We start from the raw sequence: 57,671 nt of genomic DNA on the forward strand, positions 1-57,671 counted from the left end.
TAAAGAACGACCAAAAAACACCGAACTCAACCATGGTCAAAAGTAGGTTGATCGTCACCAACGACGAAAAAAGAAAATGTCCGCCTAAGAAAAAGTACAGGTAAAAAGTGAGGGTGTAACCGAGGATTAGGGCAATGACGACAGATTGATGTTTTTGCTCGAGCGTGAAAGTTCGACTTGCCCAAAGGTAAGTAAAACAAGTGCTCGCGGATAACACGTAAGGAAGGTATACAACAAGATTAACCCCTCTGATTGCACAAGCGAATAGGGTAAAAATAATCCCCAAACTTGTAGAGCGCATGTAGTAGCGCGTAAAAATTTTGGTGAACTGCGTTCTGTCCATCGTTATGTCTCTTAGGAACAGCAAATAATGGGCAGTCAGGGAGAGAAGTCTGTATGGACTGAGTGTGAATGGAGGACGGGAGAAACACAGAAAGTGCGCCGTTTAGGTTGGGAAATGCTGGGCGCATATGCTTTCTCGGGCGTTGTTCTCGTCTGCATGCGACACTGCATTTCATAAAGTTGCTCGATACCTACTGCCGTTTTTATAAACTATTCTATGAGGCAGCATGGCATAAAACTATACGGTTTTCGGGAAAATGCTCCGATCTCAATATGTCCGCATAAAAAGTAGGTTAAAAGCCAATTTATTGAATAAAAGCTAAAACTTAAGTGTTAGGTGGGTTGAGATAAGTGGTCTTAAAGTTAAGGTTTCTACCTAAGCTTTTGATGAACGCGGTAGCCAACAACGTAGCCAATGTAGAATAACGCAGCGAGCGTAATGAATGCTGTGACGTAGGCAAAAATGCTATTCAGCCCTAGCCCGAAAGCCAGTGTAAATGCGATGCCGTTCACTGCTTCTGCAGGCATCATGTACCAATCAGCATGAACGGAAGATCCGAAGAGGAGAAATGTGCAAAGTAAAACGATCGTGCCGCCGAGCAAGCCGACCCATCTGCTGTTGTTCATGTTGTAATCCAGGGGTTACCGAAGTAACGTAACAAAATATTTCAGAGCCGGCATTATACAACCGAGAGAGGGTATAGGTGGTAGAAATATTTGCCTCACAAACTAAGAGGCCATCTAAGTGGCCTCTTTTTAACCGATTTAACGGCATCCGTTGTGATGCAAAGGTGTGAGGCTTGTAAGAAACCTAACCTTTGGCATTCGTTTCGGGTTGTGCTTCTGGTTGTAGCGTCCAATCACCACCAAGTGATTTGTAGAGCGCAATCGTAGCTTGTGCGGTTTGTAACTTTGCCGCGACTTGCTGATCTTGCATCATGCGTTGCTGACGTTGCGCATCTAAAACCGATAAGTGATCAATCAAGCCAGCTCGGTACAGTGACTTGGCTTTGTTGACAGCGTTATTGGTGGCTTTCAATGCATCATCGATTCGGCGCTGATTTTCTTGGCTGCGACCATAAGTAAACAGCGTGGATTCGGTTTCTGCCAAAGCCGCCTCTACCGTATGTTGATAAGACAATGTCGCCGAATCAAAACGCGCTTGGTTGATGGCTTCAATCGCCTCGCCACGCCCCCCATCGAACAAGTTCCAGCTTACGCCTGCCGCGCCCATCCAACCGAAAGAATCGCTACTGAAAAGATCGTCAAAGCTTGACGCCGACAACCCCGGAGCGCCCGTCAAAAAGAACTTCGGATATTGATCAGCAACGCTTGCTGCTAACTCTTCATTGAGCGCGGCCATTTCGCGCTCGGCTAAGCGAATATCGGTACGACGTTTCAACAGATCGGAAGGTAAACCGACCGGCACCATGTCCTGCATGACAGGTACACTATGTTGCTTAGACAGACGGATTTCGACTTGCGTTAGCGGCTCACCAAGCAATACTGCTAAACGATGTTTGTGCGCTTGTTGTGCAATCTCTAACTGCGGAACGAGCGATTCCATCGCCGCAAGCGTGGCCTTTGCTTGGGCTAAATCGAGATCAGAGCCGTAGCCGCTGCGCACGACTTTCTCGACGAGGTCGAGCGTACGTCGTTGATCTTCTAAGTTCGACTTTGCTAACTCAAGGCGCTCGCTTGCACCTTGGTATTGCAAGTAGTTGTGAATCAAATCCGCCGTGATCACCGTGTTCAAGCCGCTTTGATAAATCTGAGCTTGTTCGAGACGAATTTGTGCCGCGTTCGCTTGGCGGTCAATGCGCCCAAACAGATCAGCCTCCCAAGCGATACTCGCGCCTGTAAATACGCCATCGTGCTGATTATCCATTAGGGTGATGTTACCAATTTGAGGTGGCAGACCCGACACGGAATCACTGAGCGGATTCAATATCGGACCGAGTGAAGAGTCATTTTTACTGAACTGATAGTTCATGTAACCCGCACCGAGATTAATTGTCGGTACCTTGAATGACTCCACCATGGTTTTATAGTTGTTGGCCATTTTCACCCGCTCGGCCGCCACTTTCAGCGGAATGTTTTGGCTCTGCATGTCTTGAACCATTTGATTCAACACCGGATCGTGAAACTTAGTCCACCAAAACTCAACGTGTTGTGAATCGGTACTCAACCCTGCATTTTCGGCGTTCAAGTAGGTTTCTGCCATGCTGGTGGTCGGTGCTTGGTAGTCTGGCCCCACTGCACAGCCCGCTAAACTTAGGGCTAGAACGACAGGCGTTAGAATGAATTTTTTCACGATGACGCCTCCTCTAGCTCAGCGTTGGTTTGTGTGGATGGTGCTTTTTCTTTGTAAGCAAGGCGATACAGCGCAGGCATGACAAACAGTGACAATATGGTTGCGGCTGCCAAGCCTCCGATGATGGTTGCCGCCATTTGGTCAAACAGCAGATCTGACAGCAGCGGGATCATGCCGAGCGCGGTCGTTAACGCACCCATAGAAATGGCCATAGTACGGTTGACCGTGGCTTCTTTGATCGCGTCAGACAAGCTCTTGCCATTTGTGCGTTCGAGCTCAATTTGATCCATTAGTACGATGCCATTTTTGATGATCATCCCGGTTAGTGTGATAGCTCCGATCAGTGCCATAAAGCCAAATGGTTTATCGAATCCAAGCAGAGCAAACACAGCCCCTGATGCTGCCAGTGGTAGCGTTGCGAGGATGATGATTGGTTGCTTAAAGCCGTTGAACATCGCGACTAAAATGATCACCATGATCAGCATTGCTTTTGGTTGCTGCTTCATGATGTCGGTGACCGCTTTGTCTTCATCGTAATATTCGCCTCCCCATTCCATGCTGTAACCCGCCGGAAGTTGGATAGCTTCAACCTGATCTTTAATGGCATTTCTTACATTCGCTGGTGTGGAGTCTCGGCTCACACCCGCTTGAACCGTGATGGTTTTCACGCGGTCTCGTCGCCAAATCATGCTCTCTTCGGTGACCAGTTCGAATCCATCCACCACTTGACCAAGTGGAACGCTGTTAAAGCCAAGTAGCGAGCGCACAGGTAGCGTTTCTAGTGACGCCATGTTTTGCGATGTGCCACGTAACTGAATTGGAATCAGCTCATCATTCAGGTTCATTTGTCCGAGCGGCATGCCGTCTGATGCGCGTTTTAGCGCGAAAGCGACATCGGCGCGGTTAATTCCTGCTTGACGCATTTTGTCTTGGTTTAGAATCGGCTTGAGCACTTTGCTTTCTTGGCGCCAATCATCGCGAATGTATTTTGCATCAGGGTTTGAAGCAAAAATCGTTTTCGCTTCCGCCGCTAGTTGATGTAATACGGTTTCATCCGGACCAGAAAAACGCACCTCAACCGCGAACTTATCTTTGGTTGCTAGCTTCAGCGCTCGGAAGCGAGGTTCGGCATCCGGAAACGCCTCTTTCAGCCAATCATCACCACGCGTCACCAAGTGACTGATGCTCTCGTAGTCTTTGGTGTTGATCAGAATCTGGCCGTAGGCAGGGTCGAGCGGTTCAGGCTCTACCGTTACCGAGAAGCGAGGTGCACTGGTGCCGACATAGCTAGAGATACTTTCCACTTCTGGTTGTGCGACCAACCATTCTTCAACTTTGCGCATGTCTGCCGAGGTTTGTTCAATCTTGGCACCATTGGGTAGCCAGTAATCGAGAAACACAATTGAGCGATCCGACTGAGGAATAAAGTTCACGGCCACATACGGGATTGCCACGGCGGTGACTAAAATCAACGGAACCAAAGCGGCTAATGCTTTACGCGGGTTGTCCACCGTCCAGAATACCAACTGTTTATAACGGCTCGGTTTGGTCTCTTCGCTGTTAGCTTTTGGCTTGATGAACATCCACGCCATTAATACCGTAAACGTCATCGCGACGATCCATGAAAGCAACAGTGACGATGCCACAATGTAGAACACAGAGCTCGCAAACTCGGCGGAGTCGGTTTTGGAGAACAACACTGGGCTTGCGCCCATAATCGCGATGACAGTTGCACCTAAAAGTGGCACGGCGGTTTCTTTGACGGAATCAATCGCGGCGCGAGTTCGCTCGATACCTTTGTTGAGCTTAGCGATCATCATATCGGTGATCACAATGGCGTTATCCACCAACATGCCCAGTGCGAGAATAAACGTACCTAGCGAGACACGGTGCAAATCGATGCTGGCGATGTTCATGTATACAAGCGTGAGCAAAATCGTCAGGAGCAAGCTTGCGCCAACGATGGTCGCACTCTTAAAACCCATGAAGACCAACAACACCACAAAAACAATCGCGACACTTTCAAGCAGGTTGCCAACAAAGTCGTCGATAGACTTTTGTACTTCTTCAGGTTGATAAGCAACGGTCGAGATGTCGACACCCAACGGCAGCGTTGCTTGGTAGTTAGCGATGATGTCTTGAATCGTATCGCCAAGTGACACCACGTTAATGCCTTGAACTGGGCTCACCGCTAAGGTGACAGCGGGCTCTCCGTTGTAGCGGTTTTCTGCCAATGCTGGTGTTTGATAACCCATGGTGATGTCGGCGATGTCACCAAGACGAATCAACCCCGAGCCAAACTCGCCGGTGCCACCATTGATGATTAAATTGCGAATGTCTTCTAGAGACTGAAACTCACTGGTTTGCGCAATACGAATACGCTCTGTACCTGCATCGAATTTTCCCGCTTCGAACGTGCTGTTTTGTGTGCTCAGTTGGTTCCAAACTTGTGCGATCGACAAACCATATTGAGCCAAGCGCTCGTCTGGCATATCGATATGTACAACGCGAGGTTGAATGCCGTGTAGCTCGATCTTTTTGATGCCGTCGACGGCTTTGATTTGGCGTTGCAGCTCTTCGGCGTAGCGACGTAACTCTTCTGGCGCAGCATCTGTGCTGTGGATAGAGAAAAGCATGCCGTAGACTTCAGAGAACTCGTCTTGTACTACGCTGATCTGCGCGCTGGAAGGCAGCTGCAGTTTTACATCGTCCACTTTGCGTCTCAATAAGTCCCATTCCTGCGGAAGTGCTTTGGAATTAAGGCTCTCTTTGAGGTCAACAAAGACCATAGACAAACCGGGGCGAGACAATGATCGCAAGCGATCCAACTCTGCCATTTCCTGCAACTTGGTTTCCACGGTATCGGTGACTTGGTGTTCGACTTCTTCGGCAGACGCACCCGGGTAAAGGGTCACGACTACCGCAGTTTTTACTGTAAAGCTCGGGTCTTCCAACTTGCCTAAGTCGAAGTAAGAATAGATGCCAGCGATCACGCTCAATACGGTAAAGAACAGAACGAACTTACGTTGGCGAATCGCGAATTCAGCTAAATTGATCATGGATTCGCACCTACAAAGTCTTGATGGTCAGGTTTGGGGCGGCATCGCCCTCGCTCAGATAATGGCTACCGCTGATCACCACATAATCGCCTTGCTCAAAACTTCCGGTCACACACGCTTGGTATGCGTCGATAGAGTCAAGGTTGACCGGCTCTGAATGAATAACCGCATCACGAACCACATTCACGTGTAGAGTTTGTTTCTCACCCAAAATTGCAGAGTAAGGAAAGCAATGGCTTGAGTGACTGGTGTTGAGCGCGGTATTAACCGTGACTGCTTTACCGTTGAATAGCGCACTGGAAATCGAATCGATGTCTAGCGTGACGGTATAGGTTTGTTTGAGCAGGTGCTTCTTCGGCGCGATTTCTGCCACGGTTGCTCGGTAGGATTGCTCTGAATCATACCAAGTCAACGATGCTGGCTGACCTAGTGCGAATTGCGCAATCATATTTTCCGGCACGTCGATGTCCACTTCCCAGCTGCCTTCTTGCTGAATTGACACAACACTTCCGCCCGGCAAGGTTTGTTCATGTGGATCAACAGAAACGTCGGCAACAATGCCAGTGAATGGTGCACGTAGAGTGGTGTAACGTAGGGCATCTTTTGCACGTTGGATGTTTTTCTCAACCACTTTGACGGCAGAGAGGCTACGTTCGTAGCTGCTGATGGCTCGGTCTAAGTTTACGCTGGCAATGGCATCATCAGAAGTCGCTTGTTTTACGCGCTTTAACTCGGCTTTCGCGAGTTTGTGGGCTGATTGCGCTTCTAACATGCGCGCTTGTAATTCTTCTAGTGAGACTTGGTAGTCGTGCTTGTCCAGCGTGGCAATGACTTGGCCTTTTTCTACCACGCTGCCTTTATTTACGAACACGCTTTCCACGGTGCCGGGTACACGAAAAGAGAGTGAGGCGGTTTCTTTTGCTTTTACGATCCCGCTGAATGATTTGTTGAGTTCTTCATTCCTTTCGTTGACTTCAATCACTTGAACGGGTCTGGATGCGCTTGGCTCCTCAACCTGAGGTTGAGCTTGATTACAGCCGAGTAGAGAGAGCGCGATAGTGCTCAGCGCAGCGGTTTTGATTTGATGATTCATAAGATGGCTCCATAATTTCGGCGTCATCTTATAATTCACAGATGTTCAGATAATCATGCGTGCGCATGATTCAATGTCACAAATTTTATGACAATAAATGCAAACTACAAAAGTTTTGGGATTTTATTGCACAAATGTTCAATAAGTAACCGGCTAGCTTGGTTCAGCGTTTTCGGTTGAGGATAGAGTAACCACCCCGTTTCTTCCGTGACAGCATATTGAGACAATACTTGCACCAATGCACCGGATTCGAGCTCATTTTTTACCAACAGTTTTGGGATATAACTGATGCCGCGGTCAAGCACTGTGGAGCTTTTAATAAAGCCGATGTTGTTGGAAATGAGTTTTGGTTTGAGTGCTACGTTTTGTTCCTGAAAATGCCAAAGGTTGTCGACATTGCCATTTGGCCAACGAAAACAAATGCACTGATGATCGCTCAACTCTTCTAATGTGGCGGGCGCGCCGTGAGTTTGAAGATAGCTCGGTGAGGCAACGACACATCGGTCTAGCGTTAAGATCTTTCTCGCGACAATGTCTGAATCAAACAGCATGCCGCCGTGCAGCGCGATGTCCAACCCCTGCTGAAACATATCAATAAAGCCATTGTTGATATTGCGAATGTCGAGTTCAACCTGCGGGTATTGATCCTGAAATTCAAACAAAATGGGTTGAAGATGTTCATAGGTTTCTGGCAGAAGGCCAAGTTTGATTTTGCCTCTGACCTCGATGCTTTCGTTACTGGCTTGCTGGTTTGCCGAATCAAGCAAGGTGAGTACTTTTTGTAGATCTTGGTAATAGGCATCGCCTTTGTTTGTCAGCGAAAGGCTGCGAGTGGTGCGGTGAAAAAGTTGCGTTCCGAGGTAACGTTCCAGTTCTCCAATGCGTCGACTAACATTCGCTCGTGGTAAGTCCAAAGCATTGGCTGCCGCTGTAAAGCTGCCAAGTTGGACGACTTTGGTGAACAGTTTTAGATCGTCAATTTTCACTCTTGAACTCCATACTCTTTGAGTGCCGTGCTAAACCCTGACACTCTAGAGTATTGATGTGTGGTATACAAAACTTATTATTAATTATCGAAATATAAATAAGGACTTCAACATGTTGAGATTTATACAACGTCGCCGCATTAAGAAAGTGATTAAGCTTATGAGTACCAGATTGATGGTGGGATACGGCAGTCGTGAGTACTTTTCCGTCGGTCAGGTAAAGACGAGCACCAGCGAGTTAAGCGCGTGCCAACAAAAAATTGCGTTGGCGTTGTATGCGAATCCGCAAGATCTTGATTTGGAAAACCAACCGGAGTTGCAAGCCATCCGCTCTGATGTGGCGCATGACTTCTTCGCTGGTGTCGATTATACCGCTCAAGATGTGCTTCATTTATTCGGTGCTGGTGGCTGGAAAGGTGGTCGAATGGAAGATGGAATGTCTCATCATTTTGGTATGCACAGTCGCTATTGAAAATGCGCATTAATTTTATAAATTCGATAAATATTTTTGCTGTTAAAGATTAATTAAATTTTCTTTCAATTGGGTAACAATTACCTAATTATGCACCCGAATCCCAGCGCGTCGCTGGACTGGTTGGATCGCATACCATGAAATTAATCATCAAAGGATTGGGGCTGAGTGCTCTTGTGCTCAGCATGTTTGCTCATGCAGATAGCAAAACGTTGAACGTTTATGCATGGGGTGGCTATTTGCCGGAAGCATCGTTAAAAGCGTTCGAAAAACAAGAAGGCGTTACGATTAATTATTCGACCTTTGAGAATAATGAATCAATGTACACCAAGCTAAAATTGCTAAAAGGTTCTGGTTACGATGTGGTTTTTGCTTCTGCGTACTTCATTGAAAAAATGGGTCGAGAAGGGCTGCTTTCGAAAATAGATCACGCTCAAGTGCCAAACATGCAAGACACAATGGACGGCTTACTCGGCCAAGCGCACGATCCGAAAAATGATTACTCTCTGCCTTATATTTGGGGCATTACCGGGATCAGCTACAACGAATCCATGGTTGAGCAACCAGTGACAAAATGGGCTGACTTATGGGAGTCACAATACGAACAACAAGTCATGCTGATTGATGACGTTCGCGATGTGTTCGGTATGGCGCTGAAGAAAAATGGCCATAGTGTGAACACCAAAGACGAAGCAGAAATCAAACAGGCTTTCGATTCTTTAGTGGCACTGAAAAATAACGTATTGCTGTACAACTCAGACGCACCTCAAGTCCCTTACGTGTCCGGTGAAACATCGGTCGGCATGCAATGGAACGGCAACGCATTCCAAGGACAGGTTGAAATGCCAGAGCTGAAGTTCGTGATGCCGGAAGAGGGCGCGGTATTGTGGATGGACAACTTCACTATTCCTTCTGGCAGTAAAAACAAAGCATTGGCGCATAAATTTATTAACTTTATGTACCAATCAGAGAACCAAGCGGAAATCGTGACCAGTTTGGGTTATGCGTCGGCAACAAACGCTGGGCGTGACAAATTGCCAGAAGAGTTGAAAAACAACCGTACTATTTTCCCTTCATCAGAAGACATGAAAAAAGGCGAGTTTATTAATGATGTTGGCGCAGAAACGTTAGCGATTTACGAAAAGTACTGGCAACGTTTAAGAACGCAATAAGCAACGTCTTTGCCTATTGTCAGGCTTAAAATCGTTCAAATTTGGATTCCCCTCATCACGAAAGTGGTGAGGGGAATTTTTTATAGGCTTTGTACTGCGAGTGTTGCTACGCGGCACGCTTTACGAGGCAAAAGTGCTTTTTACCGCGTTGCAATAACCAGTATTGATCGAACAGTGGGAAGCTCAAACTCGGGTTATCAGCCGACACTTTTTCTCCGTTTACACTGATGGCGTTGTTGCTGATGTGTTCGCGTGCAACACGCTTCGAACTTGCTAACCCCGACTCAATCAACAGCTCAACCAAATCTTGTTGTGCGCTCTCAATGCTTGGTAAACCATCCAACTCCAATTGTTTTAATTCACCCAAACTCAGTTGTTGCACATTACCGCTGAATAAAGCTTGAGTGATGCGTTCGGCGCTAGCTAGGCCTTCTTCGCCATGAACAAACCGCGTCATTTCCTCAGCGAGAATACGTTGTGCTTGTGGCTTACCTTGGCTTGCTTGGTCTTGCGCTTCAATGCTGGCAATTTCTTCGCAGCTCAAGAATGTGTAGTAACGCAAGAAGTGGTAAACGTCGGCGTCTTCTGCGCCAAGCCAGAACTGGTAGAACGCGTAAGGAGAGGTCTTGCTAGGATCTAGCCATATTGCACCACCTTCAGTTTTGCCAAATTTGGTGCCATCGGATTTGGTGATCAGCGGCAGAGTTAAGCCAAATACTTGCTCACCATTTTGACGACGAGTTAAATCGATCCCGCTAACAATGTTCCCCCATTGGTCATTGCCACCGATTTGCAAACGGCAACCATATTGACGGTTTAGCTCGGCAAAATCGTACGATTGCAGCAGAGCGTAGCTAAATTCGGTGAAGGAGATACCTTGGTCAGGGCGTTGCAGGCGTTGTTTTACCGATTCTCGGTTGATCATAGTATTGATCGAGAAGTGCTTACCCACATCGCGGAAGAAGTCGATCACATTGATTGCTTTCATCCAGTCAGCGTTGTTCACCATGATCATTGGCTTGCTCAGTTGGTGATTCATCAACTGTTGAATTTGGTTTGAGAGATCGTTAACCCAGCCTGAGACGATTTCCGCTGAGTTAAGACTGCGCTCAGTCGCTTTAAAGCTTGGGTCGCCAATCATGCCCGTTGCACCACCGATCAGAGCAACGGCTTGGTGTCCGGCATCTTGAAAGCGCTTAAGCATAATCAAAGGCACGAGGTGGCCGATGTGCAAGCTGCCTGCAGTAGGATCGAAGCCGCAGTAAACGGTTTGAGGCTGTGAGAGAAGTGTCTGAATTTCTTCCAAATCGCTGGCTTGTGCAATCAAACCACGATCTTGTAAATCTTGCAGTAATGGTGTCGTCATTCTTTTTGTCTGTTTTAGTGGTTGTTGTATTCAGACTAAAACGCGACACCTTTTGTCGATATATCCCTAAAGGGATGGTTTTCTATTTTGAGTGCATGATCAGGTGGTTGAGGAACAATTGAAACAGCTCACTCAACGATGAAACATTAAGCTGAGAATAGATGCGCTTTCGATGGTTTTTTACTGTGCCTTGAACAAGATGAAGATGCGCAGAAATTTCTTTAGTATCAAACCCTTGAGCAAGGAGGGAGGCGACTTCCTGCTCCCGTCGAGTTAGTGACTCTATGCCAAATGAGCTTAACGCCTGCTCAATGGCAACCTTCATATTGCCTGTGTAGGCGTCTGGGCGAACTACGGGCTCTGATAAGTTAAACTCGGCTTGTTTCCAATGCTGTTGGCACAGCGATTGAAGAACAGAAAAATGCGATCGCAAGCTGTTGATTTGCGCGGCAGAGAAGCGTTTACCTTCACGCAAGCAGCCAAAATAGAGAATTACCCAACGACCGGATTCGATTTCTACCAGCATGCTGAGTTCATCTTTCCAACCTGTTTGATCGTAAAACTGCTTTCGATACGTTTGATATTCGATGCCTTTTTTCGCCACATCTTTTAGGGTGAAGATGCCTTGTTGCTTGTGCTGGTTGAGGTTTTGGAAAAACGGATCGTTTTGAAATGAGTTGGTCAGGTAACGTTGAAATAGCAACTCACGTTCATTTTCAATCGAGTCATATAGATAGATCGGGTGTTTGCCTTCTCGGTAACCAAGAATGATCGCGCAATCAAAATCGAAAATTGAGTGAATCACGCTCATCAATTTTGGGGTGAAGTTAGGCGTGTTTAAAGCAGAAATTGCTTCTGCGAGTTGCGCGTTAAAGTTTTGGTTAGGCATGCGATCATCGAGTTGACATGATTTAATTTTGCGCAAGCATAACCAAAAGCAATCCAACGAGAAAGGGAAGTCACCATCTTCTCGTGACTTCCCCCTAAAAAGTTGCTCAGGTACTCAGTTTTGCGTTCTCGATTGTTAATTCTATGATTTTTAATGCTCAGATTTTTATCAATTCCTGTGAAATCATTCGTTGTTGTGAAGTGTTTTCAATCAGAGCAGGTAAATTACTGGGCGTTGGTGAGCTCTTCATTTACCCAGTATTTTGAACCAGATACGTTTGCATCGATAAGTAAGCCTTTTGAGTTGAGCTGATAAACGGCAACGCCGCTGTTGAACTGTGCAGAGAACTCTTCGGCATCTTCGCCTGCAACTGCTGAAGCTTCGCTGGTTGCTTCCCAGCCTTCGTTGACGAACGTATCGAAGTCCTGCTTGCTTTCAAACAAAACCACTTGCTGATAAAACTTGCCGCCGAGCCCTAGCGCAACCCCCATACCAAACATGTTCATGTAGGTGCGTTTTTCGGTGGTCTTATCTACTGCCACACCAGAGCCTGAATTAGTGTGGAAAAGCAAAGAGAGTTTACGAGAATCAAAAACGGCGTAGCCGTAAGCTTTATCGTAAATCGCTTTCGCTTCTGGTTTTTCATTAAAGAGTTTGAGTAAGGTGCTATCGGCCATCAAATCAATCGCTTGACGCGCTTCTTCTGGCGTGTCGCCTTCCATCAACTCATCAATTTTTTTGTCTGCGGCATCGATCCATTCTTTGCTTTTTTCGATACTGGCATCTGTCCATTCGCCAGCCGTATTGATTGCTTCTTCGGACCAATTCGTGAAATCTTGCCACGCTTGTTTTGAAAAGGCTTTAGTGTCGTCCCAAACATCTTGCGCAGTATCCGAAACCGCTTCGCCTAGCTCAGACATTTTGTTGGATATCTCGTCCCAATCTGCATGAGCAGGAGAGGTGAGTAACATAAGTGTGGTTAAGATAACGATCGGCTTTTTCATTAGAGCTCGTCCTAAACGTGGTCGGTTTTACTTCATTTTAGGTGAAATTTGGGATAGGGAAAATTGACGATGATTCTAGGTTGGGATTGACGTCACGAACTCACGTACCCTTGACAAGGGCGTGATAGAAGCCCAACAAAAAAGCCCTCAAACCGCAGCTTGAGGGCTTTGTCTCGTTGGTTTAGGAGCACTTGTGTTAAGTGGCTTCCTTTCGGCAAATTACTTGCTAACTTTACCTAGCTGTAACCAAGTGTCGATAACGGTGTCTGGGTTGAGTGAAACAGAGCTAATGCCTTGCTCCATCAACCATTCCGCCAAATCTTCATGATCTGATGGGCCTTGACCACAAATACCTACGTACTTGCCAGCTTTGGTTGCAGCATCAATCGCCATTTTCAGCATGATTTTCACCGCTGCGTTACGCTCATCAAATAGGTGAGCCACATCGCCAGAGTCACGGTCTAGACCAAGCGTTAGCTGAGTCATGTCGTTTGAACCGATAGAGAAGCCGTCGAAGTACTTCAAGAACTCATCGGCAAGCACTGCGTTTGATGGCAGTTCACACATCATGATGACTTTCAGACCTTGGTCGCCACGGCGCAGATCAAACTTCGCTAGCAAATCGATAACCGATGCGGCTTCGCTTGGTGTACGCACAAATGGGATCATGATTTCAACGTTCTTCAGACCCATTTCGTTACGAACGCGTTTGATGGCTTGCGTTTCTAGCTCGAAACAGTCTTCAAACATTGGAGAAATGTAACGAGACGCGCCACGGAAGCCTAGCATTGGGTTTTCTTCATGCGGTTCGTACGCTTTACCACCAACCAAGTTGCTGTATTCGTTCGACTTAAAGTCAGACATACGAACGATGACGCGTTTTGGCCAGAAAGCAGATGCGATGGTCGCGATACCTTCCGTCAGTTTGCTTACGTAGAAATCGATAGGATCTTTGTAACCACGAATGCGTTGTTTGATTTCCGCTTTCAGCTCATCGCTTTGAGCGTCAAAGTTCAACAGTGCTTTCGGGTGAATGCCGATCATCTTGTTGATGATGAATTCAAGACGAGCAAGACCAACGCCTTCGTTTGGAATTTGTGCGAAGTCGAACGCGCGATCAGGGTTACCCACGTTCATCATCACTTTTGTTGGCAACAATGGCAGTTCATCAACAGAAGAGCGTTTTACTTCAAAATCCAAGTCGCCTTGGTAAACGTAACCTGTTTCACCTTCTGAACAAGAGACGGTTACGGTTGCACCATCGGTCAGTTTGCTTGTCGCGTCGCCACAACCAACGATAGCAGGAATACCTAATTCACGAGCGATGATTGCTGCGTGACACGTACGTCCACCACGGTTAGTTACGATTGCCGATGCTTTCTTCATCACTGGTTCCCAGTCTGGGTCAGTCATGTCTGTGACAAGCACATCGCCTTCTTGAACCAGTGACATTTGGTCTAGAGAATCAACCAAACGTACTGGGCCTTTACCGATGCGTTGACCGATAGCACGGCCTTCGACAAGCACATCGGCTTTGTTGTTCAGTTCGTAACGTTCAATCACGTTTTGTTCTGTTTGAGAACATACGGTTTCTGGACGTGCTTGAACGATGTACAACTTGCCGTCGATACCATCTTTTGCCCACTCAATGTCCATTGGACGTTGGTAGTGCTTCTCGATGATCATCGCTTGTTTAGCCAGCTCTTTGATCTCTTCTTCGTTTAGAGAGAAGGTGTTGCGCTCTTCTTCTGACGTATCGATGATATCAACTTGCTTGCCGATCTCTTGGTTGTTTGAGTAGATCATTTTGATCAACTTTGAACCAAAGGTTTTCTTAACGATCGGGTGCTCACCCGCTTCAAGCATTGGCTTGTGAACGTAGAACTCGTCTGGGTTTACCGCGCCTTGAACAACCATTTCACCTAGGCCCCAAGACGATGTAATGAACACGACTTGGTCAAAGCCAGATTCAGTGTCTAGCGTAAACATAACCCCAGAAGAGGCTTTGTCTGAACGAACCATGCGTTGGATACCCGCAGATAGCGAGATGCCACGGTGGTCGAAACCTTGGTGAACACGGTAAGAGATCGCACGGTCGTTAAATAGAGAAGCGTAAACGTGCTTTGTGGCTTCTAGTACTGCGTCGATGCCTTTCACGTTCAAGAACGTTTCTTGCTGACCAGCAAAAGAGGCGTCTGGTAGGTCTTCCGCTGTTGCAGAAGAGCGAACCGCTACCGAAAGCTCAGTGTTGCCTTCGATAAGTTCTTCATAATTATTGCGAATTTCTTGTTCAAGATCCGCAGGGAAAGGGGCTTGTAATACCCATTGACGGATGGTAGCGCCTGTCTTACGCAGAGCTTCAACATCGTCAACGTCCAGTTCATCAAGTAATTGGTGAATACGCTCATCCAAACCTTCGTGGTCAAGGAATTGGTTAAACGCGTATGAGGTTGTCGCAAAGCCATTTGGTACTGATACGCCAACATTAGCAAGGTTAGAAACCATTTCGCCAAGTGAAGCATTTTTACCGCCGACTTTGTCGACATCATCCATGGATAGGCCATTGAACCAGAGGGTGTTCTTTTGCATGTCTTTCTCCAGAAACATTGCAGCTTAGTAGGGGGACTTAAATCAATCCAAACAAAGTATTTGTCTCAATTGATGTCAAAGGCAAACGATTACGTTCTGGCTCAAAAAAATTCTGACGAATTTTAAAAGCTGTGGGGAACCTAACTGAAAGCCAAACTGGTTTATTAATATTATGTTTACCATCCTACTCAAAAGATTTTGAAAAATTAAACAGAAATGCAAATAAATAACCAAAGTCGTGATGTGTTCTATGTTTCTGACGGTACGGCGATAACATGTGAGACATTGGGCCATGTTGTTCTTGGTCAATTTCCTTTCATTCCTAATGAAAAAACCTTTCCTTTTGTAGAAAGCCAAGACAAAGTTGCGGATGTTGTTAAAGAAATTGAAACATCCTACCAACGCAATGGCGTTAAACCGTTGGTGTTTTTCTCGATTGTGGTGCCTGGTGTACGCGAAATGCTGCTAGAAGCTCCGGCATACAGCTACGATGTGCTTGAAAGCATTGTACAAAAGGTGCAAGACGACATTCAGATGGCACCTGCCCCGAAGTTGCAGCGCTCTCGCAGTGTAGGGAAAGATTCCGATACCTATTTTGACCGTATTGCGGCGATCGAATACACCTTGGCTCACGACGATGGCATTACACTGAAAGGCTTGGAACAGGCGGACATCATTCTGCTTGGTGTATCGCGCAGCGGCAAAACACCAACCAGTTTGTATATGGCGATGCAGTTTGGCTTGCGCGTGGTGAACTACCCGTTTATTGCCGAAGACGTCAAGATGATGCGTTTGTTGCCAGAGTTCGAGGTGCATCGCCACAAACTGTTTGGCTTAACCATCACGCCTGAACGTTTGAATGAGATTCGTGAGAATCGCCTGTCGGGCAGCGACTATGCCAGTGAAGAACAATGTAAGTTGGAGTTGGACACGGTTGAAGCTTTATTCAGAAGAGAAGCGATTCCTTACATCAACACGTCGTCATTGTCGGTAGAAGAAATTTCAACGCGCATTCTTGAGAGAGCCGGAATGAAACGCCGTTTGTTCGGCTAGTCACTTGGATGAGAGGAGGTTGCTATCAACCTCCTCTTTGCGTATTACTGGTTATCAATTATCAGCTTATATGGTTGTTCCTTAGTAGTACTGGAACATCTTCTGAACGTCTTGATAGTTCTTCGTTTGGGTGAGTGACAACATCAGCAAAATACGTGCTTTTTGTGGGTTTAGCGTGCCTGATGCAACAAAGCCGTATTTATCATCATCAATTTCCGCGTCCAAAGTCGTTGAGCCAGTTGGCGTGCGAGAGCTTCTGACGACAACAATGCCATCTTTGCTCGCTTTTTCGAGCTCATCAAAGACCGTGTGGTACAAGTTACCATTACCCACACCAGCACTCACAATACCGTCAAACTTGGCATCAACCAAGGCTTTGACTGGCAAGCTCGACGCATTCGCATAGTTATAAACAATGCCTACTTTAGGTAGTGTGTTGAGTTTTGATACGTCGAATGGGGTTTCTGAGGTGAGTTTACGTTCAGGGCTTCTTTGGTACTTTGCATCGCTGTTGTGAATGTAGCCAAGAGGGCCGAAGTTTGGCGATTGGAACGTACTTACCGAGGTGGTGTTGGTCTTCGTTACATCTCGCGCATCGAAAATAGTGTCATTCATTGCCACTAGCACGCCGCGGCCTTTTGAGTCCTCATCGGTTGCAGTAACAACAGCATTGTATAAATTGACCGGGCCATCGGCACTCATGGCGGTAGATGGTCGCATCGCGCCCACGATCACAACGGGCTTGTCGCTCTTCACCGTTAAATCAAGGAAGTATGCAGTTTCTTCTAACGTATCCGTACCGTGGGTGATGACGATACCGTCAACATCATCTTGAGCGAGCAGCTCGTTAACTCTTTTCGCTAACTTCAGCCATACCTCATCGTTCATGTCTTGAGAGCCGATGCTGACGACTTGCTCACCAGAAATATCCGCAATGTTGGTCATGCTCGGCACAGCAGAAATTAATGATTCGACGCCAACTTTACCTGCGGTGTAGTTCGACTCAGTGGCAGATTGACCTGCGCCAGCTATGGTGCCGCCAGTCGCGAGGATTTTGATATTAGGAAGATCGGATTGGGCGAACGACAAAGAACTGAGGCACAAACCAAGGGTAATCGTACTGAGGCGGAAAAGATTTTTTGTCATGGGAATCACCTGCTTTTAGGTTAGATGTTGGTTGGGGAACAACCTCTATCCTAAAAACAGAACGGGAGAATTTTTGAGCACAAGCTCAACAAATTGCAGATGAAAATCGTGATCAACTAATCACTTAAAGAATATCAAATCAACCAGTTAACCTAATTAACGTGCTTCTTTAACAAGTGAGATGTACCAGCAACCTGTTCAACATTGAACGAAATACCAGTGATGGATCTGTAAGTAAGAAGTGAGGGCGTGTTTTGCTAAGAGATGTAAAGGGAAGGAGGATAGGAGTTAAGCTTTTAGAAGATTAAATGGTCTGCAAACATAGCGCAAAAAAAAAGCGGCTTTACCCCGGAACAGATAAGCCGCTTGCCAATGATGTGCGATACCAGTCAGAGTTGGTATCGTTTCACATCTTATCGCATAATCATTTGTTCACGACCTGGACCAACAGAGACCATTTTTACTGGTACGCCCATTAGTTCCTCAATGCGTAGAACGTATTTCTGTGCTGCTACTGGTAGCTCTTCAAACTTACGACAACCTGTGATGTCTTCGTTCCAGCTTTCCATTTTCTCGTAGATTGGTGCTAGTGCTGCAGTTTGAGGCCAGATTGGGTTTTCGCTGTGGTCGCCTTCGTAGCCAACACAGATTTTTAGATCGTTAAGGCCTGTCAAACAGTCTACTTTCGTTAGTGCAATTTCAGTTGCTGCTTGCAGTTCAACGCCGTTCTTCGTAGCGACTGCGTCGAAGTAGCCCATATCGCGTGGACGACCTGTAGTTGCACCGAACTCGCCTGCAAGTTCGCGGAAAGCATCTTGCTCTTCCATTGCAGTGATCAACGTACCAGTACCTACTGATGAGCTGAATGCTTTTGCAACCGCAATAACGCGTTCAGGACGAAGTGCCGGAAGACCACTGCCGATACCCGCGTACATTGATACAACGTTAGAAGATGTTGTCCAAGGGTACTCACCGTAAACAAGGTCACGACCCGCGCCAAGCTGTGCTTCGAACAATAGTGTTTTGTCTTTTGCTTGTAGCTCTTTTAGAGGAAGCGTTACGTTGCAAATTGAATCGCGCCAAGGTGCAGACACTTCTAGCAACCAGTTCGCCATTTCTTCAGCGGTTTGTTCGAACTCGAACGTCGGGTAAAGCGCACGCAGTTGTGGCAGTTTCCAATCCATCATGAACTGAAGGCGTTCAACCAATACTTCTGGTTGCTTCAACCAACCAACAAGAATGCCTTTCTTCATTACGCGGTCACCGTACGCAGGTGCAATACCTTGACGAGTTGAACCGTATGCTTTGTCGCCTAAACGCTGTTCTTCTAGCGTATCTTCTAGTGCGTGTAGAGGTAGACACAGTGTTGCGCGATCAGAGATGCACATATTCACTTTTACGCCTGCTTCTTCAACTTCCGCAATCTCCTGAGACAGCAACGCAGGGCTGATAACCATACCCGGACCTAACACTGCCAAACAGTCAGGGTTGAATACGCCACTTGGTAGCTGGTGCAGCTTGAACGTACCTAGGTCGTTAACCACGGTGTGACCCGCGTTGTTACCACCTTGGAAACGAATGCTCGCAGAAGCTTGCTCTGCCAAAAAGTCAACGATGCGGCCTTTGCCTTCATCACCCCAGTTTGCACCCACAACAACGATAGACGACATAATTTAATCTCCAAAAACAGATGCAAAAATCTTAAGGTGTTCGCCATAATAAGAGAAATTAATTATACTCATTAACTTGATAAGAATCTCATATCGGAATTGGCAATGTTAGATTTGAACTGGCTGCGAACCTTCGTAACTCTTGCAGAGGTAAAACACTTTGGTAAAACAGCGACGGAACTGCACATGACGCAGCCTAACGTAAGTTTGCATATCAAGCAGTTGGAGCAAGCCACGCGTACTAAATTGATTGAGCGAAACCCTGTACAGCTGACGCAGGCGGGGAAGCGTTTGTTAGCTACGGCGCAGCGGATGCTTAATGAGCTGCAAATTTGTCAGTCGGATCTCAATGCCATCAACGATCTTACGCAGGGGACGCTTTCTATTGCGGCGAGCGATATTGTTTCACGTTTACTGCTTATCAAACCATTTCAGCAATTCAAAAGTGAATACCCGGGTATCGATTTGGCATTGTTCAATACCACGTCTTCTCAAGCGGTGGATTTGGTGAAAAGTGCGCGTGCCGATATCGGCTTTGTTATCGCACAAAAAGAGAGTCAACCGCTGCATTTTACGCCTCTCACGCAGATTCACTGGTGTGCGTTTGGCTATAACATTTTTGAGTGGCAGGACAATCGAAAAGAGAGCCAGACGCTGATTCTGCTAGGGCACGATACTCGAACCCGAGAGCTGATTGATGCGTCTTTGCCTGAGTTAAATCTGCCTAAGCATCGCGTGATGGAAGTGGGCAGTGTGGAAGCACAAATCGACTGGGCTGAAGCGGGGTTTGGGACTGCTATTGTGCCGGATTTCTCGCTCGATCCGAGATTAAAGCTTTCCCGAGAAGTTACGCCTTTGCCAAGTTTTCCAAACACTGATTTCGGCTACATCGTGCGTCAAAATCAAGTGTTATCCAAAGCGGCAAAACAATTGTTGGCTTGGGTTGGCGAGAATGTGTCGGTGGTTGAGGGCTAAGACGATGAAAGAGACGAAGATTACGATTTCGCTCCCATCCTTGATTCACCGTATTGGTGGCGACCATGCCAAGCAAGCGAAAACACTCGCAGCAGAAAAACAGTGCGATCTTAAGCGAATTAGGCGATCTCGTAACTGGCAGATTTCAGGCGAGGCTTTGGATGTAAAAGCGTTTTTAGATCATCTTAAAAGCGAAGAGGCAGAGGTGATGCGCTTTGCGATCAACAAGATCGAGCAAGCTCTACTCGCTCACCAAGACAAGTTGGAACCTTTGGACGTGAAGTTGATACGTTTGGTGAGACAAAACCCAAACATCACCTTAGCTGAGTTGATGGCAGAAACGAACTGCACGTTGGTTCAAGCTCGCACGGCACGATTTGACGCCGAGTTGCTTTAAGATTGGTTTGTGGTTTACTCACTTTAATGGCGGATGTTAGGGTACTAACCAAAATAACTCACTAAGACCATTTTATTATGGATATTTGGAAGCTTCTCCTTTTTATTCCTGCTTGCTTCGCTCTCAATATGGCTCCAGGCCCAAACAATTTATTGGCAATGAACAACGCCCGCTGCTACGGATTTAGGGCCGCATTTGTAGCTAGTTTAGGCAGAATTGCCGCTTTTTCAGCAATGATTGCGTTGTCGGCATCTGGCTTGGCCGTGATTTTGTATACGTCAGAAATGTTATTTTTGGCAATAAAGCTGGTAGGGGCGCTGTATCTACTTTGGATTGCATTTAACCTTTGGCGTTCAGAGTCTAGTCCGATCTCTGATTTGGACAACTCGCGCAACTACGCAGGGCTTGCGAAGCAAGAATTTACGCTTGCTGCTGGCAACCCGAAAGCGATTCTTATCTTTACTGCTTTCTTGCCGCAATTTGTTGATGCTAATGCCAACGTTCAAGAGCAGTTCTTTGCACTTGGCTCAACGTTTTTGATTTTAGAAATGGTCGCCATTTCAATCTACGCCATCTTTGGTTTGTATTTAAGACACTGGTTTTCAAACCCGAAAATGGCGAAACGTTTCAATCGCGGGTGTTCACTCTTTTTGACTGTCTCTGGCGTGAACTTGCTGATAAGTAAGCAATAACGACGTACATTGTTTCTGTCACACATTCTTTCTATAAAAAAGAGCCGCTTGATGTTAAATCAGCGGCTCTTTTCTTTAGTTTATGTGCTGCTGGTTGTTTACCACATCAAATCATCTGGAACGACGAAATCTGCATATGGATCGTCTTCTGCCGGAATATCAGATTCTGCTTCTTTCTGTTCGATGATGACGGATTCATCACGTTGAGCAATTTTATTCGCTACTCCGCGCGGAATGACAACGTAGCTTTCACCGACAATAGCAATAGCCAAAATGCCTTTGATTAACTGTTCGCGGATAAGTGAATCTACATAAAGTGATTTCACTAGTGTACCGTGTGTGAAGTTGTATTTGATGTCACCATCTTTTAGCTCGATCTTGTTCATCTCAATCAGTTGATTGATTTGCGCTTTGATCTCTTTGCTTAGACGCTCTGCGTTTTGTTGTTGGCTTAGCTGTTTGTCTCGCTCTACCTGCTGGCGTTTACTCTCTTCAACCGCCGCTTTAACTTCGCGTGCTTGAACGCGTGATTTCTTTGAGCCTTTTTTCGCTTTCTTTAGTTTTTTCTCGTTAACTAAGCCCGCTTTTAGCATTTGTTCTTGAAGGGTAAGTTTTGCCATGTTTAATCCAGTTAGTGCGCAATTTTCTGCATTTTAACCAGTCATTCTCTGCAAAGAAAGGGGAGTGGCATTTTAAGCGAGAAAAGCCTCAAGAATCGCCAACAAAACATGGTCTGCTAACCCGTTTAACTCTGCTTATCTAGCCGCCATTTTATCTAACCGCCATTGTCTCGGCGATTTTCCCGTCCAGCGACGAAAGTGGCGGCTGAATACCGCAGTTTCTGCATAGCCCAGTTGCAACGCGATATCGGTAATACTCTGAATATTCTCACTTAAACGCTGCTCGGCGAAATCCTGACGCACTTGCTGCAGTAGCTGTCGATAACTCGTGCCCTGCTGCTTTAGCTTGCTTTGCAGCATTCTCGGGTGTAAATCCAATGCTCTGGCGACACGCTCCACGCTACATTCTCCAGTCGATAGCAAACGACCAATCATATTGGCCGCTTGGTCACTAAGATTGTTGGGGTAACGGGTTTGCAGCTCTTTGAGGTGCTGTTGAAAATGGCGCTCTAGTGCGTCTTCATCTTGGTGGTTCTTAGCGTTGAGCAGAGTCGCTTTAAGTAGGATACCGTCAAACTTATCACCGAAACGCAGTTTGTTCTGCTGGGCAAATTCGCTCTGTTCTGCCTCGAAGCTTGCGTGTTGGGTGAGGTGTAAAGAGAAGTGGCTCGCTTCAATGTCAAGCAGACTGGCAATAAACATCGCCAGATGCGATACACTCAACTGCATCAACTGCGCGATACCGCGTTCGCTGTGCACATCAATACTGAGCGACAACCGTACCCAATCATCTTGTGGCGTCATGTTGAGAGTGACCCCTGACGAATGCAGATAGAGAAAATCATTCACCCGCGCCAAGGCATCACCGACCGTTTCTGCGCGAGAAACCAACATCGGCAAATCGCCCAAACTTTGCAGGTTTTGGCGCTCGGCGAGTAACGCACCAAACAGCGGTTGTTGACAACGAGCAGCCGCTTCCTCCAGCAATTCAGCCAACCTTGGATAAGCGAGATAGGTATCGGGGTCGCGAAATTGCGCTGCAGACAGCCCGACGGCTGCCATAATCTCAACCGGATTTTGCCCTAGTTCGGAAACCAAACTATCAAATTTATCGGCAGCGCCACTTCGTACGATATACATGTCTCGATTCTTAAATGTTAATAAGTTGTAAATCGCAATATATCAAATTTACTTCGCAAAAGGTCAAGTGAGTATCAGTTAGTTGATTTAAGTTACATTTTGATAACAACAACGCATGGATGAGAAGCAGTATGGAACTTATCAATAAAACGGCCATTGTGACTGGGGCGGCTGGTGGAATTGGCCAAGCCATCATTGCGAAGCTGAGAGAGCAAGGAGCCAAAGTGCTTGCTGTCGATATTTCAGAACAATCACTGCAAATGTACACAAGTTTTGACTCAAAGCTGTTGGGAACCTTTGTCGCGGACGTCACCGATTACCAACAAGTTGAAGCTATGGTGAAGTGCGCGGTCGAACAGTTTGGCTCGCTCGATATCATGATCAACAACGCGGGCATCGGCGCACCGAAACCTCTGCTTGACCACGACCCAATTGCCGATTTTGAGCCAATCTCAAAGGTCAACCAAAATGGTGTCTACTACGGCATTCTCGCCGCTGGGCGACAATTCCAAGCACAAGGCACACCTGGTGTGATCCTCAATACTTCTTCTGTTTACGCACGAATGGCGTCTGAGATGACTTTTACCTACAACGTCAGTAAAGCGGCGGTCGATATGATGACCAAATGCGCCGCATTAGAACTGGCACCATTGGGTATTCGTGTTTGCGCCGTCGCTCCGGGACGTGTTGATACTCCGATGCTAAGACAATACGACGAAATTGGCCTGTGGAATCACATCCGTAAAGAGCAGATGCGCCAAACCTTCACTCAACCAGAAGAAATCGCCAACGTGGTGACGTTTTTGGTCAGCGAGAAAGCCAACTGTATCAACGGTTGCACCGTCAGCGCATCTGATGGTTTCGAGAATTTTAAGTACCCACTCATGGGATAGGCGAGCACGCCACATTACAGCAATAGCGAGGATGTAAGTTATGTCATTACCAGAAGTTATTCAGCATCAAGATTTCCTATTAACTCTTAATACTAATGAAGAGTCGATCATTAAAGACGCGCTACCGGGTGTTGATGTTTACCCGTTGTTTCTAGACCCAGAAAACGGGACTTGGGTGGTTCGCGCCAAATTCAAACCAGGTATCACTCTGCCTAAGCACTACCACACTGGTGTGGTGCATTTCTATACGCTGAGTGGCGCTTGGCACTACATCGAGTATCCAGACCAAGTCCAAACCGCTGGTAGCTACTTATATGAGCCGGGCGGTTCGATTCATACCTTCCATTGTCCAGAAGAGTCGGGTGGTGCAGATGGCTTTATGGTGATCCAAGGTGCCAACATTAACTTTGACGAAGAAGGTAACTTCATCAACATCATGGATGCGGGTTGGATTGAGCAAGTTGTTATTGCAACAGCGAAAGCACAAGGCTTTACCGCGCGTTACATCAAACCGGGTGCGATTGCTGGCCTAAGCGATGAGCTAGCGGAGTAACCCCATGCAACAGATGAACAGTATCGTAATGCAAGATGGTAGTGTTCGCCTGAAGCAAGTCGAAATCCCCAAACCCGCAGCGGGACAAGTGTTGGTTCGTAGTCTCGCCTGTGGCATTTGTGGCTCCGACCTTCACATTACTCGACACGCGGATGAGGTATTTGATGTATTCCACCAGCTCGGGTTGATGCCTGATGAAGCCGGTGAGCACGCTCAAGTGATGTTGGGGCATGAGTTCTGCGCGGAAATTGTCGAATACGGATCTGACACTCAACAGACGTTGGCTGTTGGTAGCCGCGTCACCTCAGTGCCGATGTTGCTCAGTCAAAATGGCGCGGGCGTTGGTGTTACTCCGGGTACTTATGGCGCTTACTCTGAGTACTTCCTGCTTGATGAAGCGTTATTGCTACCTGTCCCAGACGGAATGCCGTCTGAGGCGGCGGCATTGACCGAACCACTAGCGGTCGGTTTGCACGCGGTCAATCGCAGTGAAATCGAAACGGAAGAAACCGCGCTGGTTGTCGGTTGCGGCCCTATAGGACTGGCTGTGATTGCTGCACTGAAACAACGTGGCGTCAGCAATATTCTTGCGGTCGATCTTCAGGAAGAGAAACTGCAACTTGCTAGTGAGTTTGGCGCAAATCGATTGATCAACCCGACCAAGGAAGACGAGATCGCCATTGGTGAGCAGTACGCGATGAACTCACGCCTGGTCATTTATGAGTGTGTTGGCAAGCATACCTTGATTGACGATTTTATGCGCCGCGCCCCTGCCCGAGCGCGAATCGTCATCTCGGGTATCCATACGACACCCGCAATCATTAACTACGCGTACGCGACGGTAAAAGAGCTCGACTTGAGATTCTCTTACTACTACCAGCCGCACGAGTTTGAGCAATGCCTACAAGCGATTGCCGAACATAAGTTGCCTTGGCAGAAAATGCTCACTGCCAAAGTAGGAATAGATGGTGTGGAAGATGCGTTTAGACAGTTAATGACGCCAAATGACCACATCAAAGTGGTTATCGAACCTTGGCGCAGCGGCGCGTTAGAAGTGATTTAACTCTTAGCCAAATTAAGCTAGCTAAAACCAATTTTAGTTTGGTGACAGCCCCAACCGTAGCAGCTAGGTTGGGGCTTTTTTTGTTAGGCCTGTTCTGCGCATTCCTGTTGCAGAGCAGGGTAATCGGTGTAGCCTCGTTCGTTTCCGCCAAACAACGTTGATCCATCGAGTTCTGCCAACGGATGGTGATGTTGCAAGCGAGAGACTAAGTCTGGGTTTGCTACGAATGGTCGTCCGAATGCGACAAGATCCGCGTAGCCTTTCTCTAACACTTCGTTTGCTCGTTGAGGATCGTAGCGACCTGCGACAATGATAGCGTTGCGAAAGCGCTTTCTAAGTTCGATTCGAAACGTCTCGGGAATCGTTGGTGCATCGGCCCAATCGGCCTCGGACAAGTGCAAGTAGGCAATGTCGCGCTCCTGTAGCTGTTTTGATGCCTCTAGGATCGTTGGCACGATATCTGGGCAGTCCATATCTTTAAACGTAATGAATGGTGCCAATCTCACCCCAACTCGATGCGCACCAACAGCGGCGATAACTGCATCCACTACTTCGATAAGAAAACGGATACGATTTTCTCGTGAACCACCGTAGTTGTCTGTTCGATGGTTTGAGTTGGTTCTTAAGAACTGATCGATCAGATACCCATTCCCGCCGTGGATTTCTACACCATCAAAACCCGATTCAATGGCGCGCTTGGCTGCGTTCGCGAAATCACCGACAACTCGGTTGATATCCGCTTGTGTCATTGCGCGAGGCTCAACACAATCGACCATATTGCCGTTGCCTTGTTCATCTGCAATCCAAACTTGCGTCTCTACCGGAGCGAGCGCAGATGGTGCGATAGGCTGTTCACCATTTTGGAATGTTGGGTGAGACACTCTGCCCACATGCCATAGCTGACAAAACATCGCTGCGCCTTGTAATTTGACCGCTTGGGTCACACCTTGCCAGCCCGCCACTTGCGCATCGGTGTAAACGCCAGGTGTGAACGAATAGCCTTGAGAATCGTCCGAAATTTGTGTGGCTTCGGAAATGATCAGCCCGGCAGAAGCGCGCTGTTGATAATACGTTGCCATCATCTCATTCGGGATGTTGCCCGGCTGAGTGGTGCGTGCGCGAGTCATTGGTGCCATGACAATGCGGTTTTGTAGTGACAACGCTTTCAGTTGAGCTGGTTCAAACAGCTTATTTGTTCTTTGTTTCATGATGCGCTCCTTAGATAAGTACTGGCACGTTGGTCGCTTTACGAGCGGTTGCCATCCAGTGAAGTACGGCTGGATCCCATTGCACTTCGGGCGCACTGAAAAAGCCGCGTAGAATGGAAAACATAATGGCTTGATCAACCAGTGACGTTTGCTTTTCTGAACTTAGGTTGAGCAAGGGTTTAGTTTGTTCTATCAAGGCGGCGACTTCTTTCGCAATCGCAGGTGTATCGTTAATCAAAGCTTCAAAATTTAACGCTTCGGTTTCTTTTTTTGCACGCCATGCTTGTTTAGCGGTTTCTGTTGCAAATTCCGGTAACGTCATGTTTGACCAACGCGGATACCCGACTTTTTGTAGCGGTAAAAACGCTTGTTTTTGCCAGTCTAAAACCGGTGTTGAGGGTTGGCTTTTTTCGCTGGAAGATGCCAATTCAAGGAAGTAGTTGATGATGTCTAAGCTTTCCGCCATGGCTTCACCATCGTCTTTGATCAAAAGAGGAACTTGTTTTGCGCCGATAAGGTTTGTGGTGGTGCTCTCGTCGTCATAAGCAATGTTGATGACATCGAGCTGAATATTCAGCATGCCTGCAACAAAACGGACGCGGGCGCTAAAGGGGCAATGTTCATAAATGTACAGTTTCATTTTTTGTTTCCTATCTCTTGGCTGGGCAGGGCGTGTTGTTGTGCGTTGTACAGCGTTACGGCGTTTAACTTTGCCCTGTCACATAACGTTCTGGGTCTAAACAATGTCGATAGGGCCAGTATATGGATTCGATTTAATTTGATAATTGGGTAATATCTGAATTGATTATTCAGTTTTTCCAAATAATAAGGGCGCGAAGATGGATAAGTTTTCGGATATGACGTTGTTTGTCAGCATCGTTAAACATCAAGGTCTGGCAGCGGCGGGAAGGGAGTTAGGTTTATCTCCAGCGACGGTAACGGCAAGGCTGCAAGCGATAGAAGAACGCTATGGCGTAAAGCTGCTCAACCGAAGCACACGCCACGTATCACTCACGGACGCAGGGGCAATGTACCATCAAGCTTGTCTGAACATCATTGATAGCGTGAAAGAGACGGAAAACTTACTGCAAACGGGTATTTCGGAAGTGCGCGGAACGTTGAAAATTTCAGCTCCACGAGATATTGGCAAACAAATTATTTCGCCGATGGTGTCGGCTTTTTCTGAGCAATATCCGGATGTGACGCCTTATCTTTATCTTAATGACAATTTATCGAACTTGGCTGAATCGGGGCTCGATTTGGTGATTCGTTACGGCGAGTTAGCGGACAGCAATCTCATCTCGCGCAAGCTGGCGTCGAGTCAACGCGTGCTGTGCGCGTCACCTGATTACTTGGCGAAGCAAGGTGTCCCAAACTGCCCACAAGATCTCGCGGATCATCGCTGCTTAGCCATGGTGCGCAGCAATGAAGAATTAAAAACGTGGCACTTTAAAGATGAAGAGTCTCACCAAACGATCACGGTCACGCCGAAGCGCTTTTCTGATGATGGTGAAGTGATTCGACAATGGGCGTTGGACGGTGCGGGGATTGCGTTGAAATCGATTTTAGATATTCAGCAAGACCTCAAACAACAACGTTTAGTAACGGTTTTGGATGGGTATATGAAAAACTTCAGCGCCTTCTCGCAAGGCGCTGAAGCGGATCTGCATGTCATTTATCAGAGCCGACAATATCAACCGAAAAGAGTTCGCCTGTTTTTGGACTTTCTAGTTGAGCAATTTAGCGCGCTCAGTGATACCAGCAATCAGATCTAGATGCGATTCCGAGGTTTCTCGGCGGTGGCGATAAATCCCGACGGTGCCAGGGTTTGGTTCGTTTTCCATGGTTAAGCATCGTAAGCCAAAAGATTCCAAATATGGTTGCAGATGGCGGGTATAAGACATCACCGCGACGCTTTCTTTCAGTACATCAATACTGGCGAGCAGAGAATCCACTTCGTAAGTCGGTCGGTCATCCAGTTGCTGCCTTTCGCGTTCATTTTGTTTCGGGATTGGGTTATCGATGACGTGAGCGAATTTCTTAGCGTCATAAGTGACCGAAAGAGCGGGGTATTCGTGCAGCATCTCTTCGGTGACGGTTTTACCTAGCAGTGGATGGTTTGGGGAAACAAAATAGGCATCAACCGTTTGAAATAACGGAATAAACGTAACATCGCATTTAGACGACAAGCCGACAATCTCGTGGCCGATGAAGAATTCAATCTGTTCGTTGATTAATGAATCCATCAAGCCTAAGTGGTTGCCAAATTCGACGTGTGTAGATGCCGATGGCTGCTTGGTCAGATGTTCATTGAGTGCTTGTTTGACGAACAGCGGCCACCACGCATCGCCAGTACCCATTTTAATTTTTCCGACTTGATACTGTTTCCGTTCATCAATGCTTTGCATCATTTGGTTGTATTCATGCTGCATCGCGTTGCTATGGCGATAGAGGATGCGTCCGTATTCGGTCAACACCATGCCATTAGGATGACGTTCAAACAGCGTCACGCCGAGATTCTCTTCCAGCTTCTTTAAATTGCTTGTTACCGTTGGCTGGCTTAACCCTGCCATTCTTGCCGCAGCGCTGATGCTTTGGCAGCGTGCAACCAGTAAAAATTGCTGCAGAGATTTGTCCATTTTCTTTCCCCTCTAAGAACGAGGGGTATTTTGCACAATTTCATTTATAAATCACAAATCTGTAATCTCATTTGATTGAAATTATGCGCATTTCATAGATCTACATCACTGTTGGGGTTTGACGTATAGATGTTATCTATAGCTCGCTCCTGACTTCCTATTTTCCCCTCAAAAAGGTGTTCTTTAGACTGTCGCCAAAACAACAATCTAAGGGATGAACATGAAACCGAGTTTTATTGCGCTTGCAGTCGCGTCTTGTATTGGTCTTGCTGGATGTGGGTCAGATTCTTCTGATGCGCCAGTGCCGGTCGACAAACCAATTATTTCAGCCGACTTATATTTACGTGGTTTAAATGGGGATTGGGGCACGGCAGAGCATGCCAAGCTAAACTATTTGGGTAATAACGAGTACGAAACCGTACTGCGCGTCGCTCGAGGTAGCAATCAGTTCAAGATTGCTGATCCGGGTTGGCAGATCCAATACACCTATTTTGAGGAGCCCGCGGCGTTCGATAAAGCTCAGGAGTACCTGCCAAAACCAGACACGAATGAAGCGTGTATGAACGATGATTGCAACTCTGAGATCACGTTTGAAGACAAAGGGTATTACAAGTTTTCTGTGAGCTTTGCCGATGAAAGTCGCGCGACAATGACTGTGACGAAAGCAACGCAAGAAGAAGCGGAAAAATACTACTCTGATGCGATTCTCGACCCTGCATTGGTGCATGAAGGGCATCAGAATAAAGAAGTGAAACTGTTCGCCAATTACGATGACTCGAGTGATACCGTGATTTTCTCGGTGAAAGATCCTAAAGCTGAGCAGCGTGAATTTGGTATTTCAACGACGACAGAATTGCGTGATGCGCTCGACCAAGGCTTAGTGATTAATGAACAAACAGGGCCGCGAGTGGTGTCGGGTGATGTCGCGTTTGACGCGTTGTTTGCGTTGACGATGAAAGAGCTAGACCAGCTTGCCGTTTCTGAAATCAAAGACGGCAATTACAACTACAACAACCCAATCAAAGCGGAAGTTTTTGAGACGGGCGCGAAGTGGCATTACGTATGGACGCGTGATTTGGCGTACGCAGCAGACCTTTCGCTTGCATTGATGAATCCAACTCGCGTGCAAAATGGTTTGAATTTCAAATTGTCCGCTTTCCGCGACACGACCGATCAGCAATACGATGGCGAGCAGATTGTGCAAGATACGGGCACTGGCGGCAGCTGGCCAATCAGTACCGACCGCACGACTTGGGCGCTTGGTGCAGAACGCTTACTTTCGGCATTGGATGGGGAAGAGTACAACCAATTTGCCGAGCGCGCTTACAAAGCGATCAGTAATACACTTGAAGCCGATCGCCTGGCGGCTTTTGATGCGAAATCCGGTTTATACACTGGTGAACAATCATTCCTCGATTGGCGTGAGCAAACTTACTCAACGTGGACGCCAAACGATGTCAATGCGATTGGTAGCAGCAAAGCGTTATCGACAAACGTGGTTCATTACCGCGCGATTCAGCTCGCGGCTAAGTTGGCAGAGAAGTACGATTCAACCAACGCGGTCAAATACACCGATTGGGCTGAGCAGTTAAAAAACGCTATCAACGAGCAGTTTTGGAATGCCGAACGCGGTATGTACGTAAGCTATTTGTTTGACAATGGCAAAGACATCGCGGTCGACAAATACGACATGTTGGGCGAAGCGCTTGCGATCATCAGTGGTGTGGCAAGTGATGCGCAGGCGAAACAAATCATGGCCAATTACCCACACAGTGAGTTTGGCGTGCCGGTTTATTTCCCTCAACAACCAGACGTGCCTGTGTACCATAACCGCGCAATTTGGCCATTTGTTACCGCGTACAGCTTGCGCGCCGCGCATCAAACACAAAACGTGGCAGCAGCGAACAATGCCATTCAATCGTTGGTTCGTGGTACGGCAACCAATTTATCCAACATGGAAAACTTAGAGTGGCTTTCTGGTAAGTCATTCATCATCCATAGTGATCATGGCGAAGATCCGAGCTTGGATGGCCCAGTGATTAACTCTCAGCGTCAGCTTTGGTCTGTGGGTGGCTACTTGAACATGGTGGTAGAGACCCTATTTGGCATCCATACCGAAACAGGTAAGTTGGAAGTGAAGCCATTTATCACAAGTTGGGTGCGCAATAAGTTGTTGGCTCAGTCTGAACAAATCACGTTGGAAAACTTTGCCTTTAAAGGAAAGAACTACTCGGTAACCATTGATTTGCCTGAAGTAAGCAAAGATGAAACAGGTTACTACCCAGTTGAAAATGTCACGATGGACGAAGAGGGGCATTTCCACGTGACACTGGGCGCGCTTGTGAATGTAGATAGCAGCATTACTTTAGTTTCTGGGGTGAAACCGTATGTGAGTGAAGACAGTCGCGTTTATTCTCCGCAAGAGCCAACATTGGTGGTAAAAAGCGTTGATAATTCGGTTTCGATTGACGTGACGAGCAAGTACAACGTGAACTTGTATCGCAATGGCGAGCTGATTCAAAAGAACGTGATTGCTCAATCTTATTCCGATACGCCAACAGGTTTTGCTTGTTATTTGGCTGAAAGCATTAACGATAAAGGCTTCCGTTCTAACCCAAGCCAACCGGTTTGTGTCGGTGAAGAGATCCGCATCAAACTTGATGGCGAATATCAGCCACTCAAAGACAATGTCTCAGTGGTTACGGTGAGCAAAGACAGTGGCATCGTAAAAGGTGCAGAGTCGTTTACAGCTCCTGTAACGGGCACTTACCAGTTCGATGCTTGGTACAACAATAACCTAGGACAACTTAATACTGGCATCACGAACACCGTGAAATTGTTAGAGGTATTGGATGATGCAGGTAAGGTGGTTGGCCAAGGTTACTTGCAGATGGGCCATATTGGTGAAAACCAAGGTATGCGTTACTCAACGCCAATTGAAGTGGCGTTGGAGCAGGGGGAAACCTATCAGATCGCGCTGAAGGACCACTTCAATATGAGTTACCTCACATCGAATGAAACCTACATCTACGCTGGTGGTATTGAGGGTGAAAAGAACGAAGCACAAATCGCAGATATTCGAATCACACCTTTAATGTAGGCTGTTTTAACAAAGCTGTGTTATAGAAAACTGTGTTCTAAGAAAGACAAAGCCGCTGAGATTATCAGCGGCTTTGTTGTATTTGCTATCGGTGGCCGTTTACAGATTAGTTTGCAGCCTGCGGACGAGGTTTACGGCGCTGACTTGACGGTTTGTTTCCTGCAGGCTTAGCATTGTTTGGCTTGCGGTTACCAGACGGTTTACCAGCGTTGCCACTCTTATTACCGTTTGGTTTATTTCCACTCGGTTTATTGCCATTTGGCTTGTTGCCGTTAGGTTTACGGTCATCTGGTTTGCTGTGTGCACGACCTTGGCCTTCACGGTTACCTTTAGGCTTGCCCGCACCACCTTGATTGGTGCTGTTTTTGTTGCCGTTGTTACCACCGTTGAAGCGACGTTTAGGTTTGTTTGCACCATTGCCTGCTTTCTTTTCGGTTGCTGGAGCGTTTTCACCCGCAGCATTTGGCGCTTTTGGTTTTTTTGGCTTCTTAGGTTTTTTCGGTTTGATTGGGCGAGTATCCAGTTTAGATTCTGGCACCACATTGGTTGGCGCAAAACCTTCCAACTCTTTACGTGGTAGTACTTCTTGAATCAAACGTTCAATCGCAAACAACTCAGATGCTTCTAGCGCGCACACGAGTGAAATCGCTTTACCTACTTCGCCCGCGCGGCCAGTACGACCAATACGGTGAACGTAGTCTTCCGCCACTTTAGGTAGCTCAAAGTTCACCACTTGCGGCAATTGAGGAATATCGATACCGCGTGCAGCAATGTCCGTCGCGACTAACACACGAATTTCACCCGATTTAAAATCCGCCAGTGCTTTGGTACGCGCGCCTTGGCTCTTGTTACCGTGGATGGCAGCAGCAGGTAGATTTTGTTCGATCAGGAACTTCGCCAGACGGTTTGCTCCGTGTTTCGTTTTCGTAAACACCAGCACTTGCTTCCAATCGCCGTCTTTGATCAATTTAACCAACATCGGAGCTTTCTTCTTCACGTCTGCTGGGTAGATGCTTTGCTCAACCGTTCTCGCCGTCGAGTTTGCCGGGTTCACTGAAATCTCAACCGGGTTGTTCACCAAGCCTTTCGCAAGATCGCGGATCTCATCCGAGAAAGTCGCCGAGAACAGTAGGTTCTGACGTTGTTTTGGTAGCAGAGCTAGGATCTTACGAATGTCACGGATAAAGCCCATATCCAACATGCGGTCTGCTTCATCCAGTACCAAAACTTCTAGTTGGTCGAACTTCACTGCATTTTGGTTGTACAAATCCATCAGGCGGCCTGGTGTTGCTACCAACACATCCGCACCTTTGCGAAGACGCAGCATTTGCGGGTTGATCTTCACGCCACCAAAAACAACCGCACTGCTTAGTGGAAGATGACGGCCGTACATAAACACGTTTTCTTGCACCTGAGCCGCAAGTTCACGCGTTGGCGTCAGGATAAGTGCACGAACTTGGTTAGCACGAACGCGAGGGCCATTCGATAAACGCTCAAGAATAGGTAGTGTAAAGCCTGCAGTTTTACCTGTACCAGTCTGCGCTGCTGCCATTACGTCTTTCCCTTCCAAAATAGCAGGAATTGCTTTTGCCTGAATTGGCGAAGGGGTGTCGTAGCCTTTCTCTTGAATAGCTTTAAGGATTGGAGCAGATAGACCTAACGAGGTAAAACCCATATGTATGATTCTCAATTGTAGAGTTAGATAACAACGCGCCGAAAATAAATCGGTGCGAAAAGTGCGACATTCTGAGGCTTTTACGCGCAGGCTTCAACTAATTCCGTCATGGATAAATACTTGAACTGGATCTCATTTATTTTTGGCAGGCAAAAAAATAGGTGCTTTACCTAAACTTAGCTTGAGGTTCTAGAGTTGCATTAAGAACAAAAACAAGAACCCAAAGGAAAACATACATGAACAGTTATGTAGAACACGCCAATATCTCAGTCGTTGACGCACAAAAGATGACCCAATTTTTGACCGCCGCTATCCCTGAATGGAAAGTGCGCGGCGGCGGAAAAATAGATAATTGGTTTGGCCGACCAATTGAATGGTTTCACGTAGGTGATGATCATTCTTATATTGCCATTTCGTCGGGAGGAAAAGGCGACGCTACTCATTGGACATCACACTTCACAGGTTTTAAACACATAGGGATTGTGGTGCCGGATGTAGAAGCCCTCATCGAAAGGCTAAGCAAAGCAGGTTATGAGCTCGACCACCGAGGCGACGAACACCCATTTAGAAAGAACGTCTACTATCTAGAAGACCACGGTATGCTGTTTGAGTTTATCGAGTACTTCTCGGAGAAAGGCAGCGAACGAAATGACTATATCCAATAGCTAGAAGCTGTTCGGAGCAAGGGTGAGGCTTGCTCCTTTCATTACTCAGCTTTTGCATGCGTTAAAAACGCACTCGTCAATTGCTGAAAGAGTGAATCTACCGATGGGCGGTCGGATATATGATGGAAGAGCGGTGTGTGGACATCACCACGAATATCATCGTCATGACCACAAAGGTGATTACATAATCGTACTGGTTCGACAATCTTCTCGACGTCGGCATCAATCAGAATGCATGCTTGTGACAATACCACTTGTCCGCCGCCTTTTTTAAGCAAAACACGCTGCGCGGTTCCCACGACTTTTTGCCCGCCAATGTTGAGGTTATACTCGCCATCGCAGTAGGAATAAGGCGTAGCATGAACATCCACTTTCACGCCGAGCTGTTTAAAGAAAACCGTTAATATCGCACATAAATCGAGATACGCTTTCTTGATGTTGTAAGGCTCACCTTCTGGCCAGTGATAGATGTGGGATAGATTAATAATACCCGGTACCTGAGGGACTGGTGCACCACCGGTTTTACGAGAAAAGAGCTTCCAGCCAGACGTATTTAACGCATGTTCCAATTCATTAGACTCTGGCCATTTCTTGCCCGCGGGAAGTACTAGCGTCGGGCTTTTTACTTGCCAAAGTAATAGCACTTGCGAGAGTTGGTTGGATTGAACTTGTTTAATGAGCTCATCTTCTTTTTCAAATGCATCAGCGACTTCCGTAGCTGTGAAGCGAATTAGCTTATTCTTAGCAACCAAAACTCTATCCCTCGTGTGTATTTAATTGTTACTGTTTTATCTCAGATACGGTTTTATTGCTAGGTCTGTGATTGCGAGGTTTTTGCTCGTTAGCTGCGTGGCCACTTTTTGGTTTTTCCGTTGTCTATTAGTTCTACTTGAACGCGCGATAGAAATATTTTGTTGGTCATCGCATAAGCAATTCATAAAATCCGCCATCTATAAAATTTTTTGGCGATATGAATATGAAAAAGCGAGTGATGTGTCTCGCGTTAGCGGCATCATTAACGGGGTGTGTGACGTTCCCAACTCAAGAATCTGAGCAAGTACAGGTGCTTTGGGATAATGTGAATGCGATTGAAAACTGTGAACTAATGGGGACCGTGATCGGCTCAGAAGGGCACTTTTACGACTACTGGCTTCACGCAGATAAAGACATGGTTTGGGGTACACTAAACCAAATGCGCATCAAGGCGGCAGATTTAGGCGCAGATACCTTGTATTTATACCAACCGTTAAGCTTTTCTACGTCAGTGACGATGTTTGCAAACGCTTACAAGTGCAAACAGTAGCGATTTGCTTGCTCATAACTGAAAGACAGGCGTCGCTCGCCTGTCTTTGATGTGCTCAACAAACATGGGTTTGTTCGTCATGTTCTCTCTCGCCGTTAATTCACATTGGCCGTTGCTACCGCGATAGAGTCGGAAAACGACAGCGTGAAATCTTGCTCTGTATTGAGCACTTTGGCTGGAAACTCTAAGCTTAATTGCGCGTGTGGCGCGACTTCTGAAGCAATACTGGTGACGAATTTTCGAGTTTCTCCTGGAGAGATCGACAAGCTGTTTCCACCTTTGGATGAAAGCTCAGCAATGCCCATCGTTTGCAGCGTGTTGCCTGCAGTATCAGCCAGATGCAGTAAAGATTCTGACTTATAGACCAACTCTCCACTTTCGGTGCGATAGGCGCTAAAAGTGTTGAAGTTTGGCTGTAATGAACCTTGAGAACCTACGTTTGTGACGGAAAACATCACGTTAGAACCATCAAAATTCTCGACTTTCACCAACACGTTACCGTCTTGGTAACGAGCGGCTGCCGCAGCACTTGCTTGCTGTTTCTGCCTCTGTTTTTCTCTTTCAATGTTGCTCAATTGGTTTTGCTCGTTTGCTAGGCGGTTTTCAGCCATCGCGTACGATTGATCCACCATTGCCAACAGCGCTGGGATTGAATACAGCGTTAGACCTTCCAAATGGTCAAAGTCGATTTTGGCATGCTGAGTAAGTTCGTGACTCGAGAACTGGCAGTAGCCATCAATCAAGCTAACGAACGCGACTTCAAAAGTGCCCTGTAGTTGGCTTACTTCCTGTGCGGCTTTTTCTAAATCTGAGCGTACTTTTCGGATCTCTTCCAACGTTTTTTGTGGCAGACGTCCATTGGGCGACACGTCATTGGAAACCGAGACCAATTCTTCGGTTACAAATGGATTGTTTTGGGCGGGAATCACTGTGGTGATGCGGTTGGATTTGGTGATGTCTTCGCCCAATAAGACCATCATTTTTTGCGATACGGCGGTTGTGTTGCCCGCTAATACGTCACTACAGTTTGGAGACGTACTCGCATACGCGGCGAATGCGGTAAAAAGTGAAAAGATAACGGACCAGCCAGTGGTGACGAGTCCTGTCGTGGTTCGAGTGTTCATCCTGATAACCCCTCTGTCATTTGGTGCGATTCACTGACGTAATTGCCAATCAAGCGACTGGCTCGCGACATTCAGAATGGTTCTGGTCAATCCTTCGTAGTGGGCATGCCTGCAGATGCTTTCTAGTCGATTTTTCAATCGCTAAGCCACGACTGAGTAAAGTGTCTGAAATTGAGAGCATTAATGCTGCGAAGTTGATGTCTTTTGTCTGAAAGATAGACGTAACTTTTCTAACCATCAAATACGTGATTAGGTTCTCACTTTTATATGAGTGAGAGGATCAAGAGAAAACAGGCACTTACTGTAGAGAGTTGATTTGAAGGAAAAATATAAATTTTTTTGGGGAACTTTTTTGATGCTGCCTTTGAGACTTTTTTCGAATCTCAAAGGCAGGTTCTAACGCGGGGCACTCAATTACAAAGTGTTAAGTACATCCGCAAGTCGAGTGACAGCCGTCGTCAGTTCTTCTGGTGTGGCATTGGTAAAGTTAAGACGCAGAGCGGCTTTTACCTTGGAACCTTCCGGATAGAATACCGGGCTTGGCACCACAGCAACCCAGTTTGCGAGTAGAGTTTTCGCCAGTTCGAACGTGTCGCATTCTGGAATTTCGACCCAGACAAACATGCCACCATCGACAGGTTTTAGTACGCAACTTTCTGGCAGCTGCTTTTGCAGCTCAGCAAACATGACATCGTAACGCGATTTGTAAAGCGCACAGATGGTTGAAATGTGTGTTTCGAAGTTGTCATGTTGAAGTAGACCATGCAGCAATGCTTGCATAGGAATACTAGAGTGCAGATCTGCACCTTGTTTGATTTTGATGAGTGGCTCAAGGTAACTGCGTTTGCCGGTTACCACACCAATACGCAAGCCTGGTGAGGCGATTTTGGAGAATGAACGCAACACGATGGAGTGCTGCGGGCAGAAATCCGAAACCAGCGGTAGTGCTTCACCAGAAAAACGCAGCTCGCGGTATGGTGCGTCTTCAATGAATGCAACGTCGTATTGGATACAAAGCTCGGCAACTTTTTGGCGAGTCTCTAGCGCCCAGCATACGCCCGTTGGGTTGTGAAAATCGGGTACGGCGTAGAACATTTTTGGTTGCTGTGTGGAAAAGCATTGCTCGAGTTCTTCAAGGTTTGGGCCACACTCGGTTTGCGAAACGGTCACGATATTGGCTTGAACTAAACCGAATACTTGCATGGCTCCAAGGTAGCTTGGCGCTTCCATCACCACTTTATCGCCCGGATTCACGTACGCACGCGCAATCAAATCTAGCCCTTGCTGAGAACCCGTTGTGATCATCGCCAAATGAGATTCTGGCAGTTGGTAATAATCGGTCAAAAAGTTAAGTAGCGGTGCGTAGCCTGCTGTTGCGCCGTATTGAAACACCTCTGGCATGTTCGCGAGGTTTTCGAGCGTCGGTTTCATCAAGTCGATTGGGAAGGTTTTTTCGTCCGGTAAGCCACCCGCAAGAGAAATGACATTCTTATCGCTCGCTGCTGCGAGGATTTCTCGGATGTAGGATGACTTAGTTTGTTGTAATGACTGTGCGATTTCCATGTGCTGTGCTTCTCGTAATTGTCTTTTTTTATGTCAGAAATAGTATAGGTAAATTGCCAAGCTTGGTGTGTCCATTTATGCTGTTAAACATGTCCATTTATGCTATTTGAGCGAAAGTTTACTCCGTGAGCCATCAACAAGTTTCCAGAATCAATGACGTGCTGTTTTACATTCACCAGGACATTAGCAGAGATTTATCAGCTAAAGAGCTAGCGGACGTAGCAGCCTATTCTGAACAACACTTCCATCGTATTTTTAAAGATGTCGTGGGGGAATCCATCCATCAATATATCCGCCGTACCAGAATGGAATACGCCGCCAATCAACTGATGTTTGATACCGGCTCATCGGTGCTAGACATTGCTAACAAGTGCGGCTTTAACTCGGTATCTTCTTTTAGCCGAGCGTTTAAAGCGACGTTCGCTATGTCACCTGGTGCGTGGCGAAAGCATGATTTACAAGTCGCAGAAAAACCGTATTTGAAGGATCCGGAAGTGGCAGCGGGTTATCATCGGGTTGCGAAACGCGAGTTGCCAGAACCAAAAATTATGGAGGTCCCACAACGCTTTGCGGCGTATGTTCGACATGAGGGCTATAACCGTTCCATTCGCAATGCGTGGTTGATTTTGAAAGCGTGGGCAAGTTCTGAGAATCGGGACTTTTCGGTTCAATATGGTTTGCATCACTCCAACCCTGCTTGGGTTGAGCTCGACAAGTGTCGTTATGTGGCTTGTATGGCGATTGATAAGCCGCTCAAAGTACGCGGTGTCGTGAATCAAATGACGATTCCGGGTGGTTTACATGCTGTTTTTCGCTTAACGGGAGTATATGGTGAGCTTCTTCCTCAACTGAGTATGGTATTAGAGAAGTGGTTGCCTAACTCAGGCTTTAAGCAACGTTCCACGCCCGCTTATGTTCATTATCATAAAAACCATTTCCTCAGCCATGATGAGGCGTTTGAGCTGGATTTCTATCTACCCATCAGTTTTTTCTAAGCATCAGAAACACGCGGCTTGGCGAAAAGAGTGCAGTCGCATGGAACGAAAAGGCAGAGCCCAAAACAAGCGCTGCCTTATTTTTAGAATCTCTTGATAGGTGGTGGCTAGAAATTGGCATCCGTATCGGCACCAGCCGATACCGTTAACCCACTTGTTGCTTGATAAATACTGAAGGTTTCTCCGGCGACAATACCTTCTTCAGAGTCATCATTTGCAGTACAGGTATAGCCAACCGAGTAGGTGCCGGGTTCTACAAAACCAAACTCGTATTCGTAATTGACTTGCTCTATATCCGGAACCACGTTGGCTGCTGCAATTGGTGTGGCTTTCCCGTCTTCGCCAGCAAATGGCCCCATGTCCTCTTTGGCGACGCTGCCTTCATATAAGTAAACGGCGTGCGCATAGTCGTTTGCACTGGACGTATCAATTTCGCAATCTGCATAGGTTTGTGCGGCGACATCGCCCTGAATTTCACCTGTCGTAACGGTGTTGATCAAGGTCACCGAAGTGCGCTGAATACTGTACCCTTCGTTTTGACCCGTTCCGTCTTTTAAGCCTCGACGCAGATCAAACTCGACTACGAATTCATTGTTATCAGGATTAACCGCAAAGGTGTTGTTAAAGAACAATACCCCAGAGTTAGGCTCTTTACCCACGCCTTGAGGACAAGCACCATCGCCTTTGACTGTCAGTGGGATTTGATTTCCTGTCGCTTCGTCAATCACATACGATGGGTAGTCGGGGTGATCGCCATCATTGGCAAACACACATAACTTGTAGTTGCCAGAAGGAATCACTTCATCTTCAACCAGCTCTTGAACATCACTGCCTTGATAGTTGAGCAAGTTAACACTTAACGGCAGAGGATCTTCACCATCAGGAATTGGATCGCCGTTTTCATCCACGTAATTGCCTTCTTCATCGGTTTTATACACCTCAAAAATTTGTGGTGATCCGCCATCAAGAGGAAGGAAAGCGACTTTGCTGTAAGTGATGACCACTTCGGAAACGTCGTCTATCGGTGCATCAGAGACGGATAGAGTGACAGGGGTTGTCGTGGTGATGGTATTACTGTCAGAGTTACAGCCAAAGAGCGCTACTACCACCGCTGCACCAACTAGGCTGAATTTTATGGTGTTCATTGGGGTTACCTTCTTAGTGGGAAGTCTATTAAATGTAGTAGAAAATGATGAGATTTTGCGCAGGAGACGGGGGCTTTTGAATACCAAGTAGTTAAGATATTGTAAATTAAATACGTTGCGTAAAAGTGTGGTCAACTCGACGATATCACCCCGAATGAAGTGCTATGGTTAATATTGAATTGCTTAAAAAATAAGCAAGACAAACATCAATAACGCCACTCAAGAGGTCTCTATGTTAGGTGAAAATCACTCATTAACCCATGAATTCCCAGAACATTTGGATACCATCACTCAGCTTAGCCAAAACGATGCATCATTTGCTGAAAACGTTAAAAACTATAACGCACTCGATAAAGAGATTCGTGTATTAGAGTTGCAAGGCAGCCCGATAGACGACCACGCCATGAATGTGCTCAAACATAATCGAGCGGAGCTAAAAGACTGGCTGCACAACCGAATTATGGGTTCTTAACCAAGCAATGAGTATCGGCTCGTATTAACGAGCCGATTTTACTTGTTTGTTATGTTCTTAGAGTTTCGCATTTCCATTCAACTTCCGAGCGGCAAATGTCCGGTTTTCACCCAAATTACCGTTTCTTCCTCTACAAAAGGGAAGTGCTCACTCATGTGGGGTGATCGCAACCAAGTATGTGTTGGGTATATACCTAGCTCATCCCTAAACTCGCCAGATAACACAAAAATTTCTTCTCCACCAAAGTGTCTGTGAGGTTGAAACTTTTCGCCTTTGGGCCACTTCACCAACGCAACGTGCTCGTGCTTAAAATCATGTAAAGGCATCACTTGTAGTCCGCTAATGCCAGGCAACCATTCTGTTTCTCGAGTATTGATTCGAACAGTTTTAAGATCGTTCGGATCAAATTGATTGAGCTTGACCAAAATGACACAACCTTTCTCGCTAAAGGGCGCGTGCAGACTGCCGGGTGGGTTACGAAGATAAGAACCCGCGGGATAGTCGCCATTTTCGTCAGAGAAGACACCATCGAGCACAAAAATTTCTTCTCCGTAAGGGTGAAGGTGGGGAGAAAAACGCGATCCTGCTTCGTACTTCACTACACTGGTTACGTGACCAGATTCTTTTGCCTCTCGCTCCAATGGCTTACGCCACACTCCTTGAGAGGGGCTAGCAACCCAATTTTGGCTGCCTGTTTCGATGACGACCCTTTGAGAAAAATCCATATTCAACATACTGAAATACCGTTACTTATTTTGTCGGTTCTTGCTCCCATTATACGTTTAAAAACGTAATTTGATGCAATGGTTGGTTAAGCAATGTTCAACGGTTTTCTGAATACAAATGGGTTCTATTTTCAATTATTTCTTGTGTAATGATAATTGTTATATTATAACAATCTGCATCAATATGTTATAACATAACAATAAGGAAAAAGTAGTGAATAAAAAATTGGTTTCTCTAGTCATCGGTAGCATTTTTGCACTCCCTGTTTTTGCCGATACGTTGTCGAATCCACAAATTGGTGTCGTTTTGGACGGATATTACCAAGATGGACAGCGTCATAACTCAGAGCGAGAGGAAGGGTTTGGCTTGGGTCATACCGAGCTTAGTTTGTCTGCAAACATTGACGATAAATTCCATGGCGCTTTGACGACAGTGCTGGAAAGCCATGCTGACGACACCGAACTGATGTTGGAAGAAGCGTTTATCGAAACCTTGGCTTTGCCTTACGGCTTTAATGTCCGAGCGGGGCGTTTTCTTTCCGATTTTGGTTACTTGAACAACCAACACATGCATACCGATAGTTTTGTTGAGCGTCCATTAGCGTACCGAACGTTTCTTGGTTCGCATTACTATGATGATGGCGTGAGAGCGAGCCTTGTTCTTCCGACAGATCTGTTTGTGAAATTTGGTGTTGAGGCGCTAAGTGGCATCAAGATGTCGGCAGTGGATGAGGGTTCTGACGTTGGTGTATTTACCTCAACATTAAAACTAGGTAGCGACATTTCAGATTCTTCTAGTTGGCAATTTGGCTTGAGTTACCTGCGAAACAAGAACGGCAAGGTGGAAGAATTTGCTGACCACGATCATCATGCTGATACCGGTCATGACCATGAACATAGCCACACTGCTGCGATTACTGGCGCGAATCTTTATGGTGCTGATTTTGTTTGGAAATGGGCCCCGGATGGTAACTACAAGTACCGCAACTTTACGTTTTCTGCCGAGTACATGTTGTTGGATGGTGTGGTCGACAGCAAATTTAAAGATGAAGCTGAATCCCCTGATAACTTAACAGCATACTACGTTTCGGGTGTATACCGATTTAACCCTAACTGGTCTGCTGGCGTTCGTTACGGCGAAGCGGAAAGCTACGATGGTCATGCTCATGGTGACCACATGCACTTCACTGCGCTAAATGATAAAGAAGTCGATGCGATGATTGCGTGGGATTCCTCGCACTTTGGTACTGTTCGTGCGCAGTACACGCGTGCAGAAAACCAAGACAAAGAAAAAGAGAACGTCTTTACATTGCAATACGTCATGACTTTTGGGGCGCACGGTGCTCATGCGTTCTAAGTCATTAACCTTTATCTCTAAAGGTTTAGGCACAATGGCAGCGGTTGCTGCCATTGTTTCTTCTCCAACATGGGCTTTGGATATTTTTGTTTGTGAGCCGGAATGGAAAGCTTTATTGCAACGCCACGCTCCGGAAGCAAATATCTATTCTGCTACTACCGATAAACAAGATCCACATTACGTCCAAGCTCGCCCTTCGTTGATTGCAAAAATGCGTCAAGCCGATTTGGCTATGTGTTCTGGAGCAGAGCTAGAAGTAGGGTGGTTGCCTATGCTACAGGCACGAAGCTCAAATGCTGCGGTGCAAAATGGGGCAAAAAGCATGATTTACGCTGCCAGTTTTGTACGTATGCTGGATACACATCAACATGTGGATCGCAGTATGGGCGACATTCATGCGCATGGTAATCCGCACGTGCAGTTTGCTGCGAATGACATGATTACGCTTTCGCGCGTTGTGACTCAGCGTTTGCAAGCGGTTGATCCTGAAAATGCGCCAACCTACCAGCTCAATGGGATGAAGTTTCGTGCCCATTGGCGAAAAAAACTCAACGAATTGGAAGCAAAAGCTAAGCCGTTAAATGGTAAGCGAGTAGTGGGCTATCACTCCACTTACCGATACTTATTTGATTGGCTAGGTATGGTTCAAGTCGCGGATCTTGAGCCCAAACCAGGGGTATCGCCGACGACCTCTCATCTGCAATCACTGACAAAGTTGGACGCAAGTTCGTTTGATGCGATTGTGTATTCATCTCACCAAGATCAACGCCCCGCAATGTGGTTGCAACAACGAACAAACAAACCTGTCGTCCAATTGCCTTTGACGGTGTCAAAAGAGCAGAACTTAGATGAGCTGTACGATGAAGTGATTGCCGAGTTACTCGATGTGTTTGTTTCTCCTAGTGCTGTGAAGTTTTGATCATGACAGAATACACATGGTTAGCGCCGGCTATTTTGTGCGGCGTGATTGCGCTAATTGGTAACGTCGTACTGGGCCAGCAAGTATTAAAGCGGCAGATCATTTTCATCGACCTTGCGGTGGCTCAAGTCGCAGCATTGGGTGCGGCGCTTAGTCATTATTGGCTAAACTCATCTACTTTGTACGTGAGGATTCCTTGGTTATCGGAATCTTGGCTTGGTGCAATGCTTGGCCCTTGGATAATGTCGTTATTGTTATGCGGATTGATTGCTGCATTAGAAAAGCGAAATCATCCGCATCTTGAGCCGATGATTGGCAGCTTGTTTGTGGTATCTGCCTCTTTGGCGGTGTTACTTGTTAGCAAAGACCCACATGGTGCTGATTTCATTCAAGGGATTTTGAATGGTCAGCTACTGTGGTCGACATGGCAAGATGTTTGGCCGTTGACGGTAATCACTGGTGCGATGTTGTTGCTAGTACGCACAAAGCCCGAATTTATGCGTGGTAGCGGTTTTTATCTCATCTTCGCTATCTTGATGCCGATCACCGTCAAACTGACGGGGATTTACCTAGAGTTTGCTTTATTGGTGATTCCCGCTTTATGCGCTGCGAGCCTTAAAGGTAGACGTTTTTTAACCGCCAGTTTAGGTATCGGAACTATTGGTATTTTGTTGGGGATAGCAGCTTCTGCAAAGTATGATTTGCCTAGTGGTGCAACGATTGTTATTACGCTGTTTATGATGGGTTTAGTTTTTAATATCTTCTCAGCGCTGAGAAAAATCGTGTTGTTACAGATGAAGAGTTAATACCAAGCACCATTTGCGGTAATGGTGCTTTTTTTGCTTTTATTCAATGGGTTAGTTCCTCGCCCCATTTCTCTGTTTTAGTATTCAACTTGAGAACCGCCAGAAACATCATCAAGTTGTCTTGATTCGTTCACATCAGACTTCCAGAATATTCCTATAGTTTCATTAACGAAATAAAATCCTTTGCGTATGAGAAGCACAAACCCACATAACGATAAGCGCCTAGGATCAAGCAAGTTTGTAATCTCAACATTTAAGGAAGACCAAGATGAAACACGACAAAGTCGCCGTAGTTACAGGGGCTGCTCGCGGTATAGGGCAGGCCATCTGCGAACAACTACTCGAAGATGGATTCCACGTCGTTGGGCTGGATATCTCGCCTTTGGAATGGAGCCAGTCGGCGCAGCTAAGCAGTTATCAAGTCAATTTGTGCGATGCCGCTGCTGTTAGCGAAGTGGTAGACAGTATTGTAGAGCAGCATGGAAGAATCGATGCGCTGGTTAATAACGCGGGTATTACTCGCGATGCATTGCTGCCAGACATGCTAGAACAAGATTGGGACAGCGTAATCGATGTGAACTTAAAGGCTGTGTTCTTACTTACTCAACGCGTCGCGCCAGTAATGCTAGAGCAGGGCGCAGGTAGCATTGTTAGCATTTCTTCTATCGTGGGTACGGATGGCAATATTGGGCAAAGTAATTACGGCGCAAGTAAAGGCGGCGTCATCTCAATGAGCAAAGGCTGGGCGAAAGAACTTTCAAGAAAGGGTGCACAGATACGCGTCAACTGTGTCGCGCCAGGCTTTATCACCACCGACATGACCAAGAACCTGCCAGAAAAAGTCATTCAAATGATGGAAAGTAAAACGCCCCTAGGACGTATGGGCTCGGTGCAAGATATCGCCAATGGCGTTGCGTTTCTGGTCTCTGATCAAAGTGCGTTTATAACCGGACAAGTGCTCAAGATTGATGGTGGGTTGGTGCTTTAATGTTCGAACCATAACCTCAAGTAAAAAACGCTCTTTGCTCAGGTGAAGGGCGTTTTTGTCTCAAGATAAATGCATACAAACATGGAGAGTTAAATTGCCAGTTATTTACTCGGTATAACAAAACGCAATTGGTCTATCCGCAAAGCGCACATGTAATATCCATAAAAAACATGGATTATTCATATGAAAAAATTATCGCTACTTGGCCTGCTTATTCTCTTTGGCTGTAACCAGCAAAACACTCCGACTCCAGACCCAAATCACAATCAACCACACCAAAGTTTTAAAAAAACGCCGGAGATTGCTAAAGAGCTAAAGGCTCAACCTACAATTGATGACCAATTTGCTCTGCTATATCGAACATTTGATTACACATTAGACAGAAGTGATTCCCTTACAGGTCGTGATGAAAATAAAGACGGAATACGCGACGATATCGAGGCATTCATCAATGCGTTAGAAGTGTCAGAGCCAGTGCGCGATGCATTGAAGCAAAACGCTCGTTACTCTCAAAAAAATCTATATTACGACTGGAGTGAAAAGACCGAAGCTAATATCTATAAAGCAATGAAAATTGGTTTCGAGTATGAAAAAGTCATTGCTTGCAAGGATTTTGTCGGTATCCCAGTAGATGATTCAATCGATACGTCAAAAACGATAAGAGCACTTACCTATAACACTAAAGCCAGAACCATTGCTTATTTGGCTTATAATCATTTGCAAGATGGTTCAGTAAGCACATCGCTCCCAGCTGAGGAGCAGTATTGTGAATAAGCTAACGAGTGCACTTTTGTTTCTTACGATATTCCCTTCGCATGTCAGTGCTAACTCCTGTGATATTGAAGGCTACACAATAAGTTTTTTTAATGGCGTTGCTACTTCGAAAGACGCTGCGGTCGAGGGAAGGAAGAAAATAGAATCAACCCTTGGTATCAAGCAATTCAACGGTGAGCCAGTTGAATATCAACTGTTCTATAATGACTCTTACATTGAAAGTAACGGGTTGAATGTCTTAGCTGATTTTGCTGAAACTTTTGATCAAAGAACACAAGAGTTGGGGCAAAAGCAATTTGACCGATGGGAAGCGTTTTGGGAAATCGTTAACGGACGTCAGGACAGTTCCATCATCCAAAAAATTAGTGCGACTTTTTCATGGTTTAAAGGGTTTGTTTCTGACCTTCTCAGCCAAGGTATGAATACGATGATTCGTGAGTTTTTGCAGCTCTTGAGTACTTCGATTGATTCACCTGATACTGAAAAAACTCAGATGCAGCATAAACTCATCAATGATTCCAATATATGGAAAGGCAAAAAGCTAATTTATATTGCTCACTCGCAAGGAAACTTATGGGTGAACCAATCTTACAAGTATGTTGTTTCTCAATTAGGATACGACGCTGATAATATTCACGTGGTTCATATTGCGCCGGCCTCGCCAACATTAACCCCTGATAGTGACTATATTTTATCAACCTCTGACCTTGTTATTAATGGCCTGCAACTAACGGGAATTGGCTCTGTCCCTGTACCGAATACCGCTATAGCGCCAAGCACAGCAGACATTGCAGGGCATGGTTTAATTGAAATCTATTTAACTCATCCTGACTCGATTAACAAAATCAAGAAATCTGTGGGGCGAGCTTTTGATTCACTTACCAAGCCGGACATGGAAGAGCATCTCTTTGAAGTGACCTATCAATACACGCCTTCTTTTGTTGAAAGTCATGCTGAACCAGAGATTAAATTTGTCGATAACCCAAGCGGGGATTGGTTTGAAAAAGCCATGTATCCACATTACGATGACTCGTACTTTGAATATGATTCTGCCGCTTACAATTACAAACTCAAATCTGTTGCTGGCTTAAAATACTTATCTCACCAACGCGACAAAAAAGACAGAGAGAACCAAACGTTTACCGTTGTTCAATGCTCAAATATCCCAAACGATGACCCATTTATATTGGGTGAAAAATCCGAGGCATTAATATGGTACGGATATGATGAGCAACCGGACAATACCAAAGTTATTGTGACAGTCAGAGATAGGTATGGAAGAAAGCTACTAAGTGGAGAGCAATCGGTGAGTGAACTTCGCCGTAAGGGGTGGCGTTATCAAGGTATATTCCTTGATTTGAAAGCGAAAAATCCTTACTCACAGAAAGAAAAAAGTTTCATAGAAAAACAAAATCTAGATACTAGGTATGAGCTTCACTCTAATTCTATTCTACTACCAACGGCATCATGAATAGCTATTAGGCTCACTACGCGACATAAATTTGTTGCGCTGACCTCGTCCAAAAATGAGCGATGCTGAACACAGGTACTTAACACAACAAACGCCCCTCCTATCTCTAGGAAGGGCGTTTTTTATTGGAGCAGTTCGTCGAGTCGTTAGCATGCCATTATGTTCTATTTTACCTAGAGTGGTTACCCATAACATTTCTTAGCGCACCTATTTGAACGAACATGACTTATGCTGATGTGATGTGGCCAATTGCATAAGCAATGGCTATATGCGAATTATGAGCAATAGAAAAACCGCTGTACTAATTGACTCATAATTGCCCCAAAATTTGTTAGATCTATTGCTCATAACATTCCTATTAATTCGTGTTTGACCAAACTTTTCTAATGGCCCAATATGTGTTTGATTGATTATCTGTATGGCTGATATGCATGCTATTCAGTGATATTTGCGCGATGCTGCATCAATTAATAGTAATAATCATATGAAGTTAAAGAGGATAGATTTAAATGGAATTAGTGACTGCCTGGGTTAAACCTCCTACGCAAATTGGAGGTTTAGATCACCTTGGAGTTCAAGCTCCTTGCATTAATATCTATAGCCGTTTGTTACCCGGTATTACCAATGTAACTGATAGAGCACGCTATTATAGTTTCTATCCCTGGCTAATATGGGCATTAGAACAAAATGGGTATTCGCGGTATGACGATGAGTTTATAAATGCTTTTAGAAAAGCAGATGGCTTATTTACATTGATAGCACACCGTCATGCCAATGTTTGTGGAGATCACCAAGATGTTCACGCTATGAGTACTGTCGGGTCTGTTAATTTATCCAAAGTGATATCTGCCATAGCAGATGGTCATCAAGTAATTTTGAGTGATTATTCGAATAAAGATAGTGGTAAGCAACAGTATTTTAAGAATAAATTGGGTGGTTTAGGGCAGTATTATTTGGGGGTGCTATCGGAATTCTCGATTCTAGATGGGAATGTTTCTAAAGGGATTCGATACACTCGTCAGATGGGGCTTCCTTTAGTGAGAGCAATGGACACCGGTGTCCCCAGAGACTTGTTTATGCGGACGATTGATGAAGGGACTGTCACCGCTAATCGGTTAGATGAACTGAGAGCGTTTTGTCCTTGTAAACTGACATCGTCGCGAGATGAGCATCAATGGCTAGTTCAGCTTTTTATGGCTGAAAGTGAAATACAAGATACGGATTCTCAAATGCGTCGAGCTACTCTCTGTATGCTAATACAATTAAGTGATGCTTTATCTGAAAAGAAGCTGCCATTGAATTTAGTGAATTTTCGAGGGTGTGTGTATTCGGGAGCCATGCCTGATGGTAGTCCATGGAGGCTTCATGATGAATTAGAAACTATGCAAAAACTATGGGCGGTTTATCAGCGTAATGAACTCTTATCAATAAGCATTCAGGGCCTTTTTTTCGTACTGTTGGATGCATACCAAGAATCTGGCGAGAAATTTGACAGTAGTCAGTCCATCGCAGAGTGGTACGTAAACCAGTCTGGGGAGTTGTCGGGAAAGATTGATTTTGACCGTAGCTTTGGTGACGTCGTATCTGAGAGTAAAGAGACGCTTCCTAGCTATGAATACTGGGGGGATAGTTGTCATGAAGTCGAGTTATCAGAACAAATTGTCTTACTTTGCTCCGGAAAAAAGTCAGCGGAGAATCGAACTAATATAGTTAAAGCTGCTCTGGGTATTCTTGCTGCATTAGCTGCTCGACAGGAAAGTAACAATAGTTACAAATCGATCGGATTTCCAAATAATTACCTCCATACTTACCCTGTTAATCTTGCTTCGTTCCTGCATGAAAGTAAAACAAATTGGTCAGAAATGAAACTTAACGATCTCCTAGTATGGTTGTTTTCTCACTGGGGTATCGATACTCACTTAAGCGTTGCACTTAGAAAGCTTAGGGGACAATCAAAGTCTACTTTTAGGATTAGGCCTTCAGATCAAGGCTTTGAAGTCATCAATATCCCACCGGCTGTTCATACAAGTCCTCGTTTCACTCAGGCTATCAGAATACTGAAAGATATTGGTTGTTTGGAATCTGACGGGGAGCTAATAAGATCCACGCCTTTAGCTCAAACATACATGGATAAGTATTATGGAAGATAGAGTATCTTTATTTGAAGAGATTAAAAGCGGTGGATATGAGGCATCAATCATTACTACATTCAACGCATACTTGCCTTTCTATGAAGAAGTGGTGCTTCGCAGATTACGCAATAGTGGAATTCGCCATAATGTTTTGCTGATGGATGCGTTGCAGTGTCAAAGAAGCTTCAGTTCCCACCCGCCAAGTAAGGCTGGACGTAGTTATGCTCTGTTACCTATGCACGTGGAAGGAGCCTTTCATCCTAAGATAATCTTGCTTTTGGGGAAAAAGAAAGGTTTGCTTTCAATTGGGAGTCATAACCTTACATTATCTGGTTTTGGTACTAACCGAGAGTTGACGAATGTGTTTCGTTTTGGCACTAAAGGTTCTACCTCCGTTGCCAAAATTTTTAGGCAGGTTTTAGATTATATTGAAAATTGGCTTGATGGGCAGGGAGATAGGCTTCCTTCACACTCCAAGGATATCTTTGAAAAAATAAAAGATGTATCGCCATGGTTAAATGAAAATTCGTCTGATTTAAAAGATATTGCGGTTATTGCTTCAGCTTCCGATAAACCAAGTCTGTGGCAACAATTAACATCTATAGTAAATGATCCAGTCCATAATGTTCTTGTTGGTGGGGCTTTTTTCGATAGTCAGCTCTCGTTTTTAGACAGACTACAGAAGCATTACGAAAAGGCAGACATTATTGTGGGCATTGACCCTGATACCGTGAAAGCTCCTCCAGAGCTATCAACATTAAGTAAAGTACGTGTCGTCAGTTCTTCAGAAATAGGTTTCAGCGGAAAAGATTCTGAGCAACCTAAAGGTTACTTACATGCTAAGTTTCTGGTAATCGAAACACAAAATCAAAAAACATATATTATCACTGGTAGCGCTAATCCTAGTGCTCCTGCATGGCTTTCGAGTGGGAGTAGCGGTAATACGGAGATAATGGTTGTGCGCAGTGACTCTGAATCTACTTTGGTAGCAGAAACTTTGGGATTGACTCGGCTAAAGGAGGAAGCAGCTTTATTAGATGGTGATTGGGATGTTATCTTGGAAAACTGGGTTAAAACTGACGAGGAAAACTCAGATGCGATACCTTTAGGTATGGCAGTGATGAATGAACGGTATATTAGATTTAGTACTCGAACGGTTATTGAAGCCCCATTTGAGTGTGTCCTTTTAGATGAAAACAACACAACGATCCAAAATTGCAGTTTTGCTAATAATCAGCAACATTTTGAAATTTTTCTGGAAAATCACCAGTCTCTTATTGCCTCTACTATTGAAGTTCATACCAAAGAGAGTTGTATAGAAAGGTTCTTTATTCATAACGAAATTCTTTTAGAAGAGTTATCTAGAACTGGTGAACAGCGCAAGCTAAGAGATGCATTGTCTAGCTTGAGTTTTGAATCTCCGGACTTAGAAACGTTTCTGAATTGTGTCGATCGAATAATTTTTACCAAAGCGAATAACATAAATCGCGAGAAGAACGGGTATAAAGCGGATAGTAGTCCTGACGAGATTAACAAAGAGCAGACTGATTTTTTAATCGATGTTAGTGAAACTAAAAGGGCAAAGATAAAGCATCGTTTACAGGCGAAAGAGGATTTGTCGTATTTGCTCGATATACTCATTTATCACTTAAGAATTGAAGACAATGATTCGAATCGCTTCGATTCCGTTGATGCCATGGGACGAAATGAAGAAGAGCAAGTAGGAGAAGATGATTCTAGCGTCATTTCGGAAGGGAAAATATCAAATGATGAGAAAAACAATCTATTGAATCTTTGCCATAAGAAGGTCAGGCTTTTAGTTAGCAGAATGGTTGGTAACCTTAAGAGTTTTAAGAAAAAAGAATTAAGTTTTGAGTGCCTAATCGTTAGATTGACTGGGGTTTTAGCTGTTCTTAGAGAGCTACGCAATTGTGATGGTAAGCAGGATTGGGTTTTGGAAGGTAAAACGACTGTTCCTAAAGAGTGTAGAGAAAAGCTTCTTAATTCAATCCTAGAAGTTCTGTACGAAGGTAACCAATCGTTATTTCATATAAATCAACATGATCCTGAAGTAGCAGAAACTGAAGACGTAACAGCACTTAAAGGTTTACTCGTTTGGTTAGCTTGGGATTGCGGTTTGCAATTCATAACAAATAAACCGATGGCGGAGTCGATGAATGAAGCAAATGAACGATTGCTCCATAACGCATATCTTTTGGCAATAGCACAACTTATTGACAAAGAAGATGTCATAAACGAGGCAAAGAAAAGTGTTGCTCTTTTAGCTGATGGTGATTGTGAGTGGATTGATTGGATAGCAAGATTTAGTCAAAATATAAATGAGCTGAAAGCTAACACTCAAGCCATTGCATCCCGTCATGTTTTGCCTGGAGATGTGGTCGTTTCTGTAAAAGCTCCACATGCTCCAGCTCGATTGGTTCAATCGGTTCCAGATGGCAATAAAGCACAAATGTTTTGTTTTGATCCAGAACGCTTAGAAATGCAATTTATGGTAGACAGTATCAGATGTATCTATCTAGATGATGTCATGTTGTAGTGCTCTGGAATATTTGACCACGAAAAAAGAGTTTTTCCATACCTAAAGTAATTCGTATTTTACTAAATTAAGTAAAAAATCTAAGAAGGTTCTGTCCAAAAATGAGCTCCGCCAAGTTAGAACGTTTAAAAACGCTCCTCCTATCTCTAAGAAGGGCGTTTTTCTTTTGTTTAAATTATCTAGGTAGATTACCTTTCACGCACGTAAGTCGTTTGAACTAAGGTGCCTAGCACCACTTCGCTCTTGGTCACTTTAAAATTGAGTGGTTGTTCCAAATCACCAAACAAAGGTGCGCCGCCGCCAAGTAGGATAGGGAAGCGAGTGATCACCATTTCATCGATAAGATCTTCTTTGAGGAAGTTTTGAATCGTCACGCCGCCGTCGATGTAAAGCTCGTTAAAGCCTTTTGTATTTAGGTCAGCAAGTACATCTTTTAGCTCGCCTTTTACTAAAAAGACTTTGTCTTCGTAGCCTTGTGGAACTTCTGTCATGGTATTGCTGAGTACGAACACGGGCTTGCTGTACGGCCAATCGCAACCAAAACTCAGTACGACATCTAATGTATTACGACCCATTACCAAGCCATCTATACGCTCCATTAGTGGGACGAAGCCAGTATCAATGTTGTCTGGATTTGGTACGGATTGTAGCCAGTCGAGTTTGCCTTGTTTATCTGCGATGTAACCGTCCAGACTAGTTGCAATAAATATGATATTTGCCATGAGTACCTCATCAAAGTAATGATGCTTGAGCCAAGTTAAAGGTTGGTTTAAAATTAATTCTACAATGTAGAATAATTCTGAGTTTATCGAGAAGATCAAATGTCTGTCAACGAAAAGAAACGTGGAAGACCGACCGCAAAGCAGTCACAACTGAGTGCAGAAAGCATCTTGGAGTCGGCTAAATTATTGATGAAAAAAGACGGAAAGATACCAAGTGTTCGTCTGCTAGCGACCCAATTGGATGTGGATCCTATGGCGATCTATTACTACTTCAAAAACAAAAATGCTTTGCTTGAAGCGTTAACGACATCACTGGTGGAAGACATTTATCAACCGCAAGCGAATGAAGATTGGCAAAACGAACTCAAACACCTGTGCGCTAGTTATATTGAGCTGCTACGTGAGTATAACGGGCTGTTGCAAACTATGTTGAGCATGACATCCCACGGACCAGCTCAAGTGTTTACTGAGCGCTATCAATTGATTGTTCAACCTTTGGGTTTATCCCAGCAAGTAGAGCAAGACAGTTTGGAACTATTGGCAGATTACCTACACGGTTTTGCGCTGTCGATTAGCTGTTGCCACGATGCAAGCTTGATTAAGACTGATATGTTGGATGGGCCTCTAAACCTTATCTGTTCCTCATTGTTGGCATCTCGAACCTAGTTCACATTAACGCGCTGTTTTTGCTTATATCGTGAAAGAAATTCCCATAACCAAAGGTTCTAATTAATCGAGAGGGAAGGACTTTTATTTGAAGATTCCGACCTAATATCTTGATTATGCCCAGCCAATTTAAGGTGGGGATTTTTAAGCATTGCTGCTGGTAGCGATTTGAACCAGCCTACAGGTGCATTCAAACACGATAAGGAATAACAATGGCTAACGAATACACACCACCAAGAGTTTGGACTAACGACAGTGAAAATGGCGGCCAATGGGCGAGCATTAATCGTCCCGACTCTGGCGCACGTCACGAGCAAGAGTTGCCAGTTGGAGAGCACCCATTCCAGCTTTACTCAATGGGGACTCCTAATGGTCAGAAAGTGACGATCATGTTTGAGGAGCTTTTGGCGGCAGGCGTAAAGGAAGCCGAATACGACGCGTATTTGATCAAGATTGGCGATGGTGACCAATTTGGTTCTGGCTTTGTAGCTGTAAACCCAAACTCTAAAATTCCGGCGCTGGTTGATCGCTCAGGTGATGAACCTATCAACGTGTTTGAATCGGGTAATATTCTTTTCTACTTGGCAGAAAAGTTTGGTCACTTCTTACCAACAGAAGGCGCGAAGCGTGCCGAGGTAATGAACTGGCTATTTTGGCTGCAAGGTTCTGCACCATACCTAGGAGGCGGTTTTGGTCACTTCTACGCGTACGCGCCAGAGAAGTTCGAGTACCCAATCAACCGCTTTACGATGGAAGTTAAGCGTCAACTGGATGTACTGGACAAACGTCTGGCAAACAACGCCTTTTTAGGTGGTGATGAGTACAGCATTGCCGATATCGCAACTTGGCCTTGGTACGGTAACTTGGTGCTGGGCCGCGCATACGATGCAGCCGAGTTTTTAGATGTGGAGAGCTACAAAAATGTTGTGCGTTGGGCGAAAGCGATTGATGAGCGAGAAGGTGTTAAACGTGGTCGTATTGTTAACCGCTCTTGGGGGGAAGATTGGGAGCAACTAGCTGAGCGCCACAGTGCTACAGACATTGATAATGTTTTGAAGCTGAAACCTTAAACGAAAAGATGTTAAGCGCACCATTAAAGGTGCGCTTTTTTGTTCCTCAATATTCTCTACTAAGACCTAAATATCATTAATAGATAGGTCGTATGTTTATTGATTATGTATTTTTCAATAATAGTAAACTGCGTATGTTGATATCATCTAAATCTATAAATGGTAAAGTCGATATTATTTATTTTTGTCTTTATTGATAATAGCCAGTTATGAATTTTAGTTTTGAGTTTTATAACTGATTAATTGATAATTAACCTTTGACATATCCTTTGTTTTTGTATGGAATATGCACAATTTCGTCTTACGCTTTTCTAATTAATAGTCATAAAGTGTTAACTATATGCATCTCAATACATTATGAGATGAAAGCGTATTTCTTAAATGAAAGAGAGCCAAACCATATCTAAGTAGGGGCTATTAATTCCTTTCATTAATTTTTATATGGAATAATGACCTGCTTCGTCATGACGGAATAAAGCTCAAGTGTATGTTATTCATGTCATTAAAGAGGATATTTATGATGTCGTCGTTTAAGGCGTATTGGGTAGGAGTACGCGATCGAATTGCCACCCAAATTAAGGATAACCATTGTTTGGAATCCCTAGTGGTAAAGAAACAGCGTGTCAATCTAAACAACAGTGGTTTATCGTTTAGAGCGAAAAGTGGGTGTTTAGTCCCTCATTGCTATACTCAATTTATTGATCCAGAAAGTAAAAGTTCCAAAAAAACACGTAAGACATCATTGAGTTTTAAGAAAGGGAAGTTGTACTTTTCTTCGCTTTCTGACTGAATGAAAGAAAATGAAAATTAAAAATCTCACGATGTTTATTTAAGGTAAAAATATCCGAAATCATAAATTTGATTTAGGGTTATTATAAATATAATTAACCAGTACCGAGTTTTCTCTTCGATATTTTTTTATTTTATTCGTCGTCAATAAAATCAATCCCAATTTTTGTGTATCACGTCTCTATTACTCTGGTATTGACGCGAAGCTAACAAGATAAAACGTAAGGTGAGTAATATAAGCGCAACTGAAGATCTTGGATTATCCGATTTTCATTACCCCTAGTTTTTCAGCTCTGTAATTATTGGGTTGAATTGTCCTTTTAAGCCCGCACAGGTACTCTCCCTGACATCACCGTTTGTGCGGGTGCTTTTTCATATTTTGAACGATTTGTTTTAGAGATCTGCTTATCTAAAAATGTGGATTCTCGCTGTCATTGACGTGAGGCCGTTCTTTCGTGATCTCGTTTGGGCATCACATGTATGGGCGGAAAATTTCTACTCATCTCTCATTCTTCTCGACAAACATTGAGTAAAGGTAACGAATCGTAACATTGCTGCTGTAACTGTATGGCGTTTCAATATACTCGACTTAGTTTGTAAGCCACAGATTGCTAATAAGATTAGATGTCACTATGAGAAAAAATACCTTATTCAACACGACTTTCCTTACCGGCCTTGCTACCTTCTCTCACTTTGCCTTTGCTGCACCAACAGTTGTCCCTAATGCACCTGAATTAAGCTCCCGCGGTTATGTACTGATGGACTATCACACAGGTAAAGTGTTGGTAGAGCGCGATGCAGAGAAGCGATTAAACCCAGCGAGCTTAACTAAGTTGATGACTGCTTATGTTGCAGGACAAGAAGTAAACGCTGGCAATATCAGTCTCGATGATCAAGTTGTCATTAGTCGCAACGCTTGGGCGAAAAACTTCCCAGATTCTTCCAAAATGTTCATCGAAGTAAACACATCTGTGTCTCTGTCTGATTTATATCGAGGATTGGTGGTTCAGTCAGGAAACGATGCTAGTGTTGCCATTGCAGAGCACGTCGCTGGCAGCGAAGCAGGCTTTGTTAGCTTAATGAATAGTTGGGCGAGTCAACTTGGTTTGACGAATTCCTCATTTACTAACCCTCACGGTTTAGATAGCGATGGTTTGTATTCAACACCGCATGATATAGCTAAGTTGGGTCAAGCAATCATTCGTGATCTGCCAGATATTTATCCGATGTACAGCGAAACGTCTTTTACGTACAACGGTATTACTCAATATAACCGGAATGGTTTACTTCGTGATCGCAGCATGAACGTTGACGGGAT

The 57,671-nt window shown here is 45.3% G+C and carries 50 protein-coding genes (2 of these 50 only partly in view); 26 read left to right on the forward strand and 24 right to left on the reverse strand.

The features are described from left to right. The 6 genes from ACF8CV_RS01445 to ACF8CV_RS01470 form a co-directional block, all read right to left on the reverse strand. A protein-coding gene (locus ACF8CV_RS01445; protein ID WP_017447948.1) for a GGDEF domain-containing protein crosses the window boundary here: on the reverse strand, positions 1–343 show its beginning. Its footprint begins 674 nt before the window's first position; only the first 343 of its 1,017 coding nucleotides appear in the window; it begins with the start codon at positions 341–343; the stop codon falls past the left edge of the window. Between the two features lie 371 nt (positions 344–714). Next, the gene (locus ACF8CV_RS01450) at positions 715–969 is read right to left on the reverse strand and encodes a hypothetical protein (RefSeq protein ID WP_011106259.1); all 255 of its coding nucleotides are present in this window, start codon (positions 967–969) and stop codon (positions 715–717) included. Between the two features lie 184 nt (positions 970–1,153). Then, the gene (locus tag ACF8CV_RS01455; protein WP_138937176.1) at positions 1,154–2,656 is read right to left on the reverse strand and encodes an efflux transporter outer membrane subunit; all 1,503 of its coding nucleotides are present in this window, start codon (positions 2,654–2,656) and stop codon (positions 1,154–1,156) included. Beyond that, positions 2,653–5,715: an efflux RND transporter permease subunit gene (locus ACF8CV_RS01460; RefSeq protein WP_138937175.1), complete on the reverse strand. Its 3,063-nt coding sequence runs from the start codon at positions 5,713–5,715 to the stop codon at positions 2,653–2,655. The genes ACF8CV_RS01455 and ACF8CV_RS01460 overlap by 4 nt, the downstream gene beginning before the upstream one ends. A gap of 10 nt (positions 5,716–5,725) precedes the next feature. After that, positions 5,726–6,808, reverse strand: a complete 1,083-nt coding sequence (locus ACF8CV_RS01465; RefSeq protein ID WP_005464114.1) for an efflux RND transporter periplasmic adaptor subunit — start codon at positions 6,806–6,808, stop codon at positions 5,726–5,728. Positions 6,809–6,912: 104 nt separating this feature from the next. Further along, entirely contained in the window at positions 6,913–7,794 is an 882-nt protein-coding gene (locus ACF8CV_RS01470) for a LysR family transcriptional regulator (protein WP_021484272.1), read from the reverse strand. 112 nt (positions 7,795–7,906) lie between these two features. On the opposite strand from ACF8CV_RS01470, the gene ACF8CV_RS01475 reads away from it, so the two are divergent. Together ACF8CV_RS01475 and ACF8CV_RS01480 are read left to right on the forward strand one after the other, a co-directional pair. After that, the gene (locus ACF8CV_RS01475; RefSeq protein WP_025442546.1) at positions 7,907–8,266 is read left to right on the forward strand and encodes a DUF6559 family protein; all 360 of its coding nucleotides are present in this window, start codon (positions 7,907–7,909) and stop codon (positions 8,264–8,266) included. A 137-nt stretch (positions 8,267–8,403) separates the two neighbouring features. Then, complete coding sequence (locus tag ACF8CV_RS01480) at positions 8,404–9,438, forward strand: PotD/PotF family extracellular solute-binding protein (RefSeq protein ID WP_005373831.1); 1,035 nt, start codon at positions 8,404–8,406, stop codon at positions 9,436–9,438. 106 nt (positions 9,439–9,544) lie between these two features. Here the strand turns inward: ACF8CV_RS01480 and tyrS are convergent, their stop codons facing one another. The 4 genes from tyrS to ppsA all read right to left on the reverse strand — a co-directional run bounded on the left by tyrS (position 9,545) and on the right by ppsA (position 15,286). Further along, complete coding sequence (gene tyrS / locus ACF8CV_RS01485) at positions 9,545–10,804, reverse strand: tyrosine--tRNA ligase (protein ID WP_025442548.1); 1,260 nt, start codon at positions 10,802–10,804, stop codon at positions 9,545–9,547. A gap of 82 nt (positions 10,805–10,886) precedes the next feature. Continuing rightward, positions 10,887–11,693 carry a helix-turn-helix transcriptional regulator gene (locus ACF8CV_RS01490; protein WP_005498115.1) on the reverse strand — a complete coding sequence of 269 codons (807 nt, stop codon included), beginning with the start codon at positions 11,691–11,693 and terminating at the stop codon, positions 10,887–10,889. A gap of 224 nt (positions 11,694–11,917) precedes the next feature. Continuing rightward, positions 11,918–12,697, reverse strand: coding sequence for a hypothetical protein (locus ACF8CV_RS01495; RefSeq protein WP_005464130.1), 780 nt, complete (start codon positions 12,695–12,697; stop codon positions 11,918–11,920). A 219-nt stretch (positions 12,698–12,916) separates the two neighbouring features. Continuing rightward, positions 12,917–15,286, reverse strand: coding sequence for a phosphoenolpyruvate synthase (ppsA, locus tag ACF8CV_RS01500; protein ID WP_042764022.1), 2,370 nt, complete (start codon positions 15,284–15,286; stop codon positions 12,917–12,919). A gap of 216 nt (positions 15,287–15,502) precedes the next feature. Here ppsA and ACF8CV_RS01505 point away from each other — a divergent pair, with 216 nt between their 5' ends. Next, positions 15,503–16,339 carry a pyruvate, water dikinase regulatory protein gene (locus ACF8CV_RS01505; RefSeq protein WP_005464081.1) on the forward strand — a complete coding sequence of 279 codons (837 nt, stop codon included), beginning with the start codon at positions 15,503–15,505 and terminating at the stop codon, positions 16,337–16,339. Positions 16,340–16,420: 81 nt separating this feature from the next. On the opposite strand, the gene ansB is transcribed toward ACF8CV_RS01505, so the two are convergent. Both ansB and ACF8CV_RS01515 read right to left on the reverse strand, forming a co-directional pair. After that, positions 16,421–17,485, reverse strand: a complete 1,065-nt coding sequence (gene ansB / locus ACF8CV_RS01510) for an L-asparaginase 2 (RefSeq protein ID WP_138937174.1) — start codon at positions 17,483–17,485, stop codon at positions 16,421–16,423. A gap of 413 nt (positions 17,486–17,898) precedes the next feature. Next, the gene (locus ACF8CV_RS01515; protein WP_138937173.1) at positions 17,899–19,155 is read right to left on the reverse strand and encodes an adenylosuccinate synthase; all 1,257 of its coding nucleotides are present in this window, start codon (positions 19,153–19,155) and stop codon (positions 17,899–17,901) included. Positions 19,156–19,260: 105 nt separating this feature from the next. On the opposite strand from ACF8CV_RS01515, the gene ACF8CV_RS01520 reads away from it, so the two are divergent. The 3 genes from ACF8CV_RS01520 (at position 19,261) to ACF8CV_RS01530 (ending at position 21,219) form a co-directional block, all read left to right on the forward strand. Beyond that, the gene (locus tag ACF8CV_RS01520; RefSeq protein ID WP_138937172.1) at positions 19,261–20,130 is read left to right on the forward strand and encodes a LysR family transcriptional regulator; all 870 of its coding nucleotides are present in this window, start codon (positions 19,261–19,263) and stop codon (positions 20,128–20,130) included. Between the two features lie 4 nt (positions 20,131–20,134). Next, positions 20,135–20,527: a ribosome recycling factor family protein gene (locus ACF8CV_RS01525; RefSeq protein ID WP_029829175.1), complete on the forward strand. Its 393-nt coding sequence runs from the start codon at positions 20,135–20,137 to the stop codon at positions 20,525–20,527. A gap of 77 nt (positions 20,528–20,604) precedes the next feature. Further along, positions 20,605–21,219 carry a LysE family translocator gene (locus ACF8CV_RS01530; protein WP_005464091.1) on the forward strand — a complete coding sequence of 205 codons (615 nt, stop codon included), beginning with the start codon at positions 20,605–20,607 and terminating at the stop codon, positions 21,217–21,219. Between the two features lie 98 nt (positions 21,220–21,317). Here ACF8CV_RS01530 and ACF8CV_RS01535 read toward each other — a convergent pair whose 3' ends face one another. Both ACF8CV_RS01535 and ACF8CV_RS01540 read right to left on the reverse strand, forming a co-directional pair. Beyond that, positions 21,318–21,839 (reverse strand): DUF2058 domain-containing protein, encoded by a 522-nt coding sequence (locus ACF8CV_RS01535; protein WP_021449383.1) that lies wholly within the window; start codon positions 21,837–21,839, stop codon positions 21,318–21,320. A gap of 135 nt (positions 21,840–21,974) precedes the next feature. Further along, the gene (locus tag ACF8CV_RS01540) at positions 21,975–22,979 is read right to left on the reverse strand and encodes an AraC family transcriptional regulator (protein WP_029822319.1); all 1,005 of its coding nucleotides are present in this window, start codon (positions 22,977–22,979) and stop codon (positions 21,975–21,977) included. A gap of 131 nt (positions 22,980–23,110) precedes the next feature. Here ACF8CV_RS01540 and ACF8CV_RS01545 point away from each other — a divergent pair, with 131 nt between their 5' ends. The 3 genes from ACF8CV_RS01545 to ACF8CV_RS01555 are packed head-to-tail and all read left to right on the forward strand — an operon-like array spanning position 23,111 to position 25,488. Continuing rightward, a complete protein-coding gene (locus tag ACF8CV_RS01545) occupies positions 23,111–23,872 on the forward strand; it encodes an SDR family NAD(P)-dependent oxidoreductase (RefSeq protein ID WP_029822320.1) in 762 nt (253 codons plus the stop codon). Positions 23,873–23,912: 40 nt separating this feature from the next. Then, positions 23,913–24,425 carry a 2,4'-dihydroxyacetophenone dioxygenase family protein gene (locus ACF8CV_RS01550; protein WP_005464137.1) on the forward strand — a complete coding sequence of 171 codons (513 nt, stop codon included), beginning with the start codon at positions 23,913–23,915 and terminating at the stop codon, positions 24,423–24,425. A 4-nt stretch (positions 24,426–24,429) separates the two neighbouring features. Further along, a complete protein-coding gene (locus ACF8CV_RS01555; RefSeq protein ID WP_138937171.1) occupies positions 24,430–25,488 on the forward strand; it encodes a zinc-binding dehydrogenase in 1,059 nt (352 codons plus the stop codon). Between the two features lie 83 nt (positions 25,489–25,571). On the opposite strand, the gene ACF8CV_RS01560 is transcribed toward ACF8CV_RS01555, so the two are convergent. Further along, complete coding sequence (locus ACF8CV_RS01560; RefSeq protein ID WP_005483963.1) at positions 25,572–26,696, reverse strand: alkene reductase; 1,125 nt, start codon at positions 26,694–26,696, stop codon at positions 25,572–25,574. A gap of 10 nt (positions 26,697–26,706) precedes the next feature. Then, positions 26,707–27,336 (reverse strand): glutaredoxin 2, encoded by a 630-nt coding sequence (grxB, locus tag ACF8CV_RS01565; RefSeq protein WP_021452472.1) that lies wholly within the window; start codon positions 27,334–27,336, stop codon positions 26,707–26,709. Positions 27,337–27,535: 199 nt separating this feature from the next. Here grxB and ACF8CV_RS01570 point away from each other — a divergent pair, with 199 nt between their 5' ends. After that, positions 27,536–28,471, forward strand: coding sequence for a LysR family transcriptional regulator (locus ACF8CV_RS01570; RefSeq protein WP_025607263.1), 936 nt, complete (start codon positions 27,536–27,538; stop codon positions 28,469–28,471). Here the strand turns inward: ACF8CV_RS01570 and ACF8CV_RS01575 are convergent. Then, complete coding sequence (locus ACF8CV_RS01575) at positions 28,424–29,335, reverse strand: LysR family transcriptional regulator (RefSeq protein WP_029839911.1); 912 nt, start codon at positions 29,333–29,335, stop codon at positions 28,424–28,426. The genes ACF8CV_RS01570 and ACF8CV_RS01575 overlap by 48 nt on opposite strands. Positions 29,336–29,555: 220 nt before the next feature. Between ACF8CV_RS01575 and ACF8CV_RS01580 the strand changes: the two genes are divergently transcribed. Then, entirely contained in the window at positions 29,556–32,435 is a 2,880-nt protein-coding gene (locus ACF8CV_RS01580) for a Six-hairpin glycosidase-like protein (protein WP_138937170.1), read from the forward strand. A gap of 106 nt (positions 32,436–32,541) precedes the next feature. On the opposite strand, the gene ACF8CV_RS01585 is transcribed toward ACF8CV_RS01580, so the two are convergent. Beyond that, on the reverse strand, positions 32,542–34,110 hold the full coding sequence (locus ACF8CV_RS01585) for a DEAD/DEAH box helicase (RefSeq protein WP_138937169.1): 1,569 nt from the start codon (positions 34,108–34,110) through the stop codon (positions 32,542–32,544). Between the two features lie 236 nt (positions 34,111–34,346). Between ACF8CV_RS01585 and ACF8CV_RS01590 the strand changes: the two genes are divergently transcribed. After that, positions 34,347–34,775, forward strand: a complete 429-nt coding sequence (locus tag ACF8CV_RS01590) for a VOC family protein (protein ID WP_138937168.1) — start codon at positions 34,347–34,349, stop codon at positions 34,773–34,775. A gap of 41 nt (positions 34,776–34,816) precedes the next feature. Here the strand turns inward: ACF8CV_RS01590 and ACF8CV_RS01595 are convergent, their stop codons facing one another. Beyond that, positions 34,817–35,527 (reverse strand): lipoate--protein ligase, encoded by a 711-nt coding sequence (locus ACF8CV_RS01595; protein WP_138937167.1) that lies wholly within the window; start codon positions 35,525–35,527, stop codon positions 34,817–34,819. 224 nt (positions 35,528–35,751) lie between these two features. Here ACF8CV_RS01595 and ACF8CV_RS01600 point away from each other — a divergent pair, with 224 nt between their 5' ends. Beyond that, on the forward strand, positions 35,752–36,078 hold the full coding sequence (locus ACF8CV_RS01600; RefSeq protein ID WP_020834976.1) for a DUF4156 domain-containing protein: 327 nt from the start codon (positions 35,752–35,754) through the stop codon (positions 36,076–36,078). Between the two features lie 95 nt (positions 36,079–36,173). On the opposite strand, the gene ACF8CV_RS01605 is transcribed toward ACF8CV_RS01600, so the two are convergent. Both ACF8CV_RS01605 and ACF8CV_RS01610 read right to left on the reverse strand, forming a co-directional pair. Beyond that, on the reverse strand, positions 36,174–37,202 hold the full coding sequence (locus tag ACF8CV_RS01605) for a hypothetical protein (protein WP_064490309.1): 1,029 nt from the start codon (positions 37,200–37,202) through the stop codon (positions 36,174–36,176). Positions 37,203–37,616: 414 nt separating this feature from the next. Continuing rightward, the gene (locus tag ACF8CV_RS01610; RefSeq protein ID WP_031856893.1) at positions 37,617–38,765 is read right to left on the reverse strand and encodes a PLP-dependent aminotransferase family protein; all 1,149 of its coding nucleotides are present in this window, start codon (positions 38,763–38,765) and stop codon (positions 37,617–37,619) included. A gap of 125 nt (positions 38,766–38,890) precedes the next feature. Here ACF8CV_RS01610 and ACF8CV_RS01615 point away from each other — a divergent pair, with 125 nt between their 5' ends. Further along, positions 38,891–39,760: a GyrI-like domain-containing protein gene (locus ACF8CV_RS01615; RefSeq protein ID WP_021484368.1), complete on the forward strand. Its 870-nt coding sequence runs from the start codon at positions 38,891–38,893 to the stop codon at positions 39,758–39,760. 107 nt (positions 39,761–39,867) lie between these two features. Here the strand turns inward: ACF8CV_RS01615 and ACF8CV_RS01620 are convergent, their stop codons facing one another. Beyond that, positions 39,868–40,905: a DUF4382 domain-containing protein gene (locus tag ACF8CV_RS01620; RefSeq protein ID WP_025542510.1), complete on the reverse strand. Its 1,038-nt coding sequence runs from the start codon at positions 40,903–40,905 to the stop codon at positions 39,868–39,870. A 232-nt stretch (positions 40,906–41,137) separates the two neighbouring features. On the opposite strand from ACF8CV_RS01620, the gene ACF8CV_RS01625 reads away from it, so the two are divergent. After that, the gene (locus ACF8CV_RS01625; protein ID WP_005498169.1) at positions 41,138–41,377 is read left to right on the forward strand and encodes a YdcH family protein; all 240 of its coding nucleotides are present in this window, start codon (positions 41,138–41,140) and stop codon (positions 41,375–41,377) included. A 77-nt stretch (positions 41,378–41,454) separates the two neighbouring features. On the opposite strand, the gene ACF8CV_RS01630 is transcribed toward ACF8CV_RS01625, so the two are convergent. Further along, positions 41,455–42,111, reverse strand: coding sequence for a cupin domain-containing protein (locus ACF8CV_RS01630; RefSeq protein WP_031381410.1), 657 nt, complete (start codon positions 42,109–42,111; stop codon positions 41,455–41,457). Between the two features lie 205 nt (positions 42,112–42,316). On the opposite strand from ACF8CV_RS01630, the gene ACF8CV_RS01635 reads away from it, so the two are divergent. From ACF8CV_RS01635 to ACF8CV_RS01670, 8 genes are all read left to right on the forward strand, one after another. After that, entirely contained in the window at positions 42,317–43,459 is a 1,143-nt protein-coding gene (locus ACF8CV_RS01635; protein WP_138937166.1) for a hypothetical protein, read from the forward strand. Then, positions 43,449–44,378, forward strand: a complete 930-nt coding sequence (locus tag ACF8CV_RS01640; RefSeq protein WP_171055844.1) for a metal ABC transporter solute-binding protein, Zn/Mn family — start codon at positions 43,449–43,451, stop codon at positions 44,376–44,378. The genes ACF8CV_RS01635 and ACF8CV_RS01640 overlap by 11 nt, the downstream gene beginning before the upstream one ends. A 2-nt stretch (positions 44,379–44,380) precedes the next feature. Then, on the forward strand, positions 44,381–45,184 hold the full coding sequence (locus ACF8CV_RS01645) for a metal ABC transporter permease (RefSeq protein ID WP_171055843.1): 804 nt from the start codon (positions 44,381–44,383) through the stop codon (positions 45,182–45,184). A gap of 268 nt (positions 45,185–45,452) precedes the next feature. After that, entirely contained in the window at positions 45,453–46,172 is a 720-nt protein-coding gene (locus tag ACF8CV_RS01650) for a beta-ketoacyl-ACP reductase (protein ID WP_053805281.1), read from the forward strand. A 183-nt stretch (positions 46,173–46,355) separates the two neighbouring features. Beyond that, complete coding sequence (locus ACF8CV_RS01655; RefSeq protein WP_029828107.1) at positions 46,356–46,946, forward strand: hypothetical protein; 591 nt, start codon at positions 46,356–46,358, stop codon at positions 46,944–46,946. Beyond that, positions 46,939–48,417: a hypothetical protein gene (locus tag ACF8CV_RS01660; RefSeq protein WP_138937162.1), complete on the forward strand. Its 1,479-nt coding sequence runs from the start codon at positions 46,939–46,941 to the stop codon at positions 48,415–48,417. The genes ACF8CV_RS01655 and ACF8CV_RS01660 overlap by 8 nt, the downstream gene beginning before the upstream one ends. Positions 48,418–48,926: 509 nt before the next feature. Next, entirely contained in the window at positions 48,927–50,567 is a 1,641-nt protein-coding gene (locus ACF8CV_RS01665) for a hypothetical protein (RefSeq protein ID WP_138937161.1), read from the forward strand. Then, positions 50,557–53,106 (forward strand): hypothetical protein, encoded by a 2,550-nt coding sequence (locus ACF8CV_RS01670; RefSeq protein WP_138937160.1) that lies wholly within the window; start codon positions 50,557–50,559, stop codon positions 53,104–53,106. The genes ACF8CV_RS01665 and ACF8CV_RS01670 overlap by 11 nt, the downstream gene beginning before the upstream one ends. 188 nt (positions 53,107–53,294) lie before the next feature. Here ACF8CV_RS01670 and ACF8CV_RS01675 read toward each other — a convergent pair whose 3' ends face one another. Next, entirely contained in the window at positions 53,295–53,828 is a 534-nt protein-coding gene (locus ACF8CV_RS01675) for a dihydrofolate reductase family protein (protein ID WP_025526215.1), read from the reverse strand. Positions 53,829–53,927: 99 nt separating this feature from the next. Between ACF8CV_RS01675 and ACF8CV_RS01680 the strand changes: the two genes are divergently transcribed. The 3 genes from ACF8CV_RS01680 to ACF8CV_RS01690 all read left to right on the forward strand — a co-directional run. Further along, positions 53,928–54,494, forward strand: coding sequence for a TetR/AcrR family transcriptional regulator (locus ACF8CV_RS01680; RefSeq protein ID WP_025542885.1), 567 nt, complete (start codon positions 53,928–53,930; stop codon positions 54,492–54,494). Positions 54,495–54,706: 212 nt separating this feature from the next. Next, the gene (gene yghU, locus ACF8CV_RS01685) at positions 54,707–55,564 is read left to right on the forward strand and encodes a glutathione-dependent disulfide-bond oxidoreductase (RefSeq protein WP_025500625.1); all 858 of its coding nucleotides are present in this window, start codon (positions 54,707–54,709) and stop codon (positions 55,562–55,564) included. A gap of 1,421 nt (positions 55,565–56,985) precedes the next feature. Further along, positions 56,986–57,671, forward strand: the 5' portion of a protein-coding gene (locus ACF8CV_RS01690) for a D-alanyl-D-alanine carboxypeptidase family protein (protein WP_086677604.1). The gene runs 484 nt beyond the window's last position; only the first 686 of its 1,170 coding nucleotides appear in the window; it begins with the start codon at positions 56,986–56,988; the stop codon falls past the right edge of the window.

Origin of the sequence: Vibrio sp. zbq_1 (assembly GCF_043102935.1) — a bacterium.
GTDB classification, from domain to species: domain Bacteria; phylum Pseudomonadota; class Gammaproteobacteria; order Enterobacterales; family Vibrionaceae; genus Vibrio; species Vibrio parahaemolyticus.

Excerpts from the sequence above, each read along its gene's own strand:
- ACF8CV_RS01460 (WP_138937175.1), bottom strand. The coding sequence starts at position 5,715 with ATGATCAATTTAGCTGAATTCGCGATTCGCCAACGTAAGTTCGTTCTG.
- ACF8CV_RS01505 (WP_005464081.1), top strand. The coding sequence starts at position 15,503 with ATGCAAATAAATAACCAAAGTCGTGATGTGTTCTATGTTTCTGACGGT.
- ACF8CV_RS01605 (WP_064490309.1), bottom strand. The coding sequence starts at position 37,202 with ATGAACACTCGAACCACGACAGGACTCGTCACCACTGGCTGGTCCGTT.
- ACF8CV_RS01630 (WP_031381410.1), bottom strand. The coding sequence starts at position 42,111 with ATGTTGAATATGGATTTTTCTCAAAGGGTCGTCATCGAAACAGGCAGC.
- ACF8CV_RS01625 (WP_005498169.1), top strand. The coding sequence starts at position 41,138 with ATGTTAGGTGAAAATCACTCATTAACCCATGAATTCCCAGAACATTTG.
- ACF8CV_RS01490 (WP_005498115.1), bottom strand. The coding sequence starts at position 11,693 with ATGCCTAACCAAAACTTTAACGCGCAACTCGCAGAAGCAATTTCTGCT.
- ACF8CV_RS01575 (WP_029839911.1), bottom strand. The coding sequence starts at position 29,335 with ATGGACAAATCTCTGCAGCAATTTTTACTGGTTGCACGCTGCCAAAGC.
- ACF8CV_RS01550 (WP_005464137.1), top strand. The coding sequence starts at position 23,913 with ATGTCATTACCAGAAGTTATTCAGCATCAAGATTTCCTATTAACTCTT.
- yghU (WP_025500625.1), top strand. The coding sequence starts at position 54,707 with ATGGCTAACGAATACACACCACCAAGAGTTTGGACTAACGACAGTGAA.
- ACF8CV_RS01680 (WP_025542885.1), top strand. The coding sequence starts at position 53,928 with ATGTCTGTCAACGAAAAGAAACGTGGAAGACCGACCGCAAAGCAGTCA.
- ACF8CV_RS01650 (WP_053805281.1), top strand. The coding sequence starts at position 45,453 with ATGAAACACGACAAAGTCGCCGTAGTTACAGGGGCTGCTCGCGGTATA.
- ACF8CV_RS01530 (WP_005464091.1), top strand. The coding sequence starts at position 20,605 with ATGGATATTTGGAAGCTTCTCCTTTTTATTCCTGCTTGCTTCGCTCTC.
- ACF8CV_RS01600 (WP_020834976.1), top strand. The coding sequence starts at position 35,752 with ATGAAAAAGCGAGTGATGTGTCTCGCGTTAGCGGCATCATTAACGGGG.
- grxB (WP_021452472.1), bottom strand. The coding sequence starts at position 27,336 with ATGAAACTGTACATTTATGAACATTGCCCCTTTAGCGCCCGCGTCCGT.
- ACF8CV_RS01545 (WP_029822320.1), top strand. The coding sequence starts at position 23,111 with ATGGAACTTATCAATAAAACGGCCATTGTGACTGGGGCGGCTGGTGGA.
- ACF8CV_RS01665 (WP_138937161.1), top strand. The coding sequence starts at position 48,927 with ATGGAATTAGTGACTGCCTGGGTTAAACCTCCTACGCAAATTGGAGGT.
- ACF8CV_RS01515 (WP_138937173.1), bottom strand. The coding sequence starts at position 19,155 with ATGTCGTCTATCGTTGTTGTGGGTGCAAACTGGGGTGATGAAGGCAAA.
- ACF8CV_RS01670 (WP_138937160.1), top strand. The coding sequence starts at position 50,557 with ATGGAAGATAGAGTATCTTTATTTGAAGAGATTAAAAGCGGTGGATAT.
- ACF8CV_RS01675 (WP_025526215.1), bottom strand. The coding sequence starts at position 53,828 with ATGGCAAATATCATATTTATTGCAACTAGTCTGGACGGTTACATCGCA.
- ACF8CV_RS01495 (WP_005464130.1), bottom strand. The coding sequence starts at position 12,697 with ATGAAAAAGCCGATCGTTATCTTAACCACACTTATGTTACTCACCTCT.
- ACF8CV_RS01560 (WP_005483963.1), bottom strand. The coding sequence starts at position 26,696 with ATGAAACAAAGAACAAATAAGCTGTTTGAACCAGCTCAACTGAAAGCG.
- ACF8CV_RS01580 (WP_138937170.1), top strand. The coding sequence starts at position 29,556 with ATGAAACCGAGTTTTATTGCGCTTGCAGTCGCGTCTTGTATTGGTCTT.
- ACF8CV_RS01465 (WP_005464114.1), bottom strand. The coding sequence starts at position 6,808 with ATGAATCATCAAATCAAAACCGCTGCGCTGAGCACTATCGCGCTCTCT.
- ACF8CV_RS01475 (WP_025442546.1), top strand. The coding sequence starts at position 7,907 with ATGTTGAGATTTATACAACGTCGCCGCATTAAGAAAGTGATTAAGCTT.
- ACF8CV_RS01585 (WP_138937169.1), bottom strand. The coding sequence starts at position 34,110 with ATGGGTTTTACCTCGTTAGGTCTATCTGCTCCAATCCTTAAAGCTATT.
- ACF8CV_RS01610 (WP_031856893.1), bottom strand. The coding sequence starts at position 38,765 with ATGGAAATCGCACAGTCATTACAACAAACTAAGTCATCCTACATCCGA.
- ACF8CV_RS01620 (WP_025542510.1), bottom strand. The coding sequence starts at position 40,905 with ATGAACACCATAAAATTCAGCCTAGTTGGTGCAGCGGTGGTAGTAGCG.
- ppsA (WP_042764022.1), bottom strand. The coding sequence starts at position 15,286 with ATGCAAAAGAACACCCTCTGGTTCAATGGCCTATCCATGGATGATGTC.
- ACF8CV_RS01590 (WP_138937168.1), top strand. The coding sequence starts at position 34,347 with ATGAACAGTTATGTAGAACACGCCAATATCTCAGTCGTTGACGCACAA.
- ACF8CV_RS01640 (WP_171055844.1), top strand. The coding sequence starts at position 43,449 with ATGCGTTCTAAGTCATTAACCTTTATCTCTAAAGGTTTAGGCACAATG.
- ACF8CV_RS01520 (WP_138937172.1), top strand. The coding sequence starts at position 19,261 with ATGTTAGATTTGAACTGGCTGCGAACCTTCGTAACTCTTGCAGAGGTA.
- ansB (WP_138937174.1), bottom strand. The coding sequence starts at position 17,485 with ATGACAAAAAATCTTTTCCGCCTCAGTACGATTACCCTTGGTTTGTGC.
- ACF8CV_RS01525 (WP_029829175.1), top strand. The coding sequence starts at position 20,135 with ATGAAAGAGACGAAGATTACGATTTCGCTCCCATCCTTGATTCACCGT.
- ACF8CV_RS01655 (WP_029828107.1), top strand. The coding sequence starts at position 46,356 with ATGAAAAAATTATCGCTACTTGGCCTGCTTATTCTCTTTGGCTGTAAC.
- ACF8CV_RS01570 (WP_025607263.1), top strand. The coding sequence starts at position 27,536 with ATGGATAAGTTTTCGGATATGACGTTGTTTGTCAGCATCGTTAAACAT.
- ACF8CV_RS01540 (WP_029822319.1), bottom strand. The coding sequence starts at position 22,979 with ATGTATATCGTACGAAGTGGCGCTGCCGATAAATTTGATAGTTTGGTT.
- ACF8CV_RS01535 (WP_021449383.1), bottom strand. The coding sequence starts at position 21,839 with ATGGCAAAACTTACCCTTCAAGAACAAATGCTAAAAGCGGGCTTAGTT.
- tyrS (WP_025442548.1), bottom strand. The coding sequence starts at position 10,804 with ATGACGACACCATTACTGCAAGATTTACAAGATCGTGGTTTGATTGCA.
- ACF8CV_RS01645 (WP_171055843.1), top strand. The coding sequence starts at position 44,381 with ATGACAGAATACACATGGTTAGCGCCGGCTATTTTGTGCGGCGTGATT.
- ACF8CV_RS01555 (WP_138937171.1), top strand. The coding sequence starts at position 24,430 with ATGCAACAGATGAACAGTATCGTAATGCAAGATGGTAGTGTTCGCCTG.
- ACF8CV_RS01450 (WP_011106259.1), bottom strand. The coding sequence starts at position 969 with ATGAACAACAGCAGATGGGTCGGCTTGCTCGGCGGCACGATCGTTTTA.
- ACF8CV_RS01480 (WP_005373831.1), top strand. The coding sequence starts at position 8,404 with ATGAAATTAATCATCAAAGGATTGGGGCTGAGTGCTCTTGTGCTCAGC.